The 57,671-nt window shown below is 62.7% G+C and carries 46 protein-coding genes, 1 tRNA gene and 1 pseudogene (1 of these 48 running past the window's edge); 17 read left to right on the top strand and 31 right to left on the bottom strand.

The features are described from left to right. From CO676_RS08685 to CO676_RS08650, 5 genes are all read right to left on the bottom strand, one after another. Positions 1 to 425: the beginning of a glycosyltransferase family 2 protein gene (locus CO676_RS08685; RefSeq protein WP_179875447.1), read on the bottom strand. It extends 586 nt beyond the left edge of the window; only the first 425 of its 1,011 coding nucleotides appear in the window; its start codon is at positions 423 to 425; the stop codon falls past the left edge of the window. Between the two features lie 185 nt (positions 426 to 610). Further along, positions 611 to 1,381: a Stf0 family sulfotransferase gene (locus CO676_RS08680; protein WP_097520429.1), complete on the bottom strand. Its 771-nt coding sequence runs from the start codon at positions 1,379 to 1,381 to the stop codon at positions 611 to 613. 458 nt (positions 1,382 to 1,839) lie between these two features. Next, positions 1,840 to 2,055 (bottom strand): hypothetical protein, encoded by a 216-nt coding sequence (locus CO676_RS35700; RefSeq protein ID WP_097520427.1) that lies wholly within the window; start codon positions 2,053 to 2,055, stop codon positions 1,840 to 1,842. A 618-nt stretch (positions 2,056 to 2,673) separates the two neighbouring features. Beyond that, positions 2,674 to 2,749: transfer RNA gene (locus CO676_RS08655), tRNA-Lys, on the bottom strand. Between the two features lie 229 nt (positions 2,750 to 2,978). Next, entirely contained in the window at positions 2,979 to 3,896 is a 918-nt protein-coding gene (locus tag CO676_RS08650; RefSeq protein WP_097520425.1) for a PhzF family phenazine biosynthesis protein, read from the bottom strand. Positions 3,897 to 4,384: 488 nt separating this feature from the next. On the opposite strand from CO676_RS08650, the gene CO676_RS08645 reads away from it, so the two are divergent. Beyond that, positions 4,385 to 5,590: an MFS transporter gene (locus CO676_RS08645; protein ID WP_097520423.1), complete on the top strand. Its 1,206-nt coding sequence runs from the start codon at positions 4,385 to 4,387 to the stop codon at positions 5,588 to 5,590. A gap of 81 nt (positions 5,591 to 5,671) precedes the next feature. Here CO676_RS08645 and CO676_RS08640 read toward each other — a convergent pair whose 3' ends face one another. The 5 genes from CO676_RS08640 to CO676_RS08615 all read right to left on the bottom strand — a co-directional run bounded on the left by CO676_RS08640 (position 5,672) and on the right by CO676_RS08615 (position 12,484). Beyond that, on the bottom strand, positions 5,672 to 6,400 hold the full coding sequence (locus CO676_RS08640; RefSeq protein WP_097520421.1) for an NUDIX hydrolase: 729 nt from the start codon (positions 6,398 to 6,400) through the stop codon (positions 5,672 to 5,674). Between the two features lie 2 nt (positions 6,401 to 6,402). After that, a complete protein-coding gene (locus CO676_RS08635) occupies positions 6,403 to 7,509 on the bottom strand; it encodes an endonuclease/exonuclease/phosphatase family protein (protein ID WP_097520419.1) in 1,107 nt (368 codons plus the stop codon). Between the two features lie 114 nt (positions 7,510 to 7,623). Further along, the gene (locus CO676_RS08630) at positions 7,624 to 8,067 is read right to left on the bottom strand and encodes a TIGR02594 family protein (RefSeq protein ID WP_014765018.1); all 444 of its coding nucleotides are present in this window, start codon (positions 8,065 to 8,067) and stop codon (positions 7,624 to 7,626) included. A gap of 684 nt (positions 8,068 to 8,751) precedes the next feature. Then, on the bottom strand, positions 8,752 to 9,327 hold the full coding sequence (gene gfa / locus CO676_RS08620; RefSeq protein ID WP_097520417.1) for an S-(hydroxymethyl)glutathione synthase: 576 nt from the start codon (positions 9,325 to 9,327) through the stop codon (positions 8,752 to 8,754). A gap of 238 nt (positions 9,328 to 9,565) precedes the next feature. Then, a complete protein-coding gene (locus tag CO676_RS08615) occupies positions 9,566 to 12,484 on the bottom strand; it encodes a calcium-binding protein (protein ID WP_179875437.1) in 2,919 nt (972 codons plus the stop codon). A 520-nt stretch (positions 12,485 to 13,004) separates the two neighbouring features. Between CO676_RS08615 and CO676_RS08610 the strand changes: the two genes are divergently transcribed. Together CO676_RS08610 and CO676_RS08605 are read left to right on the top strand one after the other, a co-directional pair. After that, positions 13,005 to 15,029, top strand: coding sequence for a BTAD domain-containing putative transcriptional regulator (locus tag CO676_RS08610; RefSeq protein ID WP_097520413.1), 2,025 nt, complete (start codon positions 13,005 to 13,007; stop codon positions 15,027 to 15,029). A 480-nt stretch (positions 15,030 to 15,509) separates the two neighbouring features. Beyond that, positions 15,510 to 16,634 (top strand): LuxR C-terminal-related transcriptional regulator, encoded by a 1,125-nt coding sequence (locus CO676_RS08605; protein ID WP_014765023.1) that lies wholly within the window; start codon positions 15,510 to 15,512, stop codon positions 16,632 to 16,634. Positions 16,635 to 16,673: 39 nt separating this feature from the next. On the opposite strand, the gene csgH is transcribed toward CO676_RS08605, so the two are convergent. Both csgH and CO676_RS08595 read right to left on the bottom strand, forming a co-directional pair. After that, positions 16,674 to 16,976, bottom strand: a complete 303-nt coding sequence (gene csgH, locus CO676_RS08600) for a curli-like amyloid fiber formation chaperone CsgH (RefSeq protein ID WP_097520411.1) — start codon at positions 16,974 to 16,976, stop codon at positions 16,674 to 16,676. A gap of 170 nt (positions 16,977 to 17,146) precedes the next feature. Next, a complete protein-coding gene (locus CO676_RS08595) occupies positions 17,147 to 17,506 on the bottom strand; it encodes a hypothetical protein (protein ID WP_097520409.1) in 360 nt (119 codons plus the stop codon). Positions 17,507 to 18,040: 534 nt separating this feature from the next. Between CO676_RS08595 and CO676_RS08590 the strand changes: the two genes are divergently transcribed. Beyond that, positions 18,041 to 19,276 (top strand): hypothetical protein, encoded by a 1,236-nt coding sequence (locus CO676_RS08590; protein ID WP_179875446.1) that lies wholly within the window; start codon positions 18,041 to 18,043, stop codon positions 19,274 to 19,276. A gap of 469 nt (positions 19,277 to 19,745) precedes the next feature. Here CO676_RS08590 and CO676_RS08585 read toward each other — a convergent pair whose 3' ends face one another. From CO676_RS08585 to CO676_RS08575, 3 genes are all read right to left on the bottom strand, one after another. Beyond that, positions 19,746 to 21,485, bottom strand: coding sequence for a TRAP transporter large permease subunit (locus CO676_RS08585; RefSeq protein ID WP_097520408.1), 1,740 nt, complete (start codon positions 21,483 to 21,485; stop codon positions 19,746 to 19,748). Beyond that, on the bottom strand, positions 21,482 to 22,150 hold the full coding sequence (locus CO676_RS08580; protein WP_014765028.1) for a TRAP transporter small permease subunit: 669 nt from the start codon (positions 22,148 to 22,150) through the stop codon (positions 21,482 to 21,484). Before CO676_RS08580 ends, CO676_RS08585 begins: the two co-directional genes overlap by 4 nt. A gap of 76 nt (positions 22,151 to 22,226) precedes the next feature. Then, positions 22,227 to 23,369 carry a TRAP transporter substrate-binding protein gene (locus CO676_RS08575; RefSeq protein WP_014765029.1) on the bottom strand — a complete coding sequence of 381 codons (1,143 nt, stop codon included), beginning with the start codon at positions 23,367 to 23,369 and terminating at the stop codon, positions 22,227 to 22,229. Between the two features lie 256 nt (positions 23,370 to 23,625). Between CO676_RS08575 and CO676_RS08570 the strand changes: the two genes are divergently transcribed. Continuing rightward, positions 23,626 to 24,966: a sorbosone dehydrogenase family protein gene (locus CO676_RS08570; RefSeq protein ID WP_097520406.1), complete on the top strand. Its 1,341-nt coding sequence runs from the start codon at positions 23,626 to 23,628 to the stop codon at positions 24,964 to 24,966. A 226-nt stretch (positions 24,967 to 25,192) separates the two neighbouring features. After that, positions 25,193 to 26,965: a tetratricopeptide repeat protein gene (locus tag CO676_RS08565; RefSeq protein ID WP_097520405.1), complete on the top strand. Its 1,773-nt coding sequence runs from the start codon at positions 25,193 to 25,195 to the stop codon at positions 26,963 to 26,965. A 131-nt stretch (positions 26,966 to 27,096) separates the two neighbouring features. Here CO676_RS08565 and ftsZ read toward each other — a convergent pair whose 3' ends face one another. Further along, complete coding sequence (gene ftsZ / locus CO676_RS08560; protein WP_014765032.1) at positions 27,097 to 28,137, bottom strand: cell division protein FtsZ; 1,041 nt, start codon at positions 28,135 to 28,137, stop codon at positions 27,097 to 27,099. Positions 28,138 to 28,461: 324 nt separating this feature from the next. Here ftsZ and CO676_RS08550 point away from each other — a divergent pair, with 324 nt between their 5' ends. Beyond that, positions 28,462 to 28,656, top strand: a complete 195-nt coding sequence (locus CO676_RS08550; RefSeq protein WP_014765034.1) for a hypothetical protein — start codon at positions 28,462 to 28,464, stop codon at positions 28,654 to 28,656. A 54-nt stretch (positions 28,657 to 28,710) separates the two neighbouring features. Here the strand turns inward: CO676_RS08550 and CO676_RS08545 are convergent, their stop codons facing one another. From CO676_RS08545 to CO676_RS08515, 7 genes are all read right to left on the bottom strand, one after another. Then, positions 28,711 to 30,423: an HAD-IIB family hydrolase gene (locus CO676_RS08545; protein WP_014765035.1), complete on the bottom strand. Its 1,713-nt coding sequence runs from the start codon at positions 30,421 to 30,423 to the stop codon at positions 28,711 to 28,713. 181 nt (positions 30,424 to 30,604) lie between these two features. Next, on the bottom strand, positions 30,605 to 31,213 hold the full coding sequence (locus CO676_RS08540) for a glutathione S-transferase family protein (RefSeq protein ID WP_097520404.1): 609 nt from the start codon (positions 31,211 to 31,213) through the stop codon (positions 30,605 to 30,607). A 272-nt stretch (positions 31,214 to 31,485) separates the two neighbouring features. Continuing rightward, the gene (locus CO676_RS08535; RefSeq protein ID WP_041414501.1) at positions 31,486 to 32,529 is read right to left on the bottom strand and encodes an ABC transporter ATP-binding protein; all 1,044 of its coding nucleotides are present in this window, start codon (positions 32,527 to 32,529) and stop codon (positions 31,486 to 31,488) included. Beyond that, a complete protein-coding gene (locus tag CO676_RS08530; protein WP_097520403.1) occupies positions 32,517 to 34,544 on the bottom strand; it encodes an iron ABC transporter permease in 2,028 nt (675 codons plus the stop codon). The genes CO676_RS08535 and CO676_RS08530 overlap by 13 nt, the downstream gene beginning before the upstream one ends. Before the next feature lie 7 nt (positions 34,545 to 34,551). Continuing rightward, positions 34,552 to 35,532, bottom strand: coding sequence for an ABC transporter substrate-binding protein (locus CO676_RS08525; protein ID WP_097520401.1), 981 nt, complete (start codon positions 35,530 to 35,532; stop codon positions 34,552 to 34,554). A 244-nt stretch (positions 35,533 to 35,776) separates the two neighbouring features. Then, complete coding sequence (locus CO676_RS08520; RefSeq protein WP_013851161.1) at positions 35,777 to 36,250, bottom strand: isoprenylcysteine carboxylmethyltransferase family protein; 474 nt, start codon at positions 36,248 to 36,250, stop codon at positions 35,777 to 35,779. A 21-nt stretch (positions 36,251 to 36,271) separates the two neighbouring features. Then, complete coding sequence (locus tag CO676_RS08515; RefSeq protein ID WP_097520399.1) at positions 36,272 to 37,165, bottom strand: NAD(P)/FAD-dependent oxidoreductase; 894 nt, start codon at positions 37,163 to 37,165, stop codon at positions 36,272 to 36,274. Positions 37,166 to 37,365: 200 nt separating this feature from the next. Here CO676_RS08515 and CO676_RS08510 point away from each other — a divergent pair, with 200 nt between their 5' ends. Next, complete coding sequence (locus tag CO676_RS08510) at positions 37,366 to 38,013, top strand: TetR/AcrR family transcriptional regulator (RefSeq protein ID WP_013851159.1); 648 nt, start codon at positions 37,366 to 37,368, stop codon at positions 38,011 to 38,013. 400 nt (positions 38,014 to 38,413) lie between these two features. Continuing rightward, positions 38,414 to 39,248 (top strand): annotated as a pseudogene (locus CO676_RS08505) (AI-2E family transporter); the annotation flags it as partial. A gap of 20 nt (positions 39,249 to 39,268) precedes the next feature. Here the strand turns inward: CO676_RS08505 and CO676_RS08500 are convergent. Together CO676_RS08500 and CO676_RS08495 are read right to left on the bottom strand one after the other, a co-directional pair. Next, positions 39,269 to 40,081: a methyltransferase domain-containing protein gene (locus CO676_RS08500; RefSeq protein WP_097520397.1), complete on the bottom strand. Its 813-nt coding sequence runs from the start codon at positions 40,079 to 40,081 to the stop codon at positions 39,269 to 39,271. 304 nt (positions 40,082 to 40,385) lie between these two features. Continuing rightward, positions 40,386 to 41,294: an SDR family oxidoreductase gene (locus tag CO676_RS08495; RefSeq protein ID WP_097520395.1), complete on the bottom strand. Its 909-nt coding sequence runs from the start codon at positions 41,292 to 41,294 to the stop codon at positions 40,386 to 40,388. 82 nt (positions 41,295 to 41,376) lie between these two features. Here CO676_RS08495 and CO676_RS08490 point away from each other — a divergent pair, with 82 nt between their 5' ends. The 3 genes from CO676_RS08490 to CO676_RS08480 all read left to right on the top strand — a co-directional run bounded on the left by CO676_RS08490 (position 41,377) and on the right by CO676_RS08480 (position 44,014). Beyond that, on the top strand, positions 41,377 to 41,964 hold the full coding sequence (locus CO676_RS08490) for a TetR family transcriptional regulator (protein WP_097520393.1): 588 nt from the start codon (positions 41,377 to 41,379) through the stop codon (positions 41,962 to 41,964). Between the two features lie 245 nt (positions 41,965 to 42,209). Next, the gene (locus CO676_RS08485; protein ID WP_097520391.1) at positions 42,210 to 42,884 is read left to right on the top strand and encodes a glutathione S-transferase family protein; all 675 of its coding nucleotides are present in this window, start codon (positions 42,210 to 42,212) and stop codon (positions 42,882 to 42,884) included. A gap of 80 nt (positions 42,885 to 42,964) precedes the next feature. Next, positions 42,965 to 44,014, top strand: coding sequence for an aldo/keto reductase (locus CO676_RS08480; RefSeq protein ID WP_097520390.1), 1,050 nt, complete (start codon positions 42,965 to 42,967; stop codon positions 44,012 to 44,014). A 59-nt stretch (positions 44,015 to 44,073) separates the two neighbouring features. Here CO676_RS08480 and CO676_RS08475 read toward each other — a convergent pair whose 3' ends face one another. The 3 genes from CO676_RS08475 to CO676_RS08465 form a co-directional block, all read right to left on the bottom strand. Beyond that, entirely contained in the window at positions 44,074 to 46,059 is a 1,986-nt protein-coding gene (locus CO676_RS08475; protein WP_097520388.1) for an acyltransferase family protein, read from the bottom strand. 354 nt (positions 46,060 to 46,413) lie between these two features. Continuing rightward, positions 46,414 to 47,640, bottom strand: a complete 1,227-nt coding sequence (locus CO676_RS08470; protein WP_097520386.1) for a PLP-dependent aminotransferase family protein — start codon at positions 47,638 to 47,640, stop codon at positions 46,414 to 46,416. A gap of 250 nt (positions 47,641 to 47,890) precedes the next feature. Beyond that, positions 47,891 to 48,808 carry an adenylate/guanylate cyclase domain-containing protein gene (locus CO676_RS08465; protein ID WP_097520385.1) on the bottom strand — a complete coding sequence of 306 codons (918 nt, stop codon included), beginning with the start codon at positions 48,806 to 48,808 and terminating at the stop codon, positions 47,891 to 47,893. Positions 48,809 to 49,054: 246 nt separating this feature from the next. Between CO676_RS08465 and CO676_RS08460 the strand changes: the two genes are divergently transcribed. Further along, positions 49,055 to 49,657 (top strand): class I SAM-dependent methyltransferase, encoded by a 603-nt coding sequence (locus tag CO676_RS08460; protein ID WP_097520383.1) that lies wholly within the window; start codon positions 49,055 to 49,057, stop codon positions 49,655 to 49,657. Positions 49,658 to 49,991: 334 nt separating this feature from the next. Beyond that, positions 49,992 to 50,246, top strand: coding sequence for a hypothetical protein (locus CO676_RS08450; RefSeq protein ID WP_014765052.1), 255 nt, complete (start codon positions 49,992 to 49,994; stop codon positions 50,244 to 50,246). 75 nt (positions 50,247 to 50,321) lie between these two features. On the opposite strand, the gene ilvC is transcribed toward CO676_RS08450, so the two are convergent. Together ilvC and CO676_RS08440 are read right to left on the bottom strand one after the other, a co-directional pair. Next, positions 50,322 to 51,341 (bottom strand): ketol-acid reductoisomerase, encoded by a 1,020-nt coding sequence (gene ilvC, locus CO676_RS08445; RefSeq protein WP_097520381.1) that lies wholly within the window; start codon positions 51,339 to 51,341, stop codon positions 50,322 to 50,324. Between the two features lie 60 nt (positions 51,342 to 51,401). After that, positions 51,402 to 52,049: a TetR/AcrR family transcriptional regulator C-terminal domain-containing protein gene (locus CO676_RS08440; RefSeq protein WP_097520379.1), complete on the bottom strand. Its 648-nt coding sequence runs from the start codon at positions 52,047 to 52,049 to the stop codon at positions 51,402 to 51,404. Between the two features lie 443 nt (positions 52,050 to 52,492). On the opposite strand from CO676_RS08440, the gene macA reads away from it, so the two are divergent. Further along, positions 52,493 to 53,761, top strand: coding sequence for a macrolide transporter subunit MacA (gene macA, locus CO676_RS08435; protein ID WP_097520377.1), 1,269 nt, complete (start codon positions 52,493 to 52,495; stop codon positions 53,759 to 53,761). An 8-nt stretch (positions 53,762 to 53,769) separates the two neighbouring features. Further along, complete coding sequence (locus CO676_RS08430; RefSeq protein WP_097520375.1) at positions 53,770 to 55,713, top strand: MacB family efflux pump subunit; 1,944 nt, start codon at positions 53,770 to 53,772, stop codon at positions 55,711 to 55,713. A 202-nt stretch (positions 55,714 to 55,915) separates the two neighbouring features. On the opposite strand, the gene CO676_RS08425 is transcribed toward CO676_RS08430, so the two are convergent. Next, a complete protein-coding gene (locus tag CO676_RS08425) occupies positions 55,916 to 56,479 on the bottom strand; it encodes a transglutaminase-like cysteine peptidase (protein ID WP_097520373.1) in 564 nt (187 codons plus the stop codon). A 404-nt stretch (positions 56,480 to 56,883) separates the two neighbouring features. On the opposite strand from CO676_RS08425, the gene CO676_RS35160 reads away from it, so the two are divergent. Then, the coding region (locus CO676_RS35160) for a hypothetical protein (protein WP_179875436.1) at positions 56,884 to 57,671 on the top strand (788 nt) is incomplete at its 3' end.

Below are 57,671 nucleotides of genomic sequence, written 5' to 3'. Positions count from 1 at the left end.
AGCTTGTCGAGGCGCTGATGCTCAGAATCCTGATAGACCAGAAATTCGTCCGAATCGACGTTGAGATACCATCTATCTCCCCCGTAACGATCGAACAAAGCTTCGCGCCACTCGCGACCACGGCGCGCATCGCGGTAACGCAGGGGTGATCTCCACACATCGACGTCCGCTTGCGAGAGCAGGTATTCGCGCGTCCCGTCGGATGAAACGTCATCGACGCAGATGAAACGCGACACGCCAAGCTTCCTGTAATGCGCCAGGAAGGACGGCATCAACTTCAGGTCGTTATGCGTATTGAAAACGAGCGGAATATCAGCCTTGGTGAGAGGTCGATACCCATCTTCGCGGAGGCAAACGATCTCAATCGAGCGCTTTCTTTTGCGCACCCGAGCCGTGAGCTTGTAGGTCTCATAGCGGGTCAGCAACCGGTCCAGAAGACTCCTTTGGTTCCGCTCGGTCCCAGAATGACGAAAAGGATAATCAAGATCGCCCAAAATCCGCTCCAGTCGGCCGCCACGGTACGAGCGTTTATCCATATCGCCCCGACAATTCAACTCCACAGGGGTAGGAGCGTAAGTGGCGCGCTGCCCGCGATCTCGAACTTGTCCCATCAGAACGCGAAGGGATATCGCGGCTCAAGCCTCCGGGTCGCCAGCTTGAAGAAGTTCTTGATCTTTCCGGGTATGTGTTCGCGGCGATCATAAGCGTCCAACAAGTGTGCGGATCTGCAATCCTCGTGAAAGCGCGTCACCCATTCGTCTGTCAAGTCGTCGCGCTGAACCGCCATCGAGGTCTGGATATTGCCCGGCAGAGGCACCCTCAGGTGTTCGGCAATGCAAGCGATAAACGCAGAAGGGTTCGGCACCAAGTCCTCGTAGACGAACTCTGCGGACTTCGCACCCGTGAGTTCCAGATAGCTCCGCCAGAAACTATAGCTGTCGCGAATATAGAAAAAGCATCTCGCAATCTCTTCAAAATCGTATCGTGGCTCAGTCCGATTTTCGATGTGAGCAGCGAAACTGCGCGTTTGTCTTGCCCTGGCGAAGGAAATTGCTTGGCGCAGCGTGTCTTCACGACGCAGGAAGACGAGCCCGATATCATGAACGGAAAGACAATATTGAATGAAGTCCATTCCATAGGTTTCGCGCGTGATGAAAAGATGGCTGGGGAATATCTTCAGCCCAAAATTTCCATTTCCGGTAGAACTCTTTCTGATGATTTCCTCGAAAAATTCCTCCCACGACAACGAGCTGGTGTCGAGGCGATGGATTTTCGGCGACAGCCATTCGCTTGACCGCCCCATATCTCCCGAATTGTTGATAAGCGAGCCAAGCCAATTCGAGCCGCTTCTCGCCTCGGTCAAAAGTAAATAACCGCGCATAGTGCTCCGTCAGATTCGTCCTGCAACTTCCCAGCCATTGGGTGAGCTAGGGAGAAATATCGGCTTTTTTAGAGCGCCGCTTTGGCGCCCCTGCTACCGGTCTAAATCTCCTCGCCGAGGCTCTTCCAGACGATCCCGGCAATTGCTGCACCGAATAGCGGTGCAATCTAGAACAGCCAAAGTTGGGCAAGCTGCTGTGCCTCTGTTGCGATCGAGGCGAAGCGATCGGTCCAGTCGTAGCCGCCGCGCGTGAGTATCCACACCCGGCCAGGCTCGATGTGCACGGCGAGCCGATACTCCATTTAACTCGAAGGCCCATCCCGGCCCCTTCGGCGGCAGGTCGACGAGCATTGATGCAAGGATCGACGCGCACCGGCATGGGGTCGGCGGAGGTGCATCAGGTGATTTTTTCGAGGGTGACTTGGCCATGCGCCATTAACACATGAAAAGTGCACCTGTTACCGACTGCCTAATGTGAGCATCCCCCGCAGGGCATCCTCTCGTCTCACGCCCGACTGGAACAGATCAATCAGCCTTTGCGCGAGCATTTCCGCCTCTTCGCTGTCGACCCGGAGCTTTCGTAACTCCAACTCGCAGTCGAAGATTTTCTGAAGCAGGCAGAGATCATCCGGCCCGACAGGATCCTGGTACGAGTGAACACTGAAAGGATTCATGACGCGACCCTCCCTCACTGGGGGCGAAAAGCGCGACGTCCCTTCTACGCGGGACCCTTTAATCAAGGCCCCTGACGAAACTAACTGTACACCAAAATTGTGGCAGCCCTGCCACAAACAGAGAACGCTGGATTGACTTTCCGGCGCATGAAAACATATCAGCACCCCGGCGCTGTGCGGGCGCTCATCCATGACATGCGGAACCCATTAAGCCTCGAGTCGAGGAGGATTCCCGCATGCCGAAAAGGATCGCCGAGTTCACGCTCCCGCACATGGTTCTGACGTGCAACCAGTGCGGCCTTAAGGGGGCTACAACGCTCCCACCTGATTTTCGGTGCAGCCAATCTCCAGAAAATTGATCACCGCATTCTTCCGCAGACCGTGGAAGACGATCCGGTTTCCCGGAAGGGCTTGAAGACGATCTGCAACATGTCTGCGCAGATCGTGCAGCACTGGGAGGTGGCTTTGAGAAGCCTCGCGAAGGACGTGATGAAGCTCACGGAATCACGCTGGAGCGAGATTGAGCCGGCCGCTTTTAGGAACAAGAACGGAACGTGGAAACTATTAATCCGGAAATCCCGGATAACATGGAAATTGCGCGATGATTTCAAGAGGCTTTGGTGGGTGATCACGGGCTCGAACCGTGGACCCGCTGATTAAGAGTCAGCTGCTCTACCAACTGAGCTAATCACCCGTCCAGGACCGCGTCGCAGCGGTCTGGTGGGGCGTATAATGGCCTTCGCCTGGCTTGTCCAGCACCCTCTGCAAATTTGTTAGGAAAAATTTCGCGCCGCCTCCGGTCAAGCGGCGACCGAGTGAGCCGCCTCGTTTGCTGCGCATGGCGCCGAGGGTTGAGCCGCGCAAAGATGAACGGGTCCGCTGAACGAGGAGCCCCGCCGGTAACCATCGATGCCCCGCTCCACCTAGACCGCCAATTCCCCCTCGGCAATCTTCACCGCATGACCACCGATACGAGCGGTAGCGATCTTGCCGCCGGTAATGTCGAGATGCAGGTGGATGAAGGAGGGCCGGCCCATCTCCACCCCCTGCTCCACCAAGATCGGGTGATGCCCATCGACAAGCTCGTCGAACAGGTGAATCGCGCCGGAAAGCGCCGCCACCGCCGCGCCGGTTGCCGGGTCTTCGGTGATTCCCATCTCCGGCGCAAACATGCGGGCATGAAAGCGGGCCGTGTGGTTGATGCCGCCGCGACAGTAGAGATAGGCGGCGGCAAGGCGGCCTTCCGCCAGCGGCGCAAGTTGCTCCCAGCGCTGTGGGTCGAACTCCACGGCCGCGACCGCACCGATGTCGTGCAAGGGCACCATGACAAAGGGAACGCCAGCACTCCAGAAGGATATGACATGGTTCTCGAAACCGATCTGCGTCGCCTTGAGGCTAAGCGCATCGGCAATCGCCTGCCTGTCGAAACGCGCATCCAGTCGGCTCGGCTTGCGGGGCAGGTCGAATTCGGCGAAGGTCGCCCTCCCGGGCCGCAGCCGCACCGCCGTGCGCACCGGCCCCACCTTCTGTTCCAGCACCTGCATGAGATCGAGCGGTTTCTCAGTGTCGCCGTAGAGCGCTTCCGCGATCGCGACCGCCGCGCCGACGGTCGGATGGCCGGCAAAGGGCAGTTCGTGCAAAGGCGTGAAGATCCTCAGGCGCACCAATTGGGTGGCATTCCCCGATCGCTGAATGAAGACCGTCTCCGAAAGGTTGAATTCCTGGGCGATCGCCTGCATGGCCGCCTCGCTCAGGTCTTCGGCATCGTACACGACGGCAAGCGGATTGCCCTCGAGAGGCTTCTCGGTGAAGACGTCGTAGATCGCGTAGCGTCGTCCCATGCATCTCCCCTTCGTGAGGCGCGTGTTTCCCCATGCCCCGTCATCCGAGATCCGGTCCGGCGCGAAGCTTGCAACGACCTCGCCCGGGCGGCAAGGCAAAAAACATCTTCTGATTGACCTGAACTGACGATGTAACGCGACTTGCGGCGGCTTTTTGGCCCATCACGCCTCAATGGCAATCGGCCGCACAACTGCTCCTCTTGCCGGTAAATCGAGGCGCTCCGCAAGTCGTGAGGTGGCCAGCCCGCGTTTGAAATGCAAACATCGAGGACAAGGCTGCAGCGCTTGAGAAAGGGCCGTCCAGCGCGACGTCGAGGCGATCGGAAATCATTACCTCGAGAGCATCAGGGTTTGCTTGAGTCATAGGCATAGCCTATGCGCCCTCCAGAACAATGGCTATGAGGAACTGCCGTCCGGCCTCACTACGCGTGAACGCGAGGAGTGGCGTAGTCCGATGGCTTGGCGGAATAGGAGGCTGCTGAGGCACCATGACAAGCGACGCGATGTCACGCAGAGGCATTCCGGCCGGGGTTTGGGCTCTCGGCTTCGTGTCGATGTTCATGGATATCTCCTCGGAAATGATCCACGCGCTGTTGCCCCTCTACATGGTCACCGCGCTCGGGACATCCACGCTCGCCGTCGGTCTGATCGAGGGCATTGCCGAAGCGACGGCCTCGATCACCAAGGTTTTCTCAGGCGCGCTCAGCGACTGGCTCGGCAAGCGCAAGTTCCTCGCCGTCCTCGGCTATGGCCTCGCGGCGATGACCAAGCCGATCTTTCCGCTCGCCACCTCCCTCGAATGGCTGGTGGCGGCTCGCTTCATCGACCGTGTCGGCAAGGGCATCCGCGGCGCGCCGCGCGACGCTCTCGTCGCCGACCTCGCTCCGCCACACCTGCGCGGCGCCAGCTTCGGCCTGCGCCAGTCGCTCGATACGATCGGCGCTTTCGTCGGGCCGCTCCTCGCCATCGGCCTCATGTGGCTGACGGCCGATCAATTCCAGGCGGTGTTCTGGTTTGCGGCGATCCCCGCCTTTGTCTCCGTTGGCGTGCTTCTCGTTGGGGTCAAGGAGCCAGAGCGGCCGAAGGAATTGCGCCGGGTGCGCATGCCGCTGCGTCGTGATGAACTCGGCAGGCTCGGATCGGCCTATTGGTGGGTCGTGGCCGTCGCCGCGGTCTTCACGCTGGCCCGCTTCAGCGAAGCCTTCCTCATTCTGCGCGCCCAGTCGATCGGCCTGTCCCCAGCGCTGGCGCCGGTCGTTCTCGTGATCATGAGCCTCGCCTACTCGCTCTCGGCCTATCCCGCCGGTGCGCTCTCCGACCGCGTCAACCGCTCGACCCTGCTCGTGCTCGGCCTTGCCCTCCTGGTCTTGGCGGACCTTGTCCTCGCCTTCGCGACAGGCATCGCTGCGCTCGGCATCGGCGTGGCGCTTTGGGGGCTGCATATGGGCTTTACTCAAGGTTTGCTGGCGACCTTGATTGCCGAAACGGCGCCGGCGGAACTGCGTGGCACCGCCTTCGGCATGTTCAACCTGGTAACCGGCATCGCCCTGCTGCTGGCAAGCGTAATCGCCGGCGCGCTCTGGGACATCGCCGGGCCGCAGGCAACCTTCATCGCCGGCGCCGTCTTTTCCTTATTGACGATTGCCGGGCTGATTCCAATCAGTTCCCGGCTCGGCCAGCGTGACAGAGCATGACTACCTTCACCCCGACCCGTCGCCTCGGCAGAGAAGTCGCGCCGGACCCATAGACCGAATTCTAATCGCTCCGTTGAGGAATCACCGCGCAAAAAGCCATTTGAGGATCGGCGGGATGAACCCCGGATAGTTGTGCGCCGTCGGTTCCGGGCCACGGATCGCCAGCGCCTCGTCGATCTCCGGATGCGGATCGGCGGCGACATGCGCCGCCACCCGCGCGATGACCTCGTCTGCTGTGGCGGCCAGCCGGAAAACGCGAAAAACGGTGACGGTGCCGTCCATGTGAATGGCGTGCCAGCGCGGCTCGGCGATCGCCTCGGAAAGTGAGATGCCGGTCTCTTCCTTGACCTCGCGAGCGATATTGCCGGCAACATCGCAACGCCCGTCAACGACGTCTTCCGGCTCCAGCGAGCCGCCGGGGCTGTAGACACGGCCGGCATTGGCCGTGTGCGGGCCCATGCGGATGGCGATCAAGGCACCGTCCGAGGAAAGCAGCATGGGCATGCCGAAGATATGGTAGGCGCCCGACTCGCGCGTTTTTCGCCACCACAGGAAAGTCGAGTAGGGAACGATATGCGCCCGCGCGACGATGCGTCCTTCGGCGATACGGACCGACCGCTGCAGCACCATCCTGCCATCGAAGAGATGCGGATTGGCGGCGATCTCGCGCTGCCAGCTTTCTCGCGCCCGCTCCGCCTCGGCAAGGTGGAACGGATGCGGCTCGGCCGAAACCTCTATGTCGATCTCCGAGACCGGGAAGATCGTGCCTTCCGCCGGCCAGGCTGGCCGGTTGCTTTCAAGAAAGGCCATGGTCAGATGTCCAGCGCCATGACGACGGGGCAATGGTCGGAGGCCTTAGGTCTGTCCCAGCCGGTGCGCGGATAACGCTCCACCTCCTGCCCCGCGGGAAAGATCGTTCGGAAGGGCTGGCCGGCGCGGACGATCTCCGGAACGCGGCTGGCGTTGCGCCGCGCCAGCGCCGGTGACAACCAGATGTAGTCGAGCTGGCAGAGGTGCCGTTCCTCCGGACCGCGGCTGTGGAACAGCGTCCAGCGATCAAGTACCGGCCGCCTCGACATGGGGTTCTCGACAAAGCCGTCATGGCTGAGAATATCGAGCGCGCTCATCTCTTCCGCGTGCGGCACGAATTCGTAGCCGTTGCGACGATCGCCGAGGATAACCACCTTCTCCTGATAATCGTTCATGTCACCACAAATGGCGAATATCTTGTCCGCCGTATGGCCGCGGCCGAACCGGCTTTCGATGACATGGCGCACCGCCCTCGCCTCTGCGGTGCGCATGGCCATCGTCGCCTGGCGGCCGTCGAGGCCGTCGCGTGCCGGCCCCATCGATTTGAAATGCACCACATAGAGCGTCAGCGGTCGGCCACCGATCCGCAAATCCACTTCCAGGCAGTCGCGCTTGAAGATGCGATCGCGCGGGCGGCTGGTCAGCGCCAGTTCGTCGTTGAAGAGATCGAGATCCTCATAGGTCAGCGCCGCATGGGTCTTGACCTCCAGGCATTCGATCTGCTGCCCGTCGCGCGTTTCCTCTCGCATCAGCACCGCCACGTCGATGCCGCGCGAGTCGTTGCCTTCGATCAGATACTTCTGCCGGTAGCCGTTGCCGACCATGCGGAAGAGATAGCCATATTCGAAAGCCTGCAAGGCTGCCATGTTGTCGGCCTCCTGCAGGCAGAGGATATCGGCGTCGCAGTCGGCGATGGCGAGCGCCGACATCTGCCGCGTGTCGTCCGTATGCGCGATCGTGCGCGTCTCTTCCAGCCGCTGATATTCCGCTTCGCTGCGCACATCGAAAAGCCTCAGCACCCGGTCCTGCTTGAGCTGATTGCGGAAACCGGAAAAATCGAAGCGGCTCAGGAGGTTCTCGATATTGAAAGTGGCGAGGCGAAGCGACATCGGGCAATCCGCAATTGGAAATGCCGCGGAGATTAGTGCGGGACGAGCAAAGGTGTAAAGCGCGACCCGCCCTTTCCAGCCCGATGTCGATCAGAGCGGCAGCCCTTCTCCGGTCTATCGCCTGACGGCGACCACTTGGCCGCGGCTGAAATAGGACAGTTGCACCCTTCCGGATTGGTTGCCGCCGATCACCCGCGCGGTCGATTTCGACAGCGCGGACAGGATGCCGACGTGATAGCTCCGGCCGGCTCTGACGACGATCACGTCGCCCGGGCGTGCATAAGAGAGCTTGATCGGCGCGCCGAATCTGAGCCAGGACCGCGCAAAGCTATAGCTCTGCGGCGGTTGCCGACCGGCTTTTCGGGCGATCATGCCCATGAAGTGTCCGCACCAGGGCGTGCGTGCCGGATTGATGCCGAGGGCGGCGCGCAGCCGTTTGTTGTGCTTGACCTCGTGCAGTCCCGCATATTGCTGGGCCTGCGCCAGCATGCCTGCCGATGCGGTCTCCGGTGATGTAAGCGCGACAAATGCCGCAGTCAGAAACGCCACAACCTTCATGTGTTGGGTCTCCTTTGTGCGCGGACCGGCCTCATGCCGGCTTGCGCCCGCTCTGCGCCTCCGTCCATCGCAGCAAGTTCACCCTCCACAGACGCGCAAATTTATGCGCGCGCATAGCACCGCCCGCGTCCGGAAGAGCGTCCCGAACGCAGATGAAATGCTCCGGAATCAAAGGGCTAGAGCGTCCTTTATCGAGGCGTGTCTGCGGGCCCGGCGAGCCCAAGTCACCGCAAGATCGAACCTTCGCATGGCTTCGCCCGAGAGCGCTCCGCTCCGGCAACCATGCAAACTGCACCACGCCTACGCTACGACGTACGAAAGACTCTCTAGCGCTTTGAGGCTGCACGTCTCCTGTCGCTGGAACCCGATGTCGGTTTCCAGGCCCGACGTTGCAGCCGGCCCACGAACTGCAAATGGCCGTACCCCAACCTGATGGCGGTCGCTTTGCGAGATATGGAATTCCCCTGCCAGCCGTTGGTCAGCGATGAGGACTTTGCCGGTGAGGTGCAGCGAAATTGTGGCAGGGATCGCGCCCAACGTGCGCGAGGCGCTCATTTCTACGCCGATCCGCCTGGATCGGCCCAAAAATGGTGCGCCTTCGTCGCGAAGTACCGAGATTTTGCGCGCGTGTACATTTGGCGAGCCACCCGCAGCGCGCGCGTGGCCGCATGCAAAAAGGGCGCGCTATTGCTTCAGAACGCCACTCTTCTTCGCAGTCCAGGCGGCAATGAAGTCCATGAGATCGGGCGACAGGCAGTCATAGGGCTCAAGGCCGAGCTGCCTTAGATGATTGCGCACCGAATTCATCCTCGATGGATCGACGCCCGCCTCGATGATCGAGGAGACGAAGGCCGCGAAAGTGGGTTCCGGCCATCCGCGCTCCTGGAAGCGTTCCGGATGAATGAAGGCGAGCCCCTGGAAGGCGTGTTCCCGCTCGATCGGTCCATACAGGTGCACGCCGCATTCGCGGCACCGATGCCGCCGGATCAGCGCCGTCGGATCGACGATCTCCAGCTTGTCGCCGTTTTCAACCACGCTGACATTCTGCTGAGAGGTGACCGCCACGATGGAGAAAGTTGCGTCGGCCGGTTTCCAGCATTTCGTGCAGCCGCAGGCGTGATTATGCGCGATGCCGCCGGAGATCCTGACTTTGACCGGCCGGTCCGTGCAGGCGCAGACCAGCGTTCCGTCGCTGAAGCCCGGATCGCCCTTGGTCAGGCCGTTGTCGAGCGATGGATGCAGTGCAATAGGGGTTTCCATTCGTTCCTCCCCGGACTGACCGCACCCTGCGCTCTGCGAAGGATTGCGGCTTCAGCCTTGAGAATAGCACTGAACGCCCCTGTCGCCGAATGCCCAATCTCTTGGACAAGAGCATTGGAAGACGAGAGAGCGAGCACCATCGCCTCCCCTGTAAAGCTCCGCATATCCTGGTGAATGACGGGGCGGGATGCTGCCGCCCCGCCCCATTTCGCAATCAGAATGGTTTTAACGAAGCCTATCAGAACAGCGAGAAATCGCTGGTCGACAGCGTCGTGACGCCCTTGAGGATCGCCACCAGTTCCAGGTCCGCCTCGGTGCCCTTGCCATCGGCATCGAACCACAACCGGCCGTTATCGGATTCGAACAGGAAGGTGCCCTTGCTGCTCGTCGCCACCGGATCGGCGCCGACGACGAGCGTGACCGTCGCGTCGGCGGCGGCAATGCCGTAGTCGCTGCGATCGATCAGCAGCTTGTCCTGGCCGCGAGTGAAGTCGGTGATGACGTCGCCCTCGCCGTCGCGGCCGGCGCGGTCGAAGACGAAGAGGTCGTTGCCCGTACCGCCGGTCAGCCAGTCGTCGCCGGCGCCGCCGTTCAGCCGGTCCGCCCCACCGCGACCGTCGAGAACGTCGTCGGCTCCGCCGCCATTGAGGGTATTCGCGAGAGCATCGCCGCGGATGACATCGTCATTTGCGCTGCCGTTGATGATCTCGAAATTCTTGACCGTCAGCCCCTGTGCCATGCCCCTGTTCGAAGCCTGGTTCTGAAGATCGAGCACAACCGAGATGTCGCTGGCGTCCGCGAAGGACAACGTGTCGGTGCCGGCGCCGCCGTCGAACGCATCCGTACCGCTGAACACGGTGCGGGTCAGCGTATCGTTGCCGGCATCGCCGAACAGACTGTCACTGCCGGCGCCGTCGCGCAGCACGTCGTTGCCGTCGCCGCCACGAAGCGTGTCGTTGCCGCCATTGCCCTCCAGCCGGTCATTGAGCTTACCGCCGGTGACGGTGTCCTTGCCGGCGCTGCCGAGATAGTTCAGCACCTCGAATGCCTTGAAAGACGTGGTCGCGTCGACGGTGGCGCTGCCGGTCGCGAAGCTGAAGGTAATGTCCTTCGTCTGGTTGCTCGCATCGAGATCGAGCGTGTCGGTGCCGGCACCACCATCGGCCATGTCGCCGATCCCGGCATAGGCGCGGTCGTTGCCGTCCTCGCCGGAGATCTTGTCGCGGCCGCCATAAAAACCGACGCCGTCGCCAGAAAGCGTGTCGTTGCCGAGGCCGCCGGTCAGCGTATCGTTGCCGAGATTGCCGGCGAGCACGTCGTCGCCGGCACCGCCGGTCAGGCTGTCGTGGCCGCTGCCGCCGTGCAGTGCGTCATTCAACGCGCCGCCGGCGAAGATGTCGTTGCCGCTGCCGCCGACGAGTTTCACGCGCTCGATGTTCTTGACGGTGACCGGAGCATTGCTGACGGTGACCGAGGGCGACAATTTGAAGGTGATCCCGGCGGAGTACTTGGAGAAATCAATCGACGCGTAATCCGTACCCGTTCCGCCATCCACCGTCAGCTTGCCGGTCGATGCGCTCCGCTCGAAAGAGTCGTTGCCGGTGCCGAGATCAACCGTGTTGTGCGCGGCCACGCCGCTGCTGTCACCGACAGTGACCGTGTCGTTGCCGTCGCCGGCCTTGATGACATTGGTGCCACCAAAGTCGATAAGGCGGTCGTTGCCGGCGCCGGCAGACAGATTGTCGTTGCCAGTGCCGCCGTCGAGCACGTCGGATCCGTTGGTGCCGATCAGCGTGTCGTTGCCGGCATAGCCGGCGAAGTTGACGCTTTGAGCGGCGCCGACCGACTTCACGACGTCATTGCCGGAACCGAATTGCACCTGGTAGCGCTCGAAATTCTTGAGCGAAGTCTCCTCGGAAAGAGCGGCGCTGGCGCCTGTCGCGGAGAAGGTCAGGTCCGCCGTCGCCGAGCGACGATCGACAGTCACGTGGTCGGTACCGAGGCCGCCATCGGCCTTGTCTGCCCCGCCATCGCCCAATTCCACCCGGTCGCTGCCGTCGCCGGCAACAACGCTGTCCTTGCCGAGACCGCTCCTGACATGATCGTCGCCGGCACCGGCATTGACGATGTCGTCGCCTGCCGCGCTGTCGATGAAATCGGCACCGGTGCTGGTGGTGATCGTGTTGGCGCCACTTCCCGCCGCGGTGATGGTGTAATTTTCCATGCCGATGAAGGTCGTTCCGCCGGCAATCGTATTGACAACATTCGCTGCTTTCGCGGTGAAATTGCCGGTAAAGTTCGTCAGCACGAGACGGTCGTTGCCGCTGGCGTCGGTGATCGTGTCCTTACCGTCGCCATAGCGGTAGGTGATCGTGTCGTTCCCTGCCCCGCCCTCGACCTTGTCGTCGCCGGCGCCGCCATCGAGTGCGTCGTTACCATCATCGCCGAACAGGCTGTCGATGCCCAAACCTCCGGAAACGGTGTCATCGCCCGTGCCGCCACGAACGTTGTCATTGCCGCCGTCTCCGGAAAGGAAGTCCATTCCCTGGTCGCCAGTGAGAATATCGTCACCGTCATCGCCGTTGAGGAAATCCGTGCCATAGCCACCCTTGAGAGTGTCCTTGCCGAGCCCTCCCATCAGGAGGTCGGCGCCGCGGCCACCGGTCAGCTTGTCGTCGCCGGCACCGCCGGTGAACATGTCGCTGTAGTTGCCGCCGGTGATCGTATCGGCGAAGTCGGTCCCGGTAATGCTGAAAGCTTCGACATTGGTGGTCTTGATGTTGCCGATCAGCGTCTGGGGCGCGATCCAGTCCTTGATCGCGATGTTCACGCCAGCGGCAAGGTCGGAATAATCGACCGTGAGTCGATCGGTGCCCGAACCGCCATCGACAATATCACCGACTCCGGAAGACGGAACGTCGGCCATAATCATGTCCTGACCGGAGCCGCCGTTGACAATATCGCTTTCGCCGCCGCCGTCGAGAAAATCATTGCCGCTATTGCCGTTCAGCGTGTCCTTGCCCGTATCGCCCAAGATAAAATCGCCCTGGAACGAGCCGCTGAGAGTATCATTGCCTCCGAGGCCGATAATCTGGTCAGCGCCGAAATTGCCGTTCAGCGTATCGGCCCCGTCCGTGCCCATTATATTTGTTGCCATTAGTATCTCCTGAGGATTGCTGACATAGAAACTCCGTTCGCCGGCAGCGTCCGGCGTCGAAGCGAATTGAACTCTTTGAAATTGCTGCCGCAGCTGGGACATGGCGGCATGCGGTTGGAATGTGCTTGGCTAGCGGATTTTGATCATCCCTAATCTTTCTCTTCGAATCGGACGCCTTACGTCCATGTCCGCCATATTGTTCAGAAAAAACCGTCGCGGTGTTCCCCTGGATACAGCCGGCGATAGGCAATGAATTTACTTCAATCCTCGAAAATACCGCCTATGGAGTGAGCGGATCATGCTGAAAGACTTGAGTTTCTTTACCGTTTGTGATGCACGTTGTGCTTTACTCTGACGCGACAATGGCTGTTCACAACGTTCCTTCCGAAACCTGCTCCGTGCTGCCGCGTGCATATTTCATCGCTTGGCGCCGAGGGCGTCGCGCTCCGATGCCGCTTGTCGCACCGGTGCGCATCCCAATTGAAAATTGAACAACAGCCATTCGTGAAAAGAGCGTGAAATGAACGAGATACCGCGGTTTTCAGAGAACTTCCGTGGGTTGCAGATAGAGTTCAATCTGCTGGGAGGATTCGCTGTGCGCTCCGCCACCGGTGAGGCGCTGATCCTGCCGACCGCCAAGATTCGGCTTCTCGCCGCCTATCTGGCTTTGTCGGCGGGCCAGTATCAGGCTCGCTCCAAGCTGTGCGCGCTTTTCTGGGAGGACCGGGGCGCCGAGCAGGCGCGGGCAAGCCTGCGCAATGCGCTGGCGGCGATCCGTGCCGTCCTGGGCGACCGCGTTCTGATCGCCAACCGCGAGGCGGTCATGCTCGACCCGAATTTCGTTTCTACCGACGTCGATGAACTCAAGTCGCTCCTGGGCCGAACTCCGGCCATCGCGGACGCCGAGACGGCGCGACGCTTGGCCGCGGAGCTTCTGGAAGGCTTGACGGTCTCGGGGGAGGAGCTGACGGAATGGCTCGAGTTTGAACGCACGCGATGCCGCAATCTATCGGAAGCATTGCTTTCCAGAACTACGGAACAGCTTGCCGAGCACGGCGACGAAGCTGCAGCCGTAGCGCTCGCCCAGCAACTAGTCGCGCTCGACCCGTTTCGAGAAAAGAGTCATCGATTGCTGATGCGCCTCTATGCACGCCAAGGGGAGCGTTCGCTTGCCGCAGCGCAATTCCAGACCTGTCGCCAACTGCTTGCCGACGAGCTCGGAACCGCGCCCTCGCCGCAGACCGTCGCCCTGGCCCATGAGCTGTCGTTGGACGCAACGCCCGCGCGGGAAGCCAGACGCCTGGAGCTCGCACCCTCCCCCATCCAGCACGAGGCAGCACGCGGTGCGAATACCGATTTCCGCATTTCCATCGCTGTCCTGCCCTTTCTTCGTCCGGCGGAGGATGCCGATCAGTCGTTCCTCGCGGAAGGGCTCGCCGAGGATCTGATCACCGAGCTTTCGCGCCACAAGGATTTCCTCGTCATTGCCCGCCAATCGACCTTCGCCTTCGGCGCCGGCCCGCGGCTTGCGGAGCACGCCGCCCAAGCTCTTGACGTTCGTTATGTGCTTACCGGAAATCTTAGGCGGCGAGGAGATGATCTGAGCCTCGGCGTCCAGCTCATCGACACCGCTACCCACCGGACTGTTTGGGCCGAACGCTATGCACGCAAACTCGCAGAGCTATTCGCGGTTCAGGATGAAATCGTCGGCCTCATCATCACGGCCGTCGACGCAGAAGTGCGTTCGTCCGAGCGCGAGCTGGCTCTACGCAAACTGCCCGAGACCATGGACGCGTGGGAACTTTTCCATCGCGGCCTCTGGCATGTCTACAATTTCTCCATGGATCAAATCGAGGCGGCGGAGCACTACTTCAGGCGCGCGACAGAGCTCAATCCGCGGTTTGCTCTCGGACATGCCGGCTTGGCGCAGGCAGCGGTCGTTCGCGTTGTCTGGCAGATGTCGGACGACATCCCCGCCACACTTGAGTCCGGCCTCGTGCATGCCCGTTACGCCGTAGCCCTCGATGGCGCCCACCCCTACCCGCACGTCATGCTGGGGAGGCTTCTCACCTGCCGGGGCGAACTTGGCCTTGCGCATGACCACCTTCGCATCGCGACAGAGCTTAACCCGAGCTACGCCCACGCTCATTACGCGGTGGCGCAGGTGCATATCTGGTCGGGGCAGCCGGCCGAGGCGCTTCCCCACATCGATCGCGCCATCCGGTTCAGTCCGCGGGATCCCCTTCTCAGCATGTTCATGACTGTTCGTTCGGTCTGTCTTTTTCTGATGGGCGACACGACCGGTGGGGAGGCCGCAGCCCGAGCGGCGATCGGTCGTCAGGCGCGCGAAAGCTGGTCGCGCCTTGGGCTCGCCGCAGCACTCATCGAGAGCGGTCGGACCGACGAGGCACGGGCAGCCGTGGCCGAGGCAAAAGCGCTGATGCCGAACCTGTCGATCGCCAGTCTCGACAATCTGATCGGGCGAATGGCATCAGCTCCGCGTCAGCGCATCATAGAAGTATTGCAACGGGCGGGTCTCCAATAATCAGCCTTGGTACGGGCAAAAAGTCCTCCATCGCGCATCCGATCGCACTGCAGTGCAGCATGTGCTAAATGCCTGAAACCAGTGGCAGTCCAGGAAGCCCCCGCGCTGCCGCGTCGCCGAATTGGTGCACTGCAAGGCAACTCCTCCTCCGAAATTTCAAGATTATTCTGGAGGAATTGCTAAAATACATGTATCTTTCGAGCTAGATCATCCTTGAGAGGGGGAAGAACTCTGGGGATTGATCGAAGTGATAAGATAAATATTTGCTGTACCGAGCCCAGAGTAACGTCTGTAGGCTGCCATATTCGCGTTCCGCAAGAGGGACATTCTGTATCTTCTTTAACGCCCTGCGAGAGCAGAGATTTTTTCTATTAGCGGCCAATTGCTACATCACCGATTCATCTCGAACAAATTGTGAACAAAGTTTCTATTGCGTGTGTCGACATTGAAAGGGGCGTTTTGTAACCGGAGTACTGGACGATGTCAGATGCGTACCAAGACAAGTTATTGCTCAGCCTCATTCAAGCGATTTACGAGACGGTGTTATTACCCTCCGCTTGGGACCGAATTGTCGCAGATCTGACGAAACTCGCGCGGGCGGAATCGGGCGCTATCCTCGGCTTCGAGGGGCCGGACAACAGGAAAATCAGCCTCGCGGTCAAGGGGGTGCAGAGGTCGGCTCTGCTGGACGTGGATACGCTTTCGGCGCTTGACGAGGCCACGCTCGCGATGGGCTTGGGAGCTATTGCGACATTGCCAGTAAACCTGGCGAACAGCGCGCCGTGGTCATCCGCGTTGCGCCGCTGCTTTGGCGAGGATGGCAAGATTCTCATTCTGCTCGTGTCGAAGGAAGGAAGCCGGCGAATTGTCGTCGCCTGTTTCTTCCCGCACGCAGCCGACAACCACCTGGCGATAGCCGCCGAAACGCTGATGAAGGTTCTCCCCCATTTCCAGACGGCGTTCGCCTTGCAGAAGGCGATGGTTAACGAACGGGAAAAGTCGACCCGCACGGAACGGGCTCTGAGAAGCTGTGCCACGTCGTCGGCCATCGTCACCGCTGATCTTCGCGTGAAATTTGCCAATCGTCGGTTTGGTCGGTTCGTCGATGCCCCAGGTTCGTTCATCGACTTCAGGGATGAGGTGCTTGAATTCCAGGACGAGGAGCTCCAGACGGAGGTCGAGGATCTGATCGAACAGGCGCGCGTCAACAAGCACGATCACCACCTGCGCTGGGCGAAGAGCAAGCGAACGGGCGTGAGCTGGATTGTCAGCGTCGATTTCTTGTCGTTTGGCAGCGACACCTATCGATTCGGCAACGTCTTCTCCAGCAATGAGCCGAGTTTTCTTCTGACGATCCGGGAATTGAGCCGAAACACCTTGTTGACCCCCGACGATATCAAGACAGTGTTCGGGCTCACGCCAACCGAAGCTGCGTTGGTGCATTCCCTTGCCAACGGCGATGCGCCGTCCGACATCGCGAAACGCCGGGGCGTTTCCAAGAATACCGTGCACAATCAGCTCGCATCGGCGATGGGGCGACTCGGCATTCGTCGACAGGCGCAGCTCCTGAGTTCGCTCGCCGTCCTGTCGTTTTTCACGAAGTGACAGCGAGCGTTCCGTACGTCCATCCTTGAGCATCGCGCGTCACGGAACCGAACTTTCGCACAGCAACGTCCCATCGGCGCGATAGACGGACAAGCGAGCGGTCCACACATCAGGTGCGGTGCTGACCAGGATTGTCGAAAGCTCCTGCCGTCCGGCCTGCTCGCTCGCGAACGCGCCGGCTTGTACATTCGTGGACGATTCCGTCGTGACCTTGAAGTGATAGGTGCCCCTTTCGCTCCAATCGCTATGCAATGTCGCGACCAAGGAGGTCAGAGTGTGGGTTTTGGAATGCTCGATGACACATTCTATCGGAGCATAAGCAACTGCGTCCAGGCTGATCATGGTCTCGTCTCCGGCAGATTGTTTTTCAAGAACAGAAGACCGGCCGCCACTACAGCGCGGCGCGTCTTATCAGACGCGCAAAGGCGCTGTAGCACTTTGAAATTGCTGCATGCTTTCCTTAACCGGTTGATTTAAGGAACATGCGGTGGCGGCCGGTGCATCGAAATCGATCAGTCCTGCACCGTGATAGAGAGATTTCCTTCGCCGTCCTGCTGGGTCAGCGATTTGTTGTACACGCCGAACTGGAACGTGCCGGACGCGTTGTATTTGCCCCTCTGCAAGGTGATCGCCTTGTTGTGCTTCCCGAACTGCGCCGTTCCGGAAACATTTCCTTTGCCATCCTGGACAGACACGGAGTGGTTACCCTTGCCGACTTGTCCTGTGCCGGAGAAGTTGCCCCAGCCCGACTGGCCGGTTGCAGACATGTTGCCGAAGCCCTTCTGGCTGGTGACGGATACGTTATTGCCGGCATAGGCCGAAGAAACGGTCGAGAATGCGAGAAGTGCGGATATTGCGAGTGTCTTGAGCATGACCTGTCTCCCTTGGACGCCATCATGGCGCAAGGAAACCGTCGCAGAATTACTCTGTTTAGTACTCATTAACATCTAGCTAGAAGATGGATACGTTTCAGGCGGACACTATGCGTTTCATATCAGAACCATATGCTCCAACGTTCGTGCCCTTAGTAGAATTATACCATTGAGCCACGGAAATTGGTCCAACTTCAAGATTAACAAACTTCGAAATCTGCAATCTGGATTATGTTTGCCGATGCCGGTTCGTCGGCGGCGACGTGCTTCGAAGACCGAAGGCGTGCAGTCGCGCCACTCTTTTTTTACCAATTGCTGAAATACTGCCGATGAACGCCTTGTTCGCCTCAAGATGGATCCGCCAACCGCGCGCCATCCAAGCGGCACGACTGAGCAGTACTGAGTATCAGTGGATAAGGGGAAAACGTTCTGAACGCCGACGATGTGGGGCGGCATCCCTCGACCGACGGGCCGCACGGCAACATCACCGCTTTTCTTGCTCGATTGCCGAGCCACTTCGCCGGTGTTTTGGCGATGGTCGTCTGTTGGCAGCAGTCAACCAACGTGAGGGCCGACGAGCCGATCAAGACGATGTTGAGTTCAGCAGACGCCCCGACTTTCTCCTGGGACTTTGGTGCCAGGTGGGAAGACGTCGACACGCCGGACCTGTTCTCGAACGTCACCTTTCCCGGCGCGCAACCGAGGGGTTTTGAGCCCCCCGATCTTGTTGGCACCAGAACGAATCTCTCGTTCAGGCTGCCGCTCGAATATCCTGGGATTGGTCGATTCTTCCTCGAATGGGACGGAACGATTTCGCATGCAAGTGGCTCCTCCCGGAAGGTCGTGCAGCCGACCGGCAGCAGCTTCGACTTCGTCGCCGGCGAACCAGCCGGTGGCAACATCTCCCTGGCGACGGCTTCCGACCTGATGGGTGCGACCGCCGCCGGCACGATCCATTTCACGGATACCTTGGGCGACGATGCCGGAATCATGGCCTTCGCCCACTCGCCCGCGGGAGACGGCAATGTCGTCACACAACATGCCATCAGCGGCACGCAATCGGGTGCCGCTTTCCTGGCCTTGGTCACCAGCGGCAATACACCATCGGCCGCGGCTTACGCCGCCTTCGTGGACGACCGCGGCCTATTCTTTCAAGCCCTCGGCGACCTCGACGGAACTGTGATAAAATCGACGGTCGAGCAACAGGCGAGCCATTTCGATCAGACGCTCTGGCTCGGAGCATCCCTCGATCTTGCAAATGGCTGGACGATCACGCCGAGGCTGGGCCCGACGTATCGATCGACAAGGCAGGACACCGTCTATCGCACGGAAGTCGACATCGATGAGAGCATTGTGTCGGGAGCCGCAATTCCGGCAATCGGCTACCATGAGACGGTGAGGCTCTCCGCCGACTATTACGGCGTCGTCTCCGGTTTCAGCGCAGAGACACCGGTTTCTGAAAACGTCTGGCTTCGGATCAATTTCAGTGCAGGTATTGCGCATTACAAGGCGCGCCTTGACAATCGCACTACCGCAATTTTCCCGGAGGCCGACATCACCTTATCCTCCACCGGGCAACGGCGAAGTGGTGGCACCTTCCTTGCCGATTTGAGCGCTGCCATGATCTTTTCGTCGCATGAAAGCCTCGCGTTGAAGTTCGAGGCCGGCACCAGTTTCCTCGCCGATGTGCCGATTTATCGGTCAAGCAAGCTTGGAACGGACCCCACGCAGAGCTACTTCCTGGCCGTCGGCCTCGAACATCGCTTCTGAGGAATGGCGTCACGGTCCAAAGGACGCCGATCTCCCGCTGACGCTCTCGCCGCCGCCTCCATCAGGTCGGGATGTTGGTGGCCTGACCGCTTCGGGAATAAAACGTCGGGTTGCGCAAGAATCGATCGTGCATCGTTACAATTCGCCCTGAAAAGTTACTGGACCGAAGCCGCGGATGTGGCGAAGATACGCCTGCAAATCAGCGAATTGATTTCAGTATCAATTTAGATCAGAGCTCGCTGCGAAAGCGAGCTCTGATTGGAGAAGGGAACCGGTTGAGTTCGCGGGCGGCTCTCGGGGAAACGTGCTGATCGGTATAGCCCAAGACATTCCAGGGCGGGCGCGACATTACCGCCAAGATGACTGCGCCATAGGTGGGACATTTCACCGCTGTCTTGAAGGGCCTGCTTGCTGACAGCGGGCCCTTTCTTTCTCTCCGGAGAGCTGCAACGGTTCGACGCAATTCGCTCTAATCATAGAGATAGTTCGGCAGCCACAGCGTCATGCCAGGCCAGATATACATGATGACCATGCAGAGGATGACGATCAGCATGTAGGGCATCATGCCCGCGAAAATCTGCTTCAGCGTGACGTGCGGCGGGGAAACGCCCTTGAGATAGTAGGCGGACATCGCGACCGGCGGCGACAGGAAGGCCGCCTGGAGGTTGACGAAGACGAGAACGCCCCAGACGATCGGATCGATGTCGAAGTGCCTGAGCATCGGCAGGAAGATCGGTACGAAGATGATGATGATTTCCGTCCATTCGAGCGGCCAGCCCAGGACGAAGATGATCGCCTGCGACAGGATCATGAACTGCAGCGGCGTGAGATCGAGGGCAAGCACCCATTGCTCGACCAGCGCCTGGCCACCGAGGATCGCGAAGACGGCAGAAAAGAGCGCCGAGCCGACGAAGAGCCAGCAGACCATCGCCGTTGTCTTCGCCGTCAGGAACACCGCTTCCTTGGTTCGCTTCCAGTTGAGCGTTCCGGCCTGCAACGCGAGCAAAAACGCCCCCGCCGACCCGACCGCGGCGGATTCCGTCGCGGTTGTGATGCCGAAGAGGATGACGGCAAGCACGAGGATGGTGAGGATGGCGAGCGGCATGACCGAGGAAGCCAGAAGCTTCACGACCTGGAGCCGCTCCGCAGTCATGTTGCGGTAATAGCGGACGAGCAGGATCAGCATGGCCACCGCCGCCAGCCCGAACCACAGGTAAAAGCTCGTAGCCGGGCCGTCGACGGCCGTCGGCCCGGCATCTGCCGAAGGTGCTCCGAGTTCCTCCAGACCCTCGGGCGCTTCGGCTTCAGCCCCCTCAGGATGGATGACCACATACCACCAAACGAGCGCCAGCGTGCACGCCGTCAACAGAAAGGGGACGAACGCCGCGCCCGCGTTCTTAATGAGCTTCCAATAAGTAAGCCGCCCTTCCTCCATCTCGATCGCCAGTGCCCGCCGCGGCGAGACCAGGGCGGCAAGAAGCCCGACCAACATGTTGCGCGAATAGAGCGCCTCGAAGCGCCTCATCCAGCCGGGTACCGGAACCCGCGTCTGTTCCTCAGGCAGGGCCGGCGCAATCTTCGGGTTGAGCGCCGCCCAGCCAAGAACATAGGCAAGATAGAGAAAAGCCAGGAAGAAGCCCGGGAACATCGTCGCGGCATAGAGTTTGACGACCGATTGCCCGGCGACCGCCGCATAGACGATGATCATCACCGAGGGCGGAATCAGGATGCCGAGCGTGCCGCCCGCGGTGATGACACCGGAGGCGAGCTTCACGTCGTAGCCGGCGCGCAACATGGGGTTCATGGCGATCACCCCCATCAGCACCACCACCGCGCCGACCAGACCGCTCGCGATGCCCCAGAAGGTGCAGATGATAAGCGTCGTCACCGCAAGCGATGCCGGCACGCGCCGGAAGGAGAGCTGGACGCTGTAGAACATCTTGTCGACGAGCGCGCCGCGCTCCATCACGTAGCCCATCAGCACGAAGAGCGGGATGGAGATCAGCACGTCGTTGGTCATGGCGCCGTAGGTGCGCTGGACCATCAGGTCGAAGACGCGATTGTCGATCCAGTGCTCGGTCGGGTTGTAGAAGGCGTAGAAACCGAACAGCATGCCGAGTCCCATCAGCGTAAAGGCCGTCGGGAAACCCATCATGATGACGACCACGATAAGACACAGCATTGTCAGCCCGAGAAAAGGGTCGCTCACGGTTCAGCCTCTCCCCCCATGCCGCGCTGCCGCGCCGCCCTTTCGATCTCCTGGGCGCGCTCGATGGCCGCTTCACGCGTTGCAGCGTCGATGTGTTCACTATGCGCAAGCTGTTCGGCAACGACGTCAAGCTCCTCGACGTCCTTAAGCCGCTGTGGCCACTCCCCCGTTCTGAGACAGACGACACAGCGGCCGATCTCCGCGAGCCCCTGCAGCATCACGAGCACGCCGGCGATCGGAATAACGGTTTTGAAGTAGTAGATCGGCGGCCCTTCCGCCGTAACGGTCGAGTGTTCGCCGATCCGCCAGGACAACGCTGCATAGGCGTAGCCGGCATAGATGAGGGCGGCGATGCCCGGCAGGAAGAACAAGACATATAGCAGCAGATCGAGCCCGGCCTGTGTGCGGGGCCTGAGCGAGCTATAGACGAAATCACCGCGCACGTGGGCGTTCTGCGCCAGCGCATAGGCGCCGGCCAGCATGAACAGCGTGCCGTACAGCATGTTGCTGGCGTCGAAGATCCAGGCGGTCGGCGCGTTCAGGAGGTAGCGCTTGAACACCTCCACGCAGACGAGCATCATCAGCCCGATGATCAGCCATGCGGCGGCCTTGCCGACCCAAACGCTGATCTCGTCGATCCTGATCAGAAAACGCTGAACGTCCACGCGCCCCCCCAGAATGCCTCATGCTCCGATCACGCGCCACCGGCATCGGCCCGGTGGCGCGTGAAAGGTGAGAATGTCAGAGCGACTTCGCCACTCCGTCCTTTCCGAAATAGTGGTCGAACGCCAGCCGCCGGCCGACGACGGTATCCTGTTCCCAACGAGTCGCACGCTCGGCAAAGGCGATCTGGGACTGGATGACCTCCTTGAACAGCGGGTTTTCCGCCGCCTTCTTCTTCACCACCTCGTCGTAGACCTCCAGCTGTCTCTTGAGGATCGCTTCCGGCGTCTTGTAGAACTTTACCTGGTCGGAGGTCTGCATCGCCACATAGTCCCGCGAGTAGCGGTCGATCGCCTTCCAATGCATGTCCTGGGAGGCGGCCTCCGCCGCGTTGGAGATGATCGCCTTCATCTGCTCCGGCAACTGGTCGTATCGCGCCTTGTGGAACAGGATCTCGAACTGCTCGGCATTCTGGTGATAGCTCTGCAGCATGCAGATCTTCGATACGTCCGGGAAACCGAGCACCCGGTCGGACGAGGCATTGTTGAACTCCGCCGCGTCGAGCAGCCCGCGATCGAGTGCGGCGACGATCTCGCCGCCCGGCAAGGCGTTGACGGCCGCGCCGAGCCCGGTGAAGACGTCGATCGAAATGCCGACCGTACGGAATTTGAGGCCCTGGATGTCCTCGGCCTTGGCAACCGGCTTCTTGAACCAGCCGAGCGGCTGTGTCGGCATCGGCCCGTAGAGGAACGAAACGACATTGGCGCCGATCGATTCATAGAGCTTGGCAAGCAGATCCTTGCCGCCGCCGTATTTGTGCCAGGCGAGCAGCATGTTGGCGTCCATGGCGAAGCCAGGCCCCGAGCCCCAGAGCGCCAGCGCCGACTGCTTGCCGTAGTGGTAGGCGACGACGCCGTGGCCGCCGTCGAGCGTCCCTTGAGACACCGCATCGAGCAGACCGAAGGCCGGCACGACTGCGCCCGCCGGCAGCACCTCGATCTTGAGGTCGCCGCCCGTCATATCGTTCACCTTCTTGGCGAAGTCGAGCGCGAATTCGTGAAAGATATCCTTCGATGGCCAGGTGCTTTGCCAGCGCATGTTGGTCGGCCCTTGCGCCTTGACGACGCTCGGCGCCGCGACTGCCGCTGCGCCCGCCATGGCAGCGCCGCTCAGGAATTGGCGACGCGACGTTTTCCCCCGGGTCCGGGTTCCTTGCTTCATGTCTTCCTCCCAGAGCCTGCGCAGGTTAGGAACAAAGTTTCCGCAGGCGATTCAAAGTTCTAAGAGGCTGCGCGCCCACTGCGAGGCGTCGGGCCCCAGTCGTTTCGAGCTGATTGAAGAATACTCCCGAATGCTGCCCCACGCAAAGATTGCAGGAACAAGGCGGGAACGCTGCTGTTTGGTGGGTTGACGAGGAATATTGCGAAGCGGCCGCGCATCTAACGCCGAGCGGCACAAAACATTCGGAGGGCATCCGATGAAGACCGGCTTCCCGCGTAATTCAGTCATTTTCATCCTCGTAAGCGTGCTCCTTGCCGGCTGCGGCAGCGTCTCCGCGCAACGGACGGGCGCAATTGCCGGGACGGGCGGCTACGGCCCGAACCCCACGCTGCCGAAGCCGAGACCGACGCTGATCCCGACCATCAGGATTGCCGAGGCGAAGGGCTGGCCGGGAGGTGCGACGCCGAAGCCGGCGAAGGGGCTGAAGGTGAATGCCTTTGCATCCGGCCTCGACCACCCGCGCTGGCTGCATGTGTTGCCGAACGGCGACGTACTGGTCGCCGAAAGCAATGCCCCGGAAAAGAAGGATAGCGGCTTCAGCCTTCGCAAGCTGGTGATGGACGCCGCGATGAAGCGCGCCGGTGCCGCGACGAAGAGCGCCAATCGCATCACCCTGCTGCGCGACACGGATGGCGACGGCGTCGCCGACCTGCGCCGTACATTTCTCGCGGGACTGAATTCGCCCTTCGGCATGACGCTGTCGAACGGCAGACTTTACGTTGCCAACACCGATGCGCTGGTCGCCTTCCCCTATAGGAGCGGCCGGACCCGGATCACCGCAAGACCGGAGAAAGTCGTCGATCTGCCCGCGGGAGATCTGAATCACCATTGGACCAAGGACGTCATTGCCAGCGCCGACGGTCGCAAGCTCTACGTTACGGTGGGCTCCAATAGCAATGTCGGGGAGAACGGCATGGCGGCGGAGAGAAACCGCGCAGCCGTGCTCGAGGTCGATCGGGCAAGCCGTCGCACCCGGGTCTTCGCCTCGGGGCTGCGCAACCCGAACGGCCTCTCCTGGAACCCTGAAAGCGGCGAGCTCTGGGTGGCCGTCAACGAGCGGGACGAGATTGGTGACGATCTCGTCCCTGACTACATGACCTCCGTCCGCGCCGGCGGTTTCTACGGCTGGCCCTACAGCTATTTCGGCCAGAACGTCGATGAACGTGTCAAGCCGCAGCGTCCCGACCTCGTCGCACGGGCGATCAAACCCGATTACGCGCTCGGTTCGCACACCGCCTCGCTGGGGCTGACATTCTCCAAGGGCGCCTCACTGGGCCTGGGCTATCGCAACGGCGCTTTCGTGGGCCAGCACGGCTCCTGGAACCGAAGCGTCTACAGCGGTTACAAGGTCGTCTTCGTCCCCTTCCGCAATGGCGAACCCAACGGGCCGCCAAGAGACGTCCTCACCGGCTTTATCGGCCGTGACAACAAGGCCATGGGCCGGCCGGTCGGCGTAGCAATCGACAGGACGGGTGCCCTGCTCGTTGCCGACGACGTCGGCAACATCATCTGGCGGGTTAGCCGCCGCGGGAAATGACACCGAGCGGTCGGAGACTCGGTCATGTCTGAGGCTCGGCTGCCGCCCGCCATGCTTTTGAGGGTGCCGATACCACTTCACAGGCACTCGTGCGGTTGCTAGGCTCCGCCCGTGGAAAAAGAACTAAAGCGGCGAATTCGCCGATATCCCGCGGCTCGGAATCGATCGCACCCATGATTTGGATTCGTGAAAGCCCATCACCGCACCAGGTCCGGGAGATTGCCGCATGAGGCGGCTGGCAGCCATCCTGGATGCAGATGTCGTCGGTTACAGCCGTTTGATGGGGCTCGACGAGGCTGGGACCTTCAAAGCGCTGAAGGCCTGTCGCAGCACGCTGATCCTCCCGACGATCGCCGCGCATAGAGGTCGGATCGTTAAGCAGACGGGAGACGGATTGCTGGCGGAGTTCGCGAGCGTTGTGGACGCCGTCGGCTGCGCGATGGCGGTTCAGGAGATGATGCTGCAGTACAACCAAAAGGTCGACGTCCAGCGTTTGGAATTGCGTATCGGCATCCACCTTGGCGATATCATCGTCGAGGACGACGACATTCATGGCGACGGCGTCACCGTCGCAACGCGCCTCCAGGAAATTGCTTCGCCCGGGGGAATTTGCGTTTCACAGCAGGTCCGTGATCAGGTCGCGTCCAAACTTGATTTCCCGGCCATCGACTTCGGCAAGCGGAAACTCAGCGACATGCACCGTCCCATTCGCATCTGGCGGTGGCAGCCGGGTGAAGCGCCTGAGCCCGCCCCAGCCGCACCGCCACCGGATGAACGGCCGGTACCGGACAACAAGCGCCCCTCGATCGCCGTCCTGCCCTTCACCAACCTCTCGAGCGTCGGCGAGCAGGAGCATTTTTCGGATGGCTTCACGGAAGAACTGATCGCCACGCTGGCCCGCTGCCGCTGGCTGCGGGTCGTCGCCCGCAATTCGTCCTTTACCTACAAGGGCAAGTCCGTCGACGTCAGGAAGGTGGCCGAGGACCTCGGCGTCAAATACGTCATCGAGGGCAGCGTTCGCCGGTCAGGAGACCGAATCCGCATCACCGCCCAATTGCTGGGCGGCGAAAGCGGCATGCTGCTCTGGGCGGAGCGCTATGACCGGACGCTCGACGACATTTTCGTCCTCCAGGACGAGATTGCCGGCCAGATCACCGGCACCGTCGAGCCGGAACTCGGGATGATCGAGTTCGCGGCGCTGCGCGGACATACCGCCGCCGACATGGATGCCTGGAACATCTACCTGAAGGGCCTCTGGCACCTTTACAAGTTCAACCTCGACGACCTGAAGATTGCCAGGCAGCTCTTCGAGCGTGCCGTCGCCCTCGAGCCCACTTTCGCCCAGGCCAATGCGCGGCTCGCCTATGTCCATATCCAGCTTGGCTGGTATGGGCCGCTGGAGGAACGGGCCGAGCGGATCGGCGATGCCACCCGGCTCGCCGAGCGGGCAATCGCCCTCGACAGCCGCGAGCCCGCAGCGCATCTGGCGCTCGGCCGGGCACTGGCGCTCGGCGGTGAGCCGGAGCGCGGCATCGACCATCTGCGCAACGCGCTCCGGCTCGACGCGAGCTTCGCCCAGGGCCATTTCGCCCTCGGCCAGGCGCTATGCTATGTCGAACATCCGGAGGAAGGCATCGCCGCGATCAACGAGGCATTCCGGTTGAGCCCGCGCGATCCGCATCTCTGGACCTTCCACAACATGCTGGCGATCGCCCATTACCAATCGGGCCGGCTGGCGGAAGCAGCCGCCGCCGCCCGCGCCTCACTGCGCCAGGAAAACGTCACCTTCTGGCCGGCCATGGTGCTGGCAGCCGCCCTCGGCGCCGAGGGAGCAAGCGTCGAAGCGCGTGAAGCGGTCGCCGCCCTTCTTTGCCGCCGTCCGGACATGACAATAGAAAAGGCGCGCGCCGAATTCTATTTCGGCAACGTGCCGGCCATGTCGGTGGACTTCATCGATCGTTTCGTAAACGATCTGCACCGCGCCGGTCTGCCGGAATGATCTTCAGCAAGGCCCGTCATCCGGCCTGCCGGTCTCCTTCTCCCCGCCTGCGGGGAGAAGGCTAGTCCTCGGGTTAAACCCGAGGAGAGGGGCAAATCCACGCCGCTTCCAAACCGGCTCCTGGGATAGCGCTACTGCAGCGTGCGAGTCGGCGTGGTAGCTCCCGCCTGACCGTTCATCGCCTCGGGCGCCGCAGCCTCGGTGCCGCGGCCACTGTCAAGGCCGGTTGCAACGACCGAGACGCGGAACGTGCCGTCCAGGGTGCGGTCGAAGATCGCGCCGACGACGATGTCGGCCTCGTCGTAGACTTCCTCGCGGATACGGGTTGCCGCCTCGTCCACCTCGAAAAGCGTCATGTCCATGCCGCCGGAGATCGAGACCAGCACGCCCCTGGCACCGCGCATCGAGACCTCGTCGAGCAGCGGGTTGGCGATCGCCGCCTCCGCCGCCATCATCGCCCGGCCCTCGCCGGCCGCCTCGCCGGTGCCCATCATGGCGCGGCCCATGCCCTTCATCACCGTCTTCACGTCGGCAAAGTCGAGGTTCATCAGGCCTTCCTTGACGATGAGATCGGTGATGCAGCTGACGCCGGAATAGAGCACCCGGTCGGCGATCATGAAGGCATCGGCAAAGGTGGTCTTGGCATCGGCGATGCGGAAAAGGTTCTGGTTGGGGATGACGATCACCGTGTCGGCGCTTTCGCGCAGCCGCTCGATGCCCAACTCCGCCGTCTGCATGCGCCGCTTGCCCTCGAAGCTGAAGGGCTTGGTGACGACCGCGACCGTCAGGATGCCGGCCCGCCGCGCCGCCTCGGCGATGACCGGCGCTGCCCCGGTGCCGGTGCCGCCGCCCATGCCGGCGGTGACGAAGCACATATGCGTGCCGCCGAGATGATCCATGATTTCGTCGATCGATTCCTGTGCGGCCGCATTGCCGATATCCGGCAGCGAACCGGCGCCGAGACCTTCGGTAATGGCCGCGCCGAGCTGGATCCGCCGCGCCGCCTTCGACATGGCCAGCGCCTGCGCATCCGTATTGGCGGCGATGAAGTCCACGCCCTGCAGGTCTTCGGTGATCATGTTGTTGATCGCATTGCCGCCGCCGCCACCGACGCCGATGACAGTGATTTTTGGGCGCATCTCGGTGATGATCGGCTTCTTGTACTCTGTCATGGCTCTTCTCCTTGGGCAGTTTCCCGGCCGTCGAAAGCTGCCCGTGCCCCGGGAAACGCGATCGAATGCTGTGCGGCGCGAATCACGAGCCTCCATTCTAGGAATTCAAAAAGGCCAGGGAGAAGGCAAGAGGGGCAAAATCAAGGCAAGTCCACAGCTACCTGTGCCATGGGCGAATTGGTATGCGGATTGATAGCAAGAGTTGCAGGCTCCGACGTCCGTCTCCGTCGCTGCGGCACGAATCCGAAAACCAATCCTGCGAGAAGGAACAGGAGGCTTCCCCGCACGTTCCAATACGTTCCCATCGAATGAGGAGTGGCTGCAATGGGTGTCGAACAAGCCCCGACGGCAAAGGGCAAGAAATCCGCTGGCGGCTTGCACAAGAGTGCCGCGAAAGAAGAGAAGAAAGTGGAAGCGCAAAAGGGATCCGATCTCGCCAAAGGCGCCGATCGGTTCGAGGAGCGTTCCAAGAGCTCGGACGGCAGGAGCGCCGGCACGAAGCAGAAGCCGAAACGCTAAGCGCTCGTTCCCGCCCTTCCAGTGAGACCGGCAACGCCCGTCGCCGCCGCTGCCTCAGTCCTTCTCGGACGCCGGCGCGGTGTAGCGGCGGCGGACGGCGTCGGCGAGCCTTTTCCGGCTCTCGGCGGGCGAAAGGGAGCGATCCTCTTCGATCCCTGCGGCCTCCTCAGCCAAGTCGGGATCGCCGATGCGCTCGCTGAACCATTTCGAATAGTCGCCGGCCCGCAGATGGTGCTCCCAGGTCTCGTCGTCGATCCCCTCGGCAATCTGCAGGAAGATGATCAGATTGTGGGCGCGCAGGTTCATCTTGTTCGCCGGGCCGCGGAAATAGAAGCTCGCGTCCTCGCCGAGATGACCTTCGGCATATTTCCGCGTATGGCGCTTTCGGACCTGCTTCGGCTTTTCCGCTCGGATGCGCTGAACCGGCGCGCCCGGCGCGCGCCGCCAGAAAAGCACCTCGTCGTCTTCGGGGAGTTGATCGAGGCCCAAAGGCGGCGCCTCGCCGACGGCGTCGCAAAAGGTCTCGATCACCTCGCGCGCCTTGGGACCGAGGGCGACCACCGCCGTCACCGACGCCAGCGCCCTTGGCGAGACCGCGTCCGGATGCACGGTGATCATGATCGTTCCCGAGATGTCGTCCGAAAGTGCCAGCGACGCACTGTCGCGGGACGCCGGCATGAGGTGATGGGCCTCGTCGACGATCAGCCAGTGGGGTCTGCCGGTCCGGGCGCGAAGCGCCGACAGGCCCGGCATCAGCTTGGCGAAGAAGGACGGCCGCTCCTTGAGTTCGAAGCCAAGCGCACTGACCACGACGTTGTCGTCCGGATTGGCGAGGATTTCGAGCACCTGACTGTCCGTCGGCGTGGTCGAACCGTTGCCCACGGTCACGGCGCCTTCGAGATCCTCGTAGTCGCCTTCCGGGTCGAAAACGCAGAACTGGAAGCGCCGCTCGCGCAAACGCTCCGAAAGAGCCGTTGCCAATGTCGATTTGCCGATGCCGGAGCTTCCGGCGATCAGCAAGACATCAGGCGGTCCGATCGCCACCGGCCCGTTCTGGTCCTCGCCGACCGGAACCTGGTGGCGCGCATTGGCACATGAGGCATAATCGCGCTCGATGATCTTGGCGATCAGTTCCTCGACGCCCTCGCCCCGCGCGCCATCCAGCACAAAATCGGCAGTATCCTTGAGTGCCGGCAGGGCGTTCGCGACCGCCGCGCCGCAGCCGCACATTCTGAGCAGCGCGTGGTCGTTCTCCGCATCGCCAACGGCCACGACATTAAGGAAGGAGAACTGCATCTCCTTCAGCGCCGCCTTCAGCCCCGTCGCCTTGTTGACGCCGGTTGGAAGTATCATCACCGCGCCCTTGTTGAAGATAATCTCAAGTTCGAGGCCGAGTTCATTGATCGCTTCCAGAGCTGCGGCCTGGTGCGGCTCCCAGGTGGCGACGATCGAGCGCCCGACCGATATGTTGTCGACCCCCTTCTGCCGCAGACGTTCGACGAATTCCGGTGGCGGCGCCGGTGCGACCGGCTTCTCCTCTTCGGTATCGGGCGAATAGAGCAAGGCGCCATTCTCGACCACCACCTTGTCGAACAGATCCAGATGGGAGAAGACCCGCTTTAGGTCCGGGAGCTCGCGCCCGGTGACGAGCAGCAGCTTGCGGCCCGTTTCCTTCAATCTTTTCAGAGCTTCCAGCGTCTCCGGCCGAACCGCACCGTATTCGGCCAGAGTGCCATCGTAGTCCGTCGCAAGGGCCATGAAATACATGCGCGCGCCGCCTCCGTTGCCGCCATCTTCCCCGGCATCGTCATTGCCGTGCTGACAGGGAACGTGCGAGCCTCATGCAGGTTCCCGCAGCGCGCGCGGCATCCGATCTGAACCATCTGTTCGGGGCGAACCGGCACCTTGTCAGTTTTACCCGGATGCGGTCCGACCTCCCGTTCCGCCCTCAGGCGTTCCAGCTCGGCCGGGTCCTCACACGCTCGTTCCAGCGCTGCACGTTCTGAAGCGAGTGCGGGATTTCCATGCCGAAGACCTCGCCCAACCAGCCGCACACGCCGGCGGTAATGTCGGCGATCGAGAAGCTGTCGCCGGCGAGGAATGGCCGCCCGTCGGCGAGCTCGCGGTCGAGCCAGGCCCACTTCTTCGGCACCGCCTGCCGCTCGGTCTCGGCGAAGGCCGGAAACTGCGTCAGGCGATCCTTGAAGAAGGCATCGGAGTGGACCGCGACATTGCCGATCGTGGCGAAGATTACCAGTTCCGCCCGTCTGTTCCACATCTCTACCTTGGCGCGGCTGACGGCGTCCGATCCGAAAAGCTGCGGCTCCGGGTGGGTCTCCTCGAAATAGCGGCAGATCGCGACGCTTTCGGTAATGACCGTGCCGTCGTCGAGCTCCAGCACCGGAATCTGGCCGAGCGAATTGAGTTTGAGGAATTCCGGCGCCCTGTGCTCGCCCTTGGCGAAGTCGACCTCCACCATCGGCACTTCGAGGTCCTTTTCTTTCAGGAAGATGCGCACCCGATAGGAGTTCGGTCCCATGCCCTGATAGAGCTTCATTGTCTCCTCCCTTGCTTCCCGCAGGCCTTTGCCTGCAAAAATCATGGCACAACTGATTGCAGTTTACAACTGGTTTTGTAGTTGATAAATTTGGTGCCGCCTGGCCGACCCCCGCGCCTGCGGAATTCGTATACTCCCCGTCATCCTCGAGCTTGACCCGAGGATCCATAATCAACCAATCGTCTCTGACGCGTTGTTGCACGGCTGCGCTTGGATCCTCGGGTCAAGCCCGAGGATGACCGAGGGAGAGTTGAACCGCGGCAACTCTATGGCTACAAACGCCAGCCGCCGCTCACGACGAGGGGCATCAGCTCGCCCTCTGCCATCGCCGCACTGCTATAGGCCTTCAGCCCCTGCCCGTCGGGCAGCGAGAGACTGAGCGCAAAGCGCTCCCCCTCGAACACGCATGAGACGACCCGCATCGGAATGCCGTCGGTGCCGCGGTGGACGTGCTCCGGCCGCACCAGCACGTCGGCAACTGGCCCCTTGTCGCCGGACGTCGTGCCGCTTGCGACACCAAACGCCGCCCGCAAGATCGGCCAGCCGAGCTGCCTTTCGCCGTTCTCCGGCAAGCTTAGCCGCAGAATGCTGCCGCGGCCGATCAGCCCGCCGACCACCGGGCCCTGCGGCCGGGCATAGATCTCCGCCGGCGGAGCCACCTGCAGGAGCCGACCTTCCGACATCACCGCCACTTCGGTCGCCAGCGCCATCGCCTCCGCCTGGTCGTGGGTGACATAGACCATCGTCGCGCCGGAGCGCTCGTGAAAGGCGCGGAAGGTCTCCTCCATCGCCTTCCTCAGATGCTGGTCGAGATTGGCGAGCGGCTCGTCGAGCAGCACCACGTCCGGCTGGGTGACGAGGCAGCGGGCGAGCGCCACCCGCTGGCGCTGGCCGCCGGAAAGTTCGGTCGGTCGCCGTTCGGCAAACTCGGTGAGTTTGACCAGCGACAGCGCCTCGCGGACAAGCTTGCGCCAGGTCGCACCAGATACGCCGCGCACCTTCAGGGGATAGCCGACATTCTCCGCGACGGTCATGTGCGGCCAGAGCGCATAGGACTGGAACACCATCGCCATGTTGCGCTTTTCCGGCGGCAGCGCGCGCTCGGCGTCCGAAAGCCGCCGTTCGCCATAGGAGATCGAGCCGTCCGTCGGCTGCTCGAAGCCGGCGATCATCCGCAGCACCGTCGTCTTGCCGCAGCCCGAGGGGCCGAGGAGCGCGAGGAAGGCCTGCCGGCGCAGCGTCAGCGAGACGTCCGCCACCGCCGGCCGGCCGCCTCCGAAATCCTTAGTGAGATGATTGAGGATCAGTTGCGCCACGGCAGCACGCCCTCCGGCAGGTACTTTGCAAAAAACTCCAGCGCCGCCATCAGCGCGATGACCAGCACGACGACGAGCACCGAGAGCGCCGAGGCGAGATCGGACGAGCCGCTGTCGTCGAGATTGAAGATCGCGACGCCGAGCGTCTGCGTACCCGCCGACCAGAGCAGCGCCGAGACCGTCAACTCGTTCGCCGCGATGAGGAAGACGAGGATGATGGAGGCCCCCGCCGCCGGCGCAATCAGCGGCAGCAGCACGTCGCGCATGCGGCGGGAAAAACCCGCCCCGGCAAGCCGCGCCGCCTCCTCGAGCGGGGGGTCCATCTGCAGAAACGCGCTCATGACAGGCTTCAGGCTGACAGCGAGGAAGGAGGAGAAATAGGCAACGAGAATGATCCAGATCGTGCCGTAGAGCGAGATGCCGACGACCGGCAGGGGTGCGGCGAAGGTGAGGATGAAGGCGACGGCGAGCACGATGCCGGGCAGCGCATAGGGAACCTCGATCAGGATAGCGATGAGATTGGCGAGCGCACCTTTGCGGCTGACCAGCAGATAGGCGGCTGGCACCGTAACGGTGAGCAGCCCGAGTGCCGCGGCGGAGGCGAGGAACAGCGAATTCTTGAGCGCCGTCAGCGTGATCGACTGGCGGAAGAGGATTTCGCCATAGGCACTGAAGGAAATCGTCTCGAAATTGAGCGGCACGCCATAGGCCGGCACCAGCGAGCTTGCGACGAGCGCCAGCAAGGGCGCGACGAGCACCAGCGCCAGCAGCGCCCAGACCAGCGCCTCGAGCGCAATGCGCCAGCGCCCGAGCGCGAAGGCGGCGCGCGCGCTGGAATGGCCGATAAGGCGATAGTCGCGGCCGGCAAGGGCGCGTTGCTGCACGAGCAGCCCGGCGGCGGAGATCGCCGCGATCAGCGTCGAGATCAGCGCGATCTCGCCGAAGGTGGCGGCGCCGAAACTCGCCAGCCGGCTGAAGATCAGGGTCGGCAGCGTCTCGATACCGGCGGGAATGCCGAGAATCGCGGGAATGCCGAAATTGCCGATGCCGGAGACGAAGGCGATCGCTCCGCCGGCGATCAGCCCCGGAGTGGCCAGCGGCAGCACGATATCGCGGAAGACGCGGAACGGTCCGGCGCCCGCAAGCCGCGCCGCCTCGATGCCGTCGCGGGGGCTTGCCGCAAGCCCGGCCTTGAACGCCAGGAAGACGAGCGGCGCATGCTGCACGCCCAAAAGAAGAGCGATGCCGGAAAGCGAATAGAGCGGCTGCTGCGGGCTGCCGAGCGGCGGCGCCAGCCCCAGCGTCTTCAGAAGCGGGCTCGCCGGCCCGGACATCTCCACCCAGGCAAGCGCCGTCACCTGCGGCGGGATCATCATCGGCAGCATGAAGGCGAAGCTTAAGATCAGCTTGCCCCTGATGTCGGTGAGCGCCACCGCGAAAGCGAAGAGCGAACCGAGGAGGAGCGAGACGACCATGCCGCCGGTGGCGGTGATGAGCGTGTTGCGGAGCGCCGCGAAGGTCGCCGGCTCGAAGATCAGCCGCGCCGCCTCCCCGTCAACAAGCCCACTCACCCCCGCCCCGGCGAGGCGGGCAAGCGGCAGCACCGAGAGCAAGAGCACGGCACAGAGCACGAAGGCCAGCAGCCAGCCCGGCTCGTCGGACGACACTCGCCGTTTTCGCGCGCGGAAGGCGAACCACCGCCCTCCCCGATCGGCATGCGACGCCAGCTTCGCCCCGGGGGATTGTTCTTCCGTAACGTAAGGCACCGCCGGCAGCTCGACGCCGCGCAACGCGCGCGTGAGTTCGCCGGGCAGTTTTGCGGGAGTCGTTTGGGGAGGCCGGCTTTCTGCCGCCTCCCCGCCGCCGAAGAGAAACCGCAATGGGCCGGAGCGCCGCGCCCTCGACAGCACGCGTCGAGGCGGCTCCAGCAACTTGAAGCCGGAGCCGCCTTCCGCGTCGGGTTCCACCGGAGCGCTCGCGCGCCGGCCGCGGGCGATCTCGTCCGCTCGCGTCATCAGGCGATCAGTTCATGCCGAAAATGCCGGAGAAGGTTTTCAGGTCCGTTTCGGAATTCTTGACCGCCGCGGCGGCATCGAGCGGCAGCAGCTTGATCGTCTCGCGGGCCGGATAGCCTTCCGGCAGCGCCACGCCGTTGCGGGCCGGGATATAGCCCATCTTTGCCGCAACCTTCTGGCCTTCCTCCGAGATCAGGAAGTCGACGAATTTCTTCGCGGCATCGACATTCTTCGCAGACTTCAAAATGCCGACCGGCTCGGTGACGGCGGAAACGCCATCGGCCGGGAAGACGAATTCCACCGGCGCGCCCTTGGCCTTCTCGCGGATCGCCATGAAATCGACGAGCATGCCATAGGCCTTCTCGCCGGTCGCGACCGCCTTCAGCACGCCGCCATTGCCGCCGGCGGCCGTCGCGCCGTTTTCGGCGAGTGCCTTGTAATAGTCCCAGCCGAGGCCGGGTATGCCGGCGAGCGTCTCGGCATGGATCAGCGCCGCGCCGGAGGTGAGCGGGCTCGGCATGGTGACGAGGCCCTTCGCCTCAGCCTTGGCCAGATCCTGCCAGCCTTCCGGCTTCATCTGGGCGGCGGTGTTGTAGACGATGCCGGTGGTGATCATCTTGGTCGAGTAATAGGCGCCGTCCGCATCATAGAGCGCCGCATCATAGCCCGCCGCCTCCGGCGACTTGTGCGGCAGCAGATGCCCGCCCTCCTTCAGCCGCTGCATCGTCACAGTGTCGGCGATCAGAAGCACATCCGCCACCGGATTGCCCGCCTCGATCTCGGCCATCAGCTTGGCCATGATCTTCGTCGTCCCCTCGCGCACCCACTCGACCTCGACGCCCGGGTTCGCCGCCTTGAACGCATCCACCGTCGCCTGCGCATCCTCGTTTGGCTGGCTGGTGTAGAGGATCAGGTTCTCGGCGTAAGCGGCGGTGGAGAGAAGGCCGGCAACGGCTGCGGCGGCAACGGCGGAGAAAAGCGTTTTCATGGGGGGGCCTCGGTGGGAGAAAGATGGCGCCGAGGGATAGAGCGGGTGTTTTACAGGGGTGTGACAGGGGGAAGAGAGTGCGAATCAGCTTCGCGCCAATTGCGGTCGTCACGACGCGCATAATTAAACGACCGAAATGGGGCCGGTGGCGGTCTGTCCGCTCTTGGTTACCGCTTCTCGAAAGCAGACATCGGCGTGCGGTGCGTCGACGGCTCATTTGTGGCGGCAAGCGGTGACCAAATAGTCAGAGCCAGCGGCGAACCTCGGCCTTGTAGCGGCGGTAGTCGTCGCCGAACTTCGCTTCGAGATAGCGCTCCTCGCGGGCAATCACCTGCGTCTGGATCGCGATCAGCACCAACGGGAGCAAGGCGAAGGCGATCGGCCCGTCGAAGCCGATCGCAAGCCCGGCATAGATAAGCGCCATGCCGAGATACATGGGATTGCGGGTCCACCGATAAGGACCGGTCGTTGCGATGAGGGTCGTTGGCTGCGACGGCGGAATGTTGGTGCCCAGCCGTCGGAACAGCCCCGCCGCCAAAAGCATCATCGCCGCGCCGGCAACGAACAGCAGCGCGCCCGTCGCGACCAGCAACCGCCAGTCGATGCCGAAAGAGCGCAGGGTGACGAACCGCTCCGCCGCCAGCCCCAACAGCAGCGCTCCCAGATAGACGAAGGGCGGAGGGAAGCGCACACCCGCGCTGTCCGGTTCGACGGCCATGCTCATCTCCAATCTGTGCTCTCAAACCAGCATCGACTGCTGGGCGAAGATACCCGCCATCGCGCCTTGCCATGATGCCGTGGTGACCGAGGCCATGAGGGGGTTGGCGAGGTCGCCGGCGGCGTAGATGCCGGGCATGCTGGTTTCGCGGCGCTCGTCGACCTTGAGGACGATGCCGAGGGGCGTATCGACCGTGGCGAGACCCAGTGATTCATGCAGGCTTGCGGACGGCTTGTTGCGCGGATGCGCGAACAGGATATCGACGGCGACATCGGGGCCGACATTGAGCTTGAGGGTGAGGTTATGGCCCCCATGACGGGTGATTTCAGTGATCCGGCCGTCGACGATGGGTGTGTTGCGACGCTCCAGATCGGCCCGGGTATCGGGCGGAATGTCGTGACCATCGGCGAAGACCGTCAACCTGTCGGTCCAATCGTGGAACAGCCTGACCTGGTTGTGTGACTGCGGGCCGGACCAGACGAGGCCCCAATGTTGGCCTGCGACTTCAAAGCCGTCGCAATAGGGACAGGGCACGATGGACGTGCCCCAGCTTTCGGCAAAGCCCGGCACATCGGGCATCTGGTCGGTGATGCCATAGCTCAGGATCAGGCGGCGCGCCGCAAGGCGTTCGCCACCGCCAGTGACGACAGAGAAATCGTCGAGAGCGCCGGAAACGCTGTCGGCCCGGGCATTGACCAAATTGATCGCAGGATAACGCGCCAACTGCCGCCGCGCCTCGGCCAGGATATCCGGCGGTGGCTTGTGATCGTGGCCGAGCAGGCCATGCGAGTGGCCGGCGAAGCGGTTGCGCGGCAGGCCTGTATCGAGAACGGTGACCTTCCGACGGGCACGGCCGAGCTGCAGGGCGGCGGCGAGACCGGCAAAGCTGCCGCCGACGATGATGACGTCATCCATGGTGATGGGCTCCGTATTGCGGATGGAGGGACTTAGGCTGTGCCTGGCGCGCAATATCGTCCAGCGATGCGCATTGGATATCGCCTTGCGGCCAAGGCAAACCTGATCTGGAGGACACGATAAAATCACCTCTTGGAATTTCCGATACTGCGTAGTATCGTAATTCACGAATAACGATACTGTCAAGGACTGTAATTATCGTGAGCGAAAATAGTCGAGGCAGGAGAGGCCGGCCCGCCAATGAGGCGCTCGGCCAAACGATAGTCGACGCCGCGGGCGAACTCTTTGCGGAATTGGGCTTTCAAGCGACGACATTGGACAAGGTCGCCCAGCGAGCGAAGATATCCAAGCTCAGCATCTACAGGCACTTCGAGAACAAAGAGGCGCTGTTTGGAGCGGCCTTTGCGGCCCGCTGCCAGCAGTTAATACCACAGGCCCTTTTTGAAGGCGTCGACGGCTCGGCCGAAGATCAGCTCATGGCGGTGGGATCATCGCTGCTTCGCACGCTGTTGCGCCCGGACGTCCGCAACGTCGAAGCCATGGTCATGGCCGACACGCCGAACCAAAAGTCGTTGAGCAAGGTCCATTACGAAGCCGGCCCCGCCCATATCACCGCCCAAATCGAGGCCCTGTTGCGTCAGTTGGACGCGAAGGCGGCTTTGAACGTGCCCGATCCTCTCCGGTCCGCCCGCTTGTTTGCCGCACTTTTCAAAGGCTCCGATCTCCTGATTGTCGCACGCTTCGATGAGGCGAGAGCAGAGGACGATAACGAGATCGAATCCTATTGCCGGTCGGCCGTCGCCATGTTCATCGCCGCGCACGGTGGCAGCGACCACGCGGGCGGATAGCCTAGACGAGGCCGCGAAGGAGTACTTGATATTTTGGATGCCCGCATTGACATCAACGCCTTGGGCGGTGTTCCAGGACCTGTGACAGGCGGCGTAACCGCTACCACCCCATTCGAGGCCTTAGTGCCGGCTTAGCAGACCGTCAGCTTTCGGGAAGCTGCAACGGTGGTCTGAATGGCGGAAATGGGGCGCAAAGCAGTCGTTCGCCAAGTGTGGCAAGAACGACTGGAACGGGCCGGAGGCGAACGAGAAGGCCCTTGTTGCGGGCAACCCATCTTCCCGCCGCCCCACCCTCGCGTACACTTCCCCTCGCCGCCTGATCCCGTTCTCACCCGGACTGCCGCGATCACCCGGCCATGCCGGCCCGTGGCGTGGGCGAACGGCGGCGGGGAGAGCCGCCATGGACGATGCGCAATCTCCAGTCAAAGCCGAGCCTGCCAGCGCGCCGGCGTCGATCGAGCCGCGGGTCACCGAGTTCCTGCGGCTCGCGTGCTGGCGCTGTTCGCCTATTGGTCGTTCACGCTTGTCGCCCCCTTCGCGATCATCGCCATGTGGGCCGGCATTCTCGCCGTCGCGCTCTACCCGCTTTTCAGGGCGCTCACAGCCCTCTTGGGCGGCCGCCCTCGCCTTGCGGCGGCGGTGATCACGCTTATCGCTTTAGCGGTGATCGCCGGCCCACTGGCGGCGATCGCCATGAGCTTCGCCGAAGCCATCCAGGCGCTTCTCGGAAAATTGGCAACCGGTATCCTTGCCGTGCCGGCCCCGCCGGATTCGGTGCGTGACTGGCCGCTGATCGGCAACTGGCTCCATACCGCCTGGGCCCAGGCCCCCGGCAATCTCGAAGCGACGCTGCAGCGGCTCGCGCCGTCGCTGCTGCAGGCGGGCGGCACGGTGCTTGGCAAGCTCGCCGGCATCGGCGTCGATCTTGCGGCCGCGACGATCCGCAATGTCGCGCGCGGCGTGATCGCCGGGCTTGCCTTCTCGCTCTTCGGCATTCCCGCGGCAAGCGTGCTCGCCTTCGCTGTCCTCATATTCTGCATCATACAAATCGGCCCGGCCCCGATCCTCCTGCCGGTCGCCGTCTGGCCTGGATGGCGATGGAAACCCGCGCCGCCCTCGGCCTGACGCTGATCCTCGTCCTGATCAGGCTGATCGACAACATCCTGAAGCCGCTGCTCGTCGCCCGCGGGCTCAGGACGCCGATGCTTGTCATCCTCGCCGGCGTGATCGGCGGCCGCCTCCTAAGGCGGCGCGGTTAGCGCACCGCCTCCACCACATGCGCCCGGATCCGGCGCTCGATCATCCCGTTCCCGAACCGCTTCGCCAGCGCCTCTGCCACGGCCTGCGACACCGCCGCCAGCGCTGAAGCGTCGCGCTCCTCGATCTCGCTGCGGACGGGCGTTCCCTGGCAGATGGCCATCGCCGCGTCGGAAGCGGACACGGGGCCGTTCGTCTTCTCGAGCGTTTCGAGTATGATGTCGTGAAAGCCGGCAGCCTCGAGGTCGGCGCGGATAATTTCCGGATCCCCGTAACCGTGTGGCACGCGGCGCATGAAGCTCGGCGGGTTCTCTGGAAAGCGCGCCTTCAGCGCCTCCAATATCGCGTGCGCAACCTCGTTTGCCTCGATCCGATCCCACACGTTGAAGAGGAAGCGCCCGCCGGGCTTCAGCACGCGCCGCGCCTCGCGGTAGGCTTCCACCCGGTCGGGGAAGAACATCACGCCGAATTGGCACAGGACGACATCGAAGCTCTCGTCGTCGAGGGGCAACGCCATGGCATCCGCCTGCTGCCAGATGATCCGCTCGTCATCACCTAGCTTGGTGTGCGCGACGTCCAGCATCGGCTGGTTTAGATCGGTCGCGACGAGTTGCGCCTCGACATCGAGCCTCGGCGCCAGCGCCCGGGTGACGACGCCGGTGCCGGCGGCGATTTCCAGCACGTCGAGAGGTTTCAGCCGCGCCGCCCGCTCGGCAAGGTCGACCGCATAGGGCTCGAAGAGCAGCGGCACCATCAGCCGCTCGTAGAGCTCGGGTATCGCACCGGCAAAGAGCTTGTCCTTATCTGCCATGAGTCCCTCCCGCCTCGGCCGGCCTAATCACGGGCCGGCGCGAAAACATCATACGCTCTTGCGCCATTTCCGCGAAGCCGCCTGGCGCAGACAACCAGAAGCTCGAACGAATTAGAGCCCTGCCGGCCGGTCTTGCACACTCGCCGCAGCTTCACGTAGCGTCAAAGCGGCTCCCCGCCCCCTCACCCCTGTGCTTGTCACAGGGGTCCAGCCACGGTGCGTCCGCACCGTGATAAAAGCCGTCAAAGCAGCAAGAATTCTCCCGCGCCGCCGACGCGTACCCTCGCTAGGCCGGCGCCCGCCTTCACCTATACCCCGTCGCATCCGCAGCCTTGCCTGCCTCCATCACCTCGTCCATGTACCGCCAGCAGTCCGGCCGCGAGCCGTCGAGGTCAGTGAAGCCGTAGACCTGAGCCAGCCCGCCGCTTGAAAGCGACTGGCCGCTGAAGCGAGCCTTGTCCGGATCGGCGGCGAGCGCCGCGACGGCGCGGCCGACGAAGCGCGGGCTCTCGGAAATCACGAAATGCGGCTGATGGGCCGTCGCATCCCGCCAGTTCTCCTCCGTCACCTTGAACGCCTCGAGCATCATTTCCGAGCGCAGCCAGCCGGGGGTCAGCGAGACGGCTGTGGCGCCGTGCGGGGCGAGGTCCTTGGCATGCGCCCAGGCCATGCGGTTCGCCGAGGTCTTCGCGAGATCGTAGAAGGGCGAGAGCCGATAGTGCTCGGCATTGTATTTCGCCGTGCCGTCGGTCACCTCCACAAGCAGCCCGCCCGGCCGCCCGATCAGCAGCGGCAGCGCGTAATGGGCGGTGATCAGATGCGTGTCGACCGCCAGCCGAAGGATCTTCAGTCCGTTCTCGAGATTGTGCTCCCATACCGGCTTGTTCCATTCGAAGAGCTTCTCGCCACCCCAGATGTCGTTGACGAGAATATCGAGCCGGCCCTCGTCGCGGCGGATGCGTTCGACAAGCGCCTGCACCGCCTGCGGCTCAAGATGATCCACCTGCACGGCGATGCCCTTGCCGCCCGCTGCCGTCGCGAGTTCCGCCGTCTCCTCGATCGTCTCGGGCCGCTGGTATTCCGAGGGCTGCTCGCGCGTCGTCCGTCCCGTGACATAGACTGTTGCGCCTGCAGCACCGAGTTCTACCGCTATGCCGCGGCCGGCGCCCCGCGTTGCGCCTGCGACCAGCGCCACCTTGCCTTCGAGCTTCATCTCGTCCTCGTTGAAAAATCATCTGGCATCAATCACCAGGCCAATATATAAACGCGTATTCGGTTATAAATAAAGGTCAAAAATGCCCCGCCCCAAAACCCTGCCGAACGAGGAGGTGCTCGACGCCGCCATTAGCATCATGCGTAAGGAGGGGCCGGAAGGCCTCACCTTCGCGGCGCTTTCCGCCGGCTGCGGCCTTTCCGCCTCGACGCTGGTCCAGCGCTTCGAAACGAAGTCGCGCCTCATCCAGGCAGCCTTGCTTCAGGCCTGGGACCGGCTCGACCGGCTGACGGCGGAACTGGCGGAAAGCACGCCGAAAACACCCGCAGGCGCGGTATCCCTCCTCGTCGGCCTCTCGGGCGACTATGGCGGCATCGAAACCTATGCGGACGATCTGATGATCTTGCGCGAGGACCTGCGCGATCCCGCCTTGCGCGCCCGGGGCGCTGCCTGGCGCGACGCGCTCTCCGCCGCGATCGCGGCGCGGTTCGAAGGCGTCGCCGCCGCCCCCACCGGCGTCGGTCTGATGATGGCCTCCCAATGGCAGGGCGCGCTCCTCTGGTGGAGCTTCGACCCGCGCCTGCCGGTACAGGATTTCGTGGAGGAAAGCCTCAAGCGCTTCGTCGCCGCTTTCGTGACGGCACCTTCCGCCGCGCCTGAGCGGCGATGATGCCCGTGCGGGCTTACGCGCATGCGCTGCGGCCCATCTCACCTGCGAAAAGCACACCCCCTCGTCATCCTCGGGCTTGCCGAGGATCCACAATCGAGCGGCTGTTGGCGGCTGGATACTCGGGTCAGGTCCGAGAATGTCGGAGCAACCTCTCGCGCGGAGGCTTACGCGAAATATCCCTTTCGTCTCCGTGTTCCTGCGCTATACTGATTGCATAATGCAACCAATCTATAGCAGGAACCCACATGGCGTTGACGCTTTACATCCATCCGCTCGCCTCCTTCTGCCACAAGGTGCTGATCGCGCTCTACGAAGCCGGCATCCCCTTCGAGGCGGAGATTGTCGATCTCATGGACCCCAAGGAACATGCCCGCTACCTGGAGGTCTGGCCCGCCGGCAAGATCCCGGTGCTCTACGACAGCGACCACGACAGGACGGTGCCGGAGACCTCGATTATCATCGAATATCTCGATCAGAACTATCCCGGCAGTGTGCCGCTGATCCCGCGCGATGACGCTTTGGCGCTCGAAGCGAGGCTCTGGGATCGGTTCTTCGATCTTTACGTGCAAGTGCCGATGCAGAAGATCGTCACCGATACCTTGCGGCCGACCGGCGAGAACGACCGACGCGGCGTCGCCGACGCCCAGGCGGCGCTGGCCGTCGCTTACGACATGGCCGAGCAACACTTCAAACACAAACGCTTTGCGATCGGTGAGAGCTTCTCGATCGCCGATTGCGCCGCGGCGCCTGCGCTGTTCTATGCCGGCATCGTGCAGCCCTTCAACGGCACTCATCGCAACCTTTCGGCCTATTTCGAGCGCCTGCTCGAGCGTCCGTCCTTCCAGCGCACGCTCGCCGAGGCGAAGCCCTATTTCGATATGTTCCCCTACAAGGAAGCGATTCCGGCGCGCTTTCTTTGACCCTCTGGCCGGGGCGCCGCTTGCTTTCGCGCCCTCTCCGGCTACCTTCTCCGGCAACGCCCACGCAAGGGAGCGACACAATGGAATATCGTCAGCTCGGCCGCTCCGGCCTCAAAATCTCGACCATCACAATGGGAACGATGACGATCGGCGGCGGCGGCAATTTTGCCAAGGTCGGCAATGTCGGTGTCGAGGAGGCGCGCCGCTATGTCGACCTCTGCCTCGATGCCGGCGTCAACCTGATCGACACGGCCGATATCTATTCGACCGGCACCTGCGAGGAGATCCTCGGCGAGGTTCTCGGCGGCAAGCGCAAGAACGGCGTGCTTGTCGCCACCAAGGCGCGCTTCTCGATGGGTCCGGGCCCGAATGACGGAGGTCTATCGCGCCAGCACCTGATCAGCGCCTGCGAGGCGAGCCTCAAACGGCTGAAGACCGATGTGATCGACCTCTACCAGGTGCATGAATGGGACGGCCAGACGCCGCTCGAGGAGACGATGGAGGCGCTCGACGCGCTCGTGCGCCAGGGCAAGGTTCGCTATATCGGCTGCTCCAACTATTCCGGTTGGCACATCATGAAGGCGCTCGGCATCAGCGCGCTCGAGCATCGCCAGCGCTTCGTCAGCCAGCAGATCCACTATACGCTGGAGGCCCGCGAGGCCGAATACGAGCTGGTTCCGATCGCGATCGACCAGGGCCTCGGCATCCTCGTCTGGAGCCCGCTGGCCGGCGGCCTCCTCTCCGGCAAGCACCGCCGCGGTCAGGCGCCCGAGGGCACCCGCCAGTTCGCCGGCTGGAACGAGCCGCCGATCCGCGACGAGGAACGGCTGTGGAAGATCGTCGACATGCTGGTGGCGATCGCCGCCGAGCGCACCGTCTCGCCCGCACAGGTGGCGCTCGCCTGGCTGATCGGCCGCAAGGCGGTCACCTCCGTCATCATCGGCGGCCGCACCGAGGCGCAGTTCCGCGACAACCTCGCCGCCGCCAGCCTCAAGCTTACCGACGAGGAATGCGAACTGCTCGACGCCGTCAGTCTGCCGCCGGTCATCTATCCCTATTGGCACCAGCTCTGGACCGCCAAGGATCGGCTCGGCGCCGCCGATCTGTCACTGCTCGGGCCGCATGTCTGAACGGGGGTATTTACGGGCCCCTCATGCAACCGCAGTAAGCGCCGGATCAAAACCGGTTGCTACCGCACCGCGCCGACGCGGCCGTCCCCGAAGATCGCGCGTTCCAGCCGTGGCGCAAGCGATTCCGCATAGGCCGTGGCGATATGGTGGCGGTCGCGGAAGGTGAGCTTTCCGTCGATCACCGCAGGGCACGTTGACCTGTTGCAGAAGAGATCGACCACATCGACATAAGACGCATGCATCTCCAAAGCCGCCTTCCTTTCCGCGGCGGGGATGGTTTCCTCCACCGCCTCGCTGCGCGGCGTGTCGCAATCGCTTGGACTGCGTTTCTGCCAAAGCGCGCGCGCCACGCATTTGTCGAGATAGGATTTGTGGACCGGCACGTCGCGCAGCAGGACGACGTCGCTGCCGGCGCGTTCCAGTGTCTCGACCGAGCGCTTGATGCCCTTCGCCCAGTCCTGCACATCCATCTGGTGACTGGATATCGAATTGATCTCGTTCCTCACATAGCTCGACGAGTATTGCGAAAGGATCACCACATCGGGCTTCAGCGCTGCGATCTCGCCGAACGTCCGGCGTTTCCACGCGTCGCACTCGTCATAGTTCCGCATCAGCACGCCGTTCCAGGTCGGCACATCCGCCGCCGGACAGGACGACTTCAGGAAGGTCACGAGCCGCCAGCCATTGTTTTCGGCGATCTTCTTGAGCGGCGTCGACCAATGGTCAGCGTGGGAATCGCCGAGGAGCACAATCGTTTTCTTCGGGTTGGCAGCGCCGAATTTGCAGGCCTTGGGCCGGACCGCCTCCCTTTCGAGCACGCAGGCCGAATCGAATTCCCGCGCCGCCGATTTTCGTTCGGCGCTTTGCTGGATCAGCCGCTGCTCGCCATCAAGGCTGTATCCTGCCAGGGCCGCACTGCCATAGGCGAGCGTCGTGCCGGCTCCGGTGAGCAGCACAGCCAGTCCCAGCGATCGGCCCGTCTTGGCCGCCAGCCAGCCGTTTTGGCGGATCGGATTTTCGATGAAATGGTAGCTGAAGAGCGACAGCAGGACGGTGACCGCCAGGCATAGGAACCGATCGACCACCGTCAGCTCGGGCTCGACGATGCCCGCATAAACGATAACCGGCCAGTGCCACAGATAGAGGGAATAGGAAAGCTTCCCGATCTCCTGGAACGGCCGAAACGCCAGAGTGGACTTAGGCCCGGCGGCCCCCTGATGTGCGCCGCTCAACAGCACCATCACCGTTCCGAGAACGGGCACGAGCGCGATCGAGCCCGGAAAGGCGATCTCCTCCGTCACGGTCAGATAGGCGGCGGCAATGAGCAGAAGCCCGAGCCAGCCAAGGGCGGGCGAAAAGCGAAAGCGCCGCGCCCACTCCTGCGGCAGCGCCATCGACGCAAGGCCCCCGATGGCGAATTCCCAGGCTCGCAACGGCGAGAAATAGAAGGCCCAAGGCTGGGACACGGCCGTCATGTGCCAGCAGAGCGCAAACGAGATGGCGGCCACAAGGGCGAGGAGAAAGAAGAGCCCGCCCTTCCCTGGTCGAAGCCGCGCGAAGACGAGAAGCAGGGCCGGCCAGACGAGGTAGAATTGCTCCTCGACCGAGAGAGACCAGAAATGGATAAAGGGATTGTTTGACGCATCCGCGGCGAAATAATCGACCGTCCACCGGATCAGCCAGAGATTGATCATGTAGGCCGAGGCGAACAATGATCCCTTCGAATAGAACTGCTGCTCTGACGGCGCGAGGATGAAATAGCCGAAAAGCAGCGTGGCCAGGATGACGAAAAGCGAGGCAGGAAGCAGCCGGCGGGCGCGGCGCGCATAAAAGCGCCAGAGATCGACTGTGCCGGTTTCTGCAATTTCCTGTTGCAGATGCCTGGTGATCAGAAAGCCCGAAATGACAAAGAAGATATCGACGCCGACAAATCCGCCGGGCAGGCTGGTCATTCCGAAGTGGAAGGCGATGACCCCGGAGACCGCCAAGGCCCGTAGTCCTTCGATATCCGGACGAAACCGTCCCGAGGATGCTTGTGTACTCATACAAACGACGCCCTGTCCCTAGGTCGCCCGGTCGGCCGAGGACATCAGCAAATCGAGCGGCAAAGTTCCCTGACGCACCGCAACAATCCTGCTGCAGCGCGGCGTAATCGGGCGTGATCCTGGTTCAGAATATGGCCTCAATAAGGGGCCTGTCGTTTGATCCCTCGCGCGACCGGTGATCCCGAACGCTCATACGGGCGTTGCGGCCACTCGCTTAGACTGCCTAAGAACCGTTGATCGATTCAGAGAATTTCATTTATAACAGAGACTTGCGCCGAAAACCTCAACTGTAGTCGTTGCTGACCGATGGTGCCTTTTGTCACGGCACCGATCAATTGTGGAAAAAATGTCGAGCTAGGCGGCTTCCGCCATCTCGCCGCGAATCAGATCGCCGAGCCGGCGGATGCCTTCATCGATCATTCTGTCATTGGCGCAGGAGAAACTTAGACGCAGCGTGTTTTCACCGGAGCCGTCGGCGAAGAAGGCGCGGCCTGGAACGAAGGCGACCTTGGCAGTCTGGATCGATTTGGCCAGCAGTTCGGCACCGTCCGTGTCCTTAGGCAGCGTTACCCAGACGAACATGCCGCCCTCCGGTTTCGTCCATGTAACGCCGGCAGGCATGTATTTTTCGAGCGCCGCAAGCATGGCGCTGCGGCGATGCTTGTAGACCCTGTGGATCTTCGCCACCTGTTCGTCGAAGCCGCGCTCGGCGACGGTGCAGATCGCCATCTGGTTGATCGTCGAGGAATGAAGGTCGGCTGCCTGCTTCAGCAGCACCAGCTTGCGGATCACCGGCTCGGCTGCGCAGACCCAGCCGACGCGAAGCCCCGGCGCCAGCGTCTTGGAGAAGCTGCCGCAATAGATTGTCCGGGCACTGTTGATGTCGCCCCTGCGGGCAATCTCCAGCGCCAGAATCGGCGGGATCGCCTCGCCGTCATAGCGCAGTGACTGGTAGGCGGCGTCCTCGATCACCGGTATGGCAAGTTCCTCGGCGAGATCCAGCACCCGCTCACGGCCGGCGCGGTCCACCGTCTCGCCGGTCGGATTGGCGAAATCGGCCGAGAGGTAGGCGAATTTGACCCGGCCGCCTGCCTCGGCTGCCGCCTGGACATAGGCTTCCGGGGTGCGGTTGCCGCCAGGATTCAATTGGTCGTAGTTCGGCTCGTAGGCGTTAAAGGCCTGCAGCGCGCCGAGATAGGTCGGCCAGGTGACGAGCGCCGTGTCCTTGGGCGAAAGAAAAAGCTTGCCGAGATAGTCGAGCCCCTGCTGCGAACCGGAGGTGATAAAAATGTTGTCGACCGTCGCGGGAATGCCGAGCGGGGCCATCTGCTTGGCAAGCCACTCACGCAATGGCCGGTATCCTTCGCTGACGGAATATTGCAGCGCGGCGCTGACGGCCGGCCCGCCGAAGATCTCCGCATAGGCTTGGCCGAACTCCGCATCGGGAAAAAGCTCGGGATCGGGGATGCCGCCGGCAAAGGAGATGATGTCCGGACGGTCGAGCAGCTTCAAGAGTTCACGGATTTCCGAAGCCTTCATCCGGCTCGAGCGCGTGGCAAAAATGCTTTCCCAATTGAGCATGCGGTCCTCCCGTTTGCGAGGGCCGGAGATGATCACAGCGCACGATTTATGTCAATGTTCCTGACCTATCTTGCTGCAATTGGCCGACTTGCAGCGCGTGAAGCGCGCGCCTCAAGCAGAGATCCGCGTTGCATGACAATTGCGATATGAAGCTAGCAGGTGCCGCGATCGAACTTCAGTATTCGCGCCGGGCATTCTCGCCTCGGGCGCGCCGCTGCCTCGACCGCTCAGGGCATTGTGCAACGCTTGACTAGCTGCCTCGCCCGCGCGTGACCCCCCGAAGGGCTGCGGCGATACCCAGGCCGAGCAGCGGCCAGACAGCCCAGAATCGTCCCTCCCAGGAGAGAAGGTTGATCGTGACCACCGCGATCCCAGCCAGGGCGAGCATGGCAAAACCGCGATCGACCCGCGCGGTCCCGATCCAGAACAATGCTGCGGCCATGCCCATCGCGAAAACGGGCCAGACTGCCCAGAACTCGCCCTCCCAGGACGACAGGTTTATGGCGACGAGGCCGGCCGCGCTCACGCCGAACACGGCATAGATCCGGTTAAATCGGCGCACAGGCTCGGTGGCCGGCGCCGGCTGCACGGGCTGCGCCTGCCGGCCGAAGCCCGGGTTGGCCATCGGCGCGGCTCGTCCCTCCTCGGCCCCGATCCGAACCGCATAACTCGGAATGCCGCCCTCGATGTTTTTGACCTCGAGCTGGCCAAGAAAGTCGAAGCCAACCGCTACCTTGTTGCGCACCTGGTCATAGACGGTGTTGGATATGATGACGCCGCCGGCCGGCGCAGAGGCTTGCAGACGCGCGGCGATGTTGACGCCATCACCGTAAATGTCGTCGCCTTCCGCGATCACGTCGCCGAGGTTGATTCCGATGCGGAAAAACATCCGCGCCGCGCTCGGTCGCCCGGCGTTCAGTCCGGCCAATTCATTCTGGACGTCGACTCCCGCCCTCACCGCTTCCACCACGCTCGGGAACTCGGCGATCAGCCCGTCGCCCCAAGTGTTGACGATCCGCCCATCATGCGACTCGATGAGGCGCGCCATGGCGTCGCGGTAGTGCTTGAGGGTGGCAAGCGTTCCCTCTTCGTCAGCCCCCATCAGGCGCGAATAGTCCTGAACGTCGGCGCAGAAGATGGTTGTCAACTTGCGACGCGCTTCCGACATGGCCCTTGATCCTCGCTCGATCTCCGCCGCGTGGGATTACAACCCAGAGACGCCGATCCGATGCACGATTCGCCACTCGAATCCATTCCCGCTTCAGCATACAGAGTGCAAGCTGCTACGGCGACCCGCAATGATGCGAGATGGTCAAACGAGCCACAACCTTGGCACGATTCTCCAGCAGCCACTGGCTGCCTGGTATGCGGCATGGCGTCCTGATAGTTGGGGGGGAGCGATGGGAGAGTGTAGATGACGACGATCGATGACGGCAACGCGAGCTTCTACCGCGACAACGCCGCCGCCTATGCGGGCCGTGCCCGCCGAACGCCTGCGGCACGGCTCGAAAAGTTCCTCGCAAGGCTCCAGCCCGGCGCCTGCGTGCTGGAGCTTGGCTGCGGCGGCGGTCAGGACAGCGCCTACATGCTCGCCCGTGGTTTCGACGTGACGCCGACGGACGGATCGCCGGAACTGGCGATGGAGGCCGAACGTCTGCTCGGCCGACCGGTGGAGGTGGTTCGCTTCGAAGAGCTTTGCTGGCGCGAGCGCTTCGACGGCATCTGGGCAGAGGCCTGCCTGCTGCATGTGCCGCGCACCGAACTTCCCGGTGTGCTCGCCCGTATCCTCGTGGCGCTGAAGGCTGGTGGCGTGCTGCATGCAAGCTTCAAAGCCGGCGAGATGGAGGGCCGCGACGGGTTCGGCCGCTACTACAATTATCCCTCGCGCGACTGGCTGTTGCGGCGGTTCGAGGAGACGGGCTGGACGGCGATCGATATCGAGGAGACGGATGGCGGCGGCTATGACGGCAAGCCGACGCCCTGGCTGCATGTGGCGGCCAGCAAGCCCGATAATTGACTTCACAAGGTGAGCGCAAGCGGGAAGTCGAAGAGCGCGCTCGAAAAATCATTGAAGACCTGGAGGTCGCGCCCGATGCGCTCGCCGAGACGGCGCTCCGCTTCGTCCTCAGCCACCCGGCAGTCTCAAAGGTCATCCCGGGCATGCGCTCCGTCCGCAATGTCGAACACAACTGCGCGATCGGCGATGGGCGTGGCCTTGCCGGCGGGCAGCGCGAGAAGCCACAAATGGCCGCGCAATTTCTATCGGGATTGATTGCCTCGTTGGAGGAACCGAAGTCCGTCGGCGGTTGGATCCCGTGCATCGCACGAAGCGATGGAACTGGAGATTTCATATGTTGAAGCAAATGTTGGTTGCAGCCGCGATATCGGCAGTTTGCGTGTCCCCCGTCTTCGCACAGGCGGATCTCGTTTGTGACCAGGCGGGCATGACGAAACTCGAAACAGATGTCGGCCAGATCACCGACTCGGGACGGAAGGAGATGGCACAGAAAGAGTTGGCCATGGCCAAGGAAGCCATGACGGCGAATGACCAGGAAAAGTGCAAGACTCACATGGCAAATGCCATGAAGGGCAAAGACCCGATGTGATGCGGTCCTCCGCCGCCAGACATGAGAAAGCCGGAGCTTTCGCCCCGGCTTTCCTCTAGCCTTGGGAGGTAAGGCTTAGTTCTTCGCCTTGTCGACCAGCTTGTTCTTGCCGATCCAGGGCATCATGCCGCGCAGCTTGGCGCCGACTTCCTCGATCTGGTGGGCGTCGTTGACGCGGCGAATGCCCTTGAACCGGGCCGCACCCGAACGGTACTCCTGCATCCATTCCGAGGTGAACTTGCCGGTCTGGATATCCTTCAGCACGCGCTTCATCTCGGTCTTGGTCTCTTCCGTGATGATGCGCGGGCCGGTGACGTATTCGCCCCACTCGGCCGTGTTGGAGATCGAATAGTTCATGTTGGCGATGCCGCCTTCATAGATCAGGTCGACGATCAGCTTCACTTCGTGCAGGCACTCGAAATAGGCCATTTCCGGCGCGTAGCCGGCCTCGACCAGCGTTTCGAAACCGGCGCGGATGAGTTCGACCAGACCGCCGCAGAGAACGACCTGCTCGCCGAATAGGTCGGTTTCGCACTCTTCCTTGAAGTTGGTTTCGATGATGCCCGAACGGCCGCCGCCGACGCCGCAGGCGTAGGAGAGCGCGAGATCGAGGGCGTTGCCGGAAGCGTTCTGGTGAACGGCGACGAGGCAGGGAACGCCGCCGCCCTTCTGGTACTCGCCGCGAACCGTGTGGCCCGGGCCCTTCGGCGCGATCATCACGACGTCAACCGAAGCCTTCGGCTCGATCAGGCCGAAATGGACGTTGAGGCCGTGGGCGAAGGCGATCGCGGCGCCGTCGCGGATGTTGCCGGCGATTTCGTCTTTGTAGATGTCGGCCTGCAGCTCGTCCGGCGTCGCCATCATGATGAGGTCGGCCCACTTGGCCGCTTCGGCGACCGAGAGAACCGAAAGGCCGTCGGCCTCGACCTTGGCGGCGGTTGCCGAGCCAGGCTTCAGCGCGATGCGGATTTCCCTGGCGCCGGAATCCTTGAGGTTCAGCGCATGGGCGCGGCCCTGGCTGCCATAGCCGACGATGGCGACCTTCTTCGATTTGATCAGGTTGAGATCGGCATCACGATCGTAGTAGACGCGCATTGAACTATCCTTCCCTTTGCTTGTCCGTTTCCCTTTGACGGTCCAGACGTCCGACCGCCGTTACCCTTTTCTGCCGTAGAGCGCGAGAAAGGCGTCAACCGCCCGCTCCGCCCTTCCGCCAAAATTCTTTTTCAGCCCGCTCGGATCCTCGCCGAGCAGCATGCGCAAATGCCAGTCGGAGACGACGAGACCGTAGAGGGCGCCATAGGCCTCCTCCGCATCGCCGAAGGTGAGAAGCCCCGCCTTACGCCCCGCCTCGAGCAGTGCCCCTGCCCTGCGGCCGATCTGCCGGCGCCCGCGCTCCTCGAGCAGTCGACCAAGCTTGGAGCCTTCGCGGCTTGCCTGGCCGATCGCCAGCCGGTTGAGCGCCAGCGACACATCGCCTGCAAGCACGTCCAGCAGATCCTTGGCGAAGGCGACAAGATGCGCCCGGAGGCTCGCCGCGTCCAGCGCATCGGCCGAAACGTCGAGCGTCCTCACCTTGCTCGCCTGGAAGGCGATCATCGCCGAAAGCAGCCCATCGCGATCGCCGAACCACTTGTAAAGGCTTTCCTTGGAGCAATTGGCGGCGCGCGCCACCCCCGCGGTCGTCAGGGCCCTCTCGCCGCCGTCGACAAGGAGCCGCAGCGCCTGTTCGAGCACGGCTCCCTGACGAACCGTCAGTCCGTTCCCGGCACCCGTCTCCCTGCTCTCCAAGACACCCTGCACTTCGCGATCGCTCCGTCAGTACCGTACGGTACGGTTCGCATTCTTCTAGTGGCACCGCCGCTGTGCGTCAAGCCAGTTTCGACCCGGTAGGAGAATTTCGAGGGAAAGGCCAATGTTGTCATTGGCTCGAAAGTAGTCGATCCCTATTGAACCGGACCCAAGGTCATACCTCGTCCAACTCGTTCGCAGCTACACCACCTCCGTCAAGGGCGGAGCTGGCGCGCCTCGGAACTTTCCGGCCATCTACTTGAGAGGCAGCGCACGCAACGGCTTCGTTTCTACCCATGTGGCATTAGGCGCTCCGAATCGACTTCGCCGCGGCATCGGCTTCGCCAGTGGCTGCGGCGATGATTACGAAAATATAATGCACCCGACGCTGTTCCCTCGTCCCGTTCGCCCTTATTTTGGAAGGGAATAACCGACGGCGGAAAGCCACTGTGCCGATGAGGAAGACAGCGAAGACGATCAGACAGGAAGCGCCGGCTTCGGCGGCGAATGTCACCCTGATGCCGAGCCCCGTAACACCCGTCCGCCGCAAGCGACGCGGGCGCCTTCGGATCGCCGTGCCCGTCCTCATCGCCGTGCTCGGCGCCGGCTATTACGCCTGGAGCCAATACGGGACGCAGCCCGAGACCGCGATGATCACGCAAGTCGTCATGCGGGGCGACATCGAAGACAGCGTCACCGCCGTCGGAACGCTTGACGCGATCAAGTCCGTCGACGCCGGCGCGCAGGTCTCCGGCCAGCTGAAAGCGCTCCATGTGGAGATCGGCGACAAGGTCGAGGCGAACCGGCTCGTTGCCGAAATCGATCCCGCCTCGATCGAGAACAGGATCGAGATCGACCAAGCGGAACTTGCCCATCTTGAGGCCCAGCTCGTCTCGACGAAGGCCCAGCTTGTGCTGAAGGAAGCGAATATCGAGCGCCAGCGCAGTCTCGTCGCGACGAAGAGCGTTTCGCAATCGACCCTCGACCAGGCGATCGCCGACCATACCGCCGCTCAAGCAGACGTGCAGGCAATCGAGGCGCAGATCCGTAAGCAGAAGGCGACGTTGGCCGGCGACAAGGTCGATCTCGGCTACACCAAGATCTATGCACCGATGGCCGGTACGATCGTTGCCAATCCCGCCAAGGAAGGCCAGACGCTCAACGCCAACCAGACGACGCCGACGATCGTCACCATCGCCGATCTCGCGACGATGACCGTCAAGGCCCAGGTCTCGGAGGCGGACGTCGGCAAGCTGAAGATCGGCATGGACGCCTATTTCACCCTGCTCGGCCAGCCCGGCAAGCGCTTCGCCGGCAAGTTGCGGCAGATCCAGCCGATGCCGGACACGGAAAACAACGTCGTCCTCTACTACGCGCTCTTCGACGTGCCCAATCCGACCGGCGAACTGATGATGTCGATGAGCGCCCAGGTCTTCTTCGTCGAGGCTGCCGCAAAGGACGTGCTCGTCGTGCCTGCCGCCGCCATCCGCACGGCCGGAGGTGATAGCGCCGGCAAACCCAGGACGGAAGTCACCGTGCTCGGCCCGTCGGGCGCCACCGAAACCCGCCCGGTCGAAATCGGCATCCGCAACCGCGTCAGCGCCGAGATCGTCAGCGGCCTGAAGGAGGGCGAGAGCGTCGTTGTCGACTCGAGCGCGGCCTCGACCGGAAGCAGCCAGCGCAATACGCGTACGCGCGGCATGCGCATGCCGCCGATGTTCTGAGCACGCCGATGCAGGTCCTCATCTCGCTCAAGGATGTCAGCAAGACCTATTTCAACGGCGACCTCGCCGTCGAGGTGCTGCACGATATCTCGCTCGATATCGAGGCCGGCGAATTCGTCGCGATAGTCGGCCAGTCCGGCTCCGGCAAATCGACCCTGATGAACATTCTCGGCTGCCTCGACCAGCCGACCTCGGGCGAATACCTGATCGAAGGCGAAAGGGTCTCCGGCTTCGACGGCGACGAACTCGCCGGGCTGCGCCGGCGCACTTTCGGTTTCGTCTTCCAGGCCTATAACCTCATCCCGACCGCAAGCGCTCAGGAAAACGTCGAGGTACCGGCAGTCTATGCCGGCGTGTCGGCGCATAGCCGGCACGAGCGGGCGCAGGCGCTCCTGAAATCCCTCAATCTCGGTGAGCGGCTCGACCATCGGCCGAGCCAGCTTTCCGGCGGCCAGCAGCAGCGCGTCTCGATTGCCCGCGCCCTCATGAACGGCGGCCGCGTCATCCTCGCCGACGAACCGACCGGTGCGCTCGACAGCCGGAGCGGTCGGGAAGTGATGGCGCTTCTGCGGGAGATGAACGAGAACGGCCACACGATCATCGTCATCACTCATTCGCGCGAGGTGGCCGAGCAGGCCGATCGGCTGATCGAGATCCGCGACGGCCGCATCATCGCCGATCGCGCCAAGAAGGGCCGGAGTAATCCGGAGGCCGCATTCGGCCTTGCCCAGCGCACGCGCGAAGGCCTTGCCGCGATCGCCGACGTTTCGGAAGCGGTCAAGATGGCGATGCGGGCGCTGCGGGCCAATCTGTTCCGCACGATCCTGACGCTGCTCGGCATCGTCATCGGTGTCGGCTCCGTCGTCGCCATGTTGGCGATCGGCACCGGCGCTCAGGATTCGGTGTTGAGCCGCATTTCCTCCATGGGATCCGACCTTCTGCTGGTGCGCCCCAGCATGGCCAATTTCCGCGGCAGCGCGGGCGGCAGCAACGTGACGCTGGTGCCGGCGGACGCCGACGCCATTCTGGAATTGCCGAACGTCGCCTTCGCCGTTCCGGAGATGACAAGCACGGTGACCCTTCGGCGCGGCAATGTCGACTATCAGACGACCGCCAACGGAACCGTACCGCAATTCATGCAGGCGAAATCCTGGCCGATCGGACGCGGTGAGTTCATCAACAGCGACGATATGGAGGGCTATGCCCCGGTCGCGGTCCTGGGCCAAACGGTGGTCAAGACGCTCTTCCCCGAGGACTCAAGTCCGGTCGGCCAATATGTGCTCGTCAACAAGATCCCCTTCCAGGTGATCGGAGTGATGAGCGAAATGGGGGCCAGCGCCGGCGGCAACGATCAGGACGACGTCGTGCTCGTGCCGCTCACCACCGGCAGCATGCGCATTTTCGGCCAGCGCAACATCCGCACCATCACCGTCAAGGTGAAGGACTCCGCGGCCATCGACCTGACACAGGAGAGAATCCAGACGCTCCTCAACGAGCGCCACAAGAGGGACGACACGCAGATCACCAACATGTCCTCCGTGCGTGAGGCGTTCACCGAGACGTCGAACACGATGAAGCTCTTCCTCGGCTCCGTCGCAGCGATCTCGCTTCTCGTGGGCGGCATCGGGGTCATGAACATCATGCTGGTCAGCGTCAGCGAGCGTACCCGAGAAATCGGCGTGCGCATGGCGACCGGCGCCCGTCAGCGCGACATACTCGTGCAGTTCATCGTCGAGGCGCTGGTCGTGTCCGCCATCGGCGGCGCGATCGGCATCGTCGCCGGACTCGGCACCGCCTACGTCGCCCGCACGTTCGGCATGCCTGTCAGCTTCACCGCCGGTCCGGTAGCGCTTGCCTTTGCCTGCGCCTTCCTGACGGGCCTGCTCTTCGGTTACCTGCCGGCCCGCAATGCCTCGCGCCTGCAGCCCGCCGTAGCACTGAGCGCCGATTAGCGGCCTTTGCCATCACCCGTTCGCTGTGCTCTCGTTAGCACAACGAAACCGGCTGAAACTCAGGACTCTCCGCGCGTCTTATCCGACGCGCAAAGGGGCGCTGCAGCACTTTAAATTGCTGCATCTCCTTAAATCGACGTCGATTTAAGGAGACATTTAATAGTGCAGGTGCTCGCCCAGCTGCGGGCTGGCCGAAGGCGCTTCAGATCTCTTGAGCGCCGCCGATGAGCTCCCAGCGTCTGCCATTCGACTGCGATTGCCGCGCAAAATAGTCGTAAGGCGTTCGCGACCAGTCGCGCACGGAATTGGTCATGTTGTCGAGCACAAGGTCACCCTCGCTGGTGCGGACGGTAAGCACCGTGTGGCCCGCGCCGTGATAGCGTGCGACCGTCAACAGCAGCGCCGATGCCGGCCAGCCGCGCTTTAGCAGCTCACGCTTCTTCAGGATAGCGAAGTCCTCACAGTCTCCATAGCCCGTCGGCACCCGCCAGTCGTCGTCCTTGCCGACATTGGCGAGGTCACTGCGCTCCCTGATGCGCGCGTTGACGGCTCGATTGACCTGCTGCAATTCGCTGGCCTTGTCGGCCTGAAGCGAGACGGTTTTTGCCCCGCCTTTGGTACTGCACAAGGTGGGTTCGCGCGTGCAGAACGAGGCGAAAGCCGGCGGAGCAAAGGCCTTGCCGCCAATCTTCATGGTTGTACCCGCATGAGCGGCCATCGGGGCCGCAATCAGCAACAAACAGACATGCGCGATGAAGCGTTTCATAAAGTTCCCCCCTCAACAGTCGGCGCAGAGCCCCAGTCCGACGTAGAGTCTAGCTAATAAGGATTAACGCCGGCTTGATTAAGCCAAATTGGGGCAGGGATGTGGCGAGACTACCAATATTTCGTAAATTGACCGTCAAGCGGTTCTTGGAAAAATATTGGATAATTTCTTAAGTGTTATTGCGTCGGAGTATTTCTATGCGAAGAATTGGTAAAATATCGCCTAAATTAATTCTCCTACTCTCCACCGCATCAATAGCAGCCATAATCGTAGCAATGGACGCCAACGCAGTAGAGCGCCGGCGCATGACTGCGGCTCAATGCAGTCCCCTGACGGAAGACAACTTTGCATCGTGCTGCGCTGCAATAAATCGTTCGAAGATTCTCACGCGTGCACAGATCAGGATGTGCCCGCCTCTGTCGACTGCGGCCATTGGCAAGAACACGCGCCGAGATGATCGCAGTGATGGCGCCAGCCACGGCGACGGCAAGGACGGCAATGGCGGCGGCAGCTCCGGTGGCGGGAGCGGCGGCTTAGGCGGCAGCGGCGGCACTGGTGGTGGCTCCACCCCTGGTGGTGGCACCGGAACAGGTGGTGGCGGTGGCACCGGCGGCGGCGGTACCGGTGCTGGCGGCGGCGACACTGGTGGTGGCGGCGGCGGCGGCACTGGTGGTGATGGCGGCACTGGTGGTGATGGCGGCGGCTCCGGTGGTGGTGGCGGCACTGGCGGTGGCAGCGGCGGTACCGGTGGTGATGGCGGCGGCACTGGTGGCAGCGGCGGTACCGGTGGTGATGGCGGCGGCACTGGTGGCAGCGGCGGCGGCACTGGTGGTGATGGCGGCACTGGTGGTGATGGCGGCGGCTCCGGTGGTGGCGGCGGCTCCGGCGGTGGCGGTAGCTCCGGTGGCGGCGGTGGCTCCGGTGGCAGCGGCGGCTCCGGTGGTGGCGGCGGCTCTAGTGGCGGTGGCGGCTCCGGCGGTGGCGGCGGCTCCGGTGGTGGCGGCAGCTCCGGCGGTGGCGGTAGCTCCGGTGGCGGCGGTGGCTCCGGTGGCAGCGGCGGCTCCGGTGGTGGCGGCGGCTCTAGTGGCGGTGGCGGCTCCGGCGGTGGCGGCGGCTCCGGTGGTGGCGGCAGCTCCGGCGGTGGCGGTAGCTCCGGTGGCGGCGGTGGCTCCGGTGGCAGCGGCGGCTCCGG

Source organism: Sinorhizobium sp. BJ1 (assembly GCF_002531555.1).
Lineage (GTDB): Bacteria > Pseudomonadota > Alphaproteobacteria > Rhizobiales > Rhizobiaceae > Sinorhizobium > Sinorhizobium fredii_B.
Note: the sequence above shows the minus strand (reverse complement) of the source record. Positions and strands in the feature narration are given on the sequence as shown.

What these genes read in the sequence shown, in the direction of transcription:
- CO676_RS08595 (WP_097520409.1), bottom strand. Translation starts at nt 17,506, where the DNA reads ATGCTCAAGACACTCGCAATATCCGCACTTCTCGCATTCTCGACCGTT.
- CO676_RS08680 (WP_097520429.1), bottom strand. Translation starts at nt 1,381, where the DNA reads ATGCGCGGTTATTTACTTTTGACCGAGGCGAGAAGCGGCTCGAATTGG.
- ftsZ (WP_014765032.1), bottom strand. Translation starts at nt 28,137, where the DNA reads ATGACAGAGTACAAGAAGCCGATCATCACCGAGATGCGCCCAAAAATC.
- CO676_RS08590 (WP_179875446.1), top strand. Translation starts at nt 18,041, where the DNA reads ATGGTCGTCTGTTGGCAGCAGTCAACCAACGTGAGGGCCGACGAGCCG.
- CO676_RS08540 (WP_097520404.1), bottom strand. Translation starts at nt 31,213, where the DNA reads ATGAAGCTCTATCAGGGCATGGGACCGAACTCCTATCGGGTGCGCATC.
- CO676_RS08565 (WP_097520405.1), top strand. Translation starts at nt 25,193, where the DNA reads ATGAGGCGGCTGGCAGCCATCCTGGATGCAGATGTCGTCGGTTACAGC.
- CO676_RS08465 (WP_097520385.1), bottom strand. Translation starts at nt 48,808, where the DNA reads ATGTCGGAAGCGCGTCGCAAGTTGACAACCATCTTCTGCGCCGACGTT.
- CO676_RS08485 (WP_097520391.1), top strand. Translation starts at nt 42,210, where the DNA reads ATGGCGTTGACGCTTTACATCCATCCGCTCGCCTCCTTCTGCCACAAG.
- CO676_RS08475 (WP_097520388.1), bottom strand. Translation starts at nt 46,059, where the DNA reads ATGAGTACACAAGCATCCTCGGGACGGTTTCGTCCGGATATCGAAGGA.
- CO676_RS08500 (WP_097520397.1), bottom strand. Translation starts at nt 40,081, where the DNA reads ATGGCAGATAAGGACAAGCTCTTTGCCGGTGCGATACCCGAGCTCTAC.
- CO676_RS08550 (WP_014765034.1), top strand. Translation starts at nt 28,462, where the DNA reads ATGGGTGTCGAACAAGCCCCGACGGCAAAGGGCAAGAAATCCGCTGGC.
- CO676_RS08575 (WP_014765029.1), bottom strand. Translation starts at nt 23,369, where the DNA reads ATGAAGCAAGGAACCCGGACCCGGGGGAAAACGTCGCGTCGCCAATTC.
- CO676_RS08515 (WP_097520399.1), bottom strand. Translation starts at nt 37,165, where the DNA reads ATGGATGACGTCATCATCGTCGGCGGCAGCTTTGCCGGTCTCGCCGCC.
- CO676_RS08495 (WP_097520395.1), bottom strand. Translation starts at nt 41,294, where the DNA reads ATGAAGCTCGAAGGCAAGGTGGCGCTGGTCGCAGGCGCAACGCGGGGC.
- CO676_RS08605 (WP_014765023.1), top strand. Translation starts at nt 15,510, where the DNA reads ATGTCAGATGCGTACCAAGACAAGTTATTGCTCAGCCTCATTCAAGCG.
- CO676_RS08425 (WP_097520373.1), bottom strand. Translation starts at nt 56,479, where the DNA reads ATGAAACGCTTCATCGCGCATGTCTGTTTGTTGCTGATTGCGGCCCCG.
- CO676_RS08490 (WP_097520393.1), top strand. Translation starts at nt 41,377, where the DNA reads ATGCCCCGCCCCAAAACCCTGCCGAACGAGGAGGTGCTCGACGCCGCC.
- CO676_RS08610 (WP_097520413.1), top strand. Translation starts at nt 13,005, where the DNA reads ATGAACGAGATACCGCGGTTTTCAGAGAACTTCCGTGGGTTGCAGATA.
- CO676_RS08650 (WP_097520425.1), bottom strand. Translation starts at nt 3,896, where the DNA reads ATGGGACGACGCTACGCGATCTACGACGTCTTCACCGAGAAGCCTCTC.
- csgH (WP_097520411.1), bottom strand. Translation starts at nt 16,976, where the DNA reads ATGATCAGCCTGGACGCAGTTGCTTATGCTCCGATAGAATGTGTCATC.
- gfa (WP_097520417.1), bottom strand. Translation starts at nt 9,327, where the DNA reads ATGGAAACCCCTATTGCACTGCATCCATCGCTCGACAACGGCCTGACC.
- CO676_RS08630 (WP_014765018.1), bottom strand. Translation starts at nt 8,067, where the DNA reads ATGAAGGTTGTGGCGTTTCTGACTGCGGCATTTGTCGCGCTTACATCA.
- CO676_RS08635 (WP_097520419.1), bottom strand. Translation starts at nt 7,509, where the DNA reads ATGTCGCTTCGCCTCGCCACTTTCAATATCGAGAACCTCCTGAGCCGC.
- CO676_RS08470 (WP_097520386.1), bottom strand. Translation starts at nt 47,640, where the DNA reads ATGCTCAATTGGGAAAGCATTTTTGCCACGCGCTCGAGCCGGATGAAG.
- CO676_RS08645 (WP_097520423.1), top strand. Translation starts at nt 4,385, where the DNA reads ATGACAAGCGACGCGATGTCACGCAGAGGCATTCCGGCCGGGGTTTGG.
- CO676_RS08530 (WP_097520403.1), bottom strand. Translation starts at nt 34,544, where the DNA reads ATGACGCGAGCGGACGAGATCGCCCGCGGCCGGCGCGCGAGCGCTCCG.
- CO676_RS08430 (WP_097520375.1), top strand. Translation starts at nt 53,770, where the DNA reads ATGCAGGTCCTCATCTCGCTCAAGGATGTCAGCAAGACCTATTTCAAC.
- CO676_RS08640 (WP_097520421.1), bottom strand. Translation starts at nt 6,400, where the DNA reads ATGGCCTTTCTTGAAAGCAACCGGCCAGCCTGGCCGGCGGAAGGCACG.
- CO676_RS08570 (WP_097520406.1), top strand. Translation starts at nt 23,626, where the DNA reads ATGAAGACCGGCTTCCCGCGTAATTCAGTCATTTTCATCCTCGTAAGC.
- CO676_RS08545 (WP_014765035.1), bottom strand. Translation starts at nt 30,423, where the DNA reads ATGTATTTCATGGCCCTTGCGACGGACTACGATGGCACTCTGGCCGAA.
- CO676_RS35700 (WP_097520427.1), bottom strand. Translation starts at nt 2,055, where the DNA reads ATGAATCCTTTCAGTGTTCACTCGTACCAGGATCCTGTCGGGCCGGAT.
- CO676_RS08525 (WP_097520401.1), bottom strand. Translation starts at nt 35,532, where the DNA reads ATGAAAACGCTTTTCTCCGCCGTTGCCGCCGCAGCCGTTGCCGGCCTT.
- CO676_RS08480 (WP_097520390.1), top strand. Translation starts at nt 42,965, where the DNA reads ATGGAATATCGTCAGCTCGGCCGCTCCGGCCTCAAAATCTCGACCATC.
- macA (WP_097520377.1), top strand. Translation starts at nt 52,493, where the DNA reads ATGAGGAAGACAGCGAAGACGATCAGACAGGAAGCGCCGGCTTCGGCG.
- ilvC (WP_097520381.1), bottom strand. Translation starts at nt 51,341, where the DNA reads ATGCGCGTCTACTACGATCGTGATGCCGATCTCAACCTGATCAAATCG.
- CO676_RS08520 (WP_013851161.1), bottom strand. Translation starts at nt 36,250, where the DNA reads ATGGCCGTCGAACCGGACAGCGCGGGTGTGCGCTTCCCTCCGCCCTTC.
- CO676_RS08460 (WP_097520383.1), top strand. Translation starts at nt 49,055, where the DNA reads ATGACGACGATCGATGACGGCAACGCGAGCTTCTACCGCGACAACGCC.
- CO676_RS08615 (WP_179875437.1), bottom strand. Translation starts at nt 12,484, where the DNA reads ATGGCAACAAATATAATGGGCACGGACGGGGCCGATACGCTGAACGGC.
- CO676_RS08450 (WP_014765052.1), top strand. Translation starts at nt 49,992, where the DNA reads ATGTTGAAGCAAATGTTGGTTGCAGCCGCGATATCGGCAGTTTGCGTG.